The sequence below is a fragment of the Echinicola sediminis genome, assembly GCF_054777495.1.
Genome location: NZ_BAAHAP010000008.1, coordinates 1 through 57671 on the forward strand (window position 1 = coordinate 1; position 57671 = coordinate 57671).

The window sequence follows — 57671 nt, forward strand, 5'->3', positions numbered from 1 at the left end:
GTCCCAAAACCGAATGCTCCAAAGGCCTTTAGGAGGATTTCAGTTAAGTATTTTGTTTAATTTGTACTACGTGTAAAATTCCGGATAGTCAGATTAAAAATAAAGGGTAAATTTAGTATGTCAATCTTTTTGGGGTGATTATTGCTTCTTTGAGGTTGATGAAATTTTTGAAGAAGCCAATTAATTCAGACCACCATGATCGTAAGAATTCTGACATTTCCTGTTCGGTATGCTTTTGCCAAGGTGAAGAAGGCGGTGGGGAAGCTAGAGAAAATCAAGATTGAGCCTTTGTATGCTTTTGGCAATGAGGAGAGGATTTATGTAAAAGCAAGGGTGCTGGAGGCTTATAAGCAAAGCAAGCCTTCTCCGAAAAAGAACAGTTTGCAAAATATCCTGGCAGCACTCAGAAGGTATGCGGGGAGCAGTGTGCCGGATGCCAAAGTAGTGGTGAGCTATTTTGGACACAAGAAAGAAGTTGTCAGTGATGAGGAAGGGATCATTACCTGCGAGTTTGGAACAGTGGAGCAAGACACGCGTGAGCATCACCGTGTGGGTTTCAGGTTGGTAGAAGAAGAAGGGCTGATTTCGGAAAAGAAACAATGTTTTTTAAATGTTACCCAATTTTCAAAACAGCATCCTGTAGGGGTGGTGTCCGATATTGACGACACGGTTTTGATTTCTCATGCTACAGATATCGGAAAGAAATTATGGCTTTCCGTTTCCAAAAATGCTTACACCAGAAGGCCCTTTCCAGGAGTAAGTGAGTTTTATAAGGAACTGACCCAACATGGGGAACATCCGATCTTTTATGTTTCCAGCAGTGACTGGAACCTTTACGATCTGATCAAAGACTTTTTGGCCTATCGTCATATCCCGGCCGGGCCGATTTTACTGCAGGATCTCCATCTCAATCTCCGAAATATCTGGAAGTCAGGAGGAGGGGATCACTATCATAAACTGGAAAAAATAAAGATGTTGCTGGAGCTTTATCCGGGCATGGAATTTTTTCTTATAGGAGATAGTGGCCAGCATGACCCTGAATTGTATGCTGAAGTGATCAAATCCTATCCAGGGAGGATAAAGTCGGTCTATATCCGAGAAGTAAAGGATGAGGAGCATATGAGCCGGGCAGGGCTGATTAGGGAAGTCCAGCAGCATAAAAACGCTCCTGATGTGGTGTTTGTGAAAACTACCCAGGAAGCCATGAGTCACGCAAAAGAACATTCATTTATATCTTCCTAAAAACATGAATAAACAATATCTATTTGTTCTCAACCCCATATCGGGAGAAGGGGTCAACAAAGCGGAAGTGATAGAAACGTTGCAAAACCAGCTATATGGGATTGAATTGTCTGTGTGGGAAACTACGGGGAGTCCCGATGACCAAACAATGATCAGGGACATGATTGGTGAAAAGCCTTGGGACGGTATTTTGGTGGGAGGAGGAGATGGGACCATTAAATTAGTGGTGGAAGCCGTCCAAGAGAGTGGATTGCCCCTTGGTATAGTGCCTTTGGGTTCCGCCAATGGTATGGCCACCGGTTTGGGGATTCATGGTGTATCCGATGCCTGTTATGCCGTTCAGAAAGGCAGGACTAAAACCGTGGACCTCTGGAGGATAAACGGGGAATTATGCATACACCTGAGTGATTTTGGTTTCAATGCCGGTGTGGTAAAGAAGTCCACCAATTATACCTCGAGGGGAATGATGTCCTACTTCAAGGGGTCTTTAGCGCAATTTGTAGAGATGAAACCCTATAATTTTAAGGTCAAAATAGATGGTAATGAGGAAGCGGTGGAGGCCAAAATGCTGGTAATAGCAAATGGAAACAAGTACGGGACAGGCGCACTGATAAATCCAACTGGGAAAATAGACGATGGGGCGGTGGAGATTGTAGCCCTTAATCCAGAAGGTCTGGATGAGATGGTGGGGCTCTCTCTGGCTTTGTTTAAGGGGACACTGGCAGAGTCAGAGATGGTGAAGATTTGGAGTGTTTCCGAGGCGGAAATAAGCAATCCTGACGGGGCTGATTTTCAGATTGATGGGGAGGTAATGCCTGAAACCAAAACAGTAAAAGTCTATCGTGACAAGTATGCGATAGACTTTTACTGTTTGGAATAGTCTAATAGGATGTTTAGCTAAGGGTGTTTTTTATTGCTTTGGCATAGCCCAAATGCATAGCCTCGTGGATACCGTTGAAATTGACAGCATCAGCGATATTGCTGAGTGTTACTCCAAAACTGGTCGTATATTCGTTGTATTCCTTAAAGGAGCCTATAACCAGGTCATTTTTGAGGCTTTCCAAGGTGGAAAGGGCAAGTACTTTCAGTTGCTCCAATTCTTTTTCGGTAATTGGCAGTTCAGGCTTGGTTCCTTTTCGGAATTTTTCTACCAACTCCTCCTCTATAAGTAGGGGAAGTCCGGAGAATTTATAGCAAAGCAATTGCTGAGTGACTAATGTATGTCCAAAATTCCAGGCAATATTATTGTTGAAGCCTTCGGGAATTGTATTGATTTGGTCAATGGACAATCCATTGATCAGGTTGATGAAATTTTCCCGCGTTTTGATGATGTGATTGATGTTCATGTAGCTCGTAGTCTAGTCGTGCCGCTAAATTAACGGGAACTGCTGAATTATTAAGGGAAATTAGAACTAAAATATGCTAAGCCGGAATGGCTGCTAGCCAAGTAAGTTTTAAGAAAGAGCTTCACCAATCAGTTGGGAGGGACAGGTTTGTACTGATTTGCTTTGGGTGAATTGTTTGAGGTCCTGAAATTTCCAATAATTGCTTTGAAGGTGCAACAATCTGGAAATCATAAAAAAAGAGGCTGTCTCAAAATTATCCCGTCATTGCAGTAAAGGATCATTGAGATCACTTCGCTGCGCTCGTGATGATGGTATAACTTTATTTTAAGACAGCCTCTTGTGAATTTAGATGCTGAGTTTCCAGTTTCCGCGGTATTCCCTTTTGACAAACTGATTGGCTTCGTCAAAGTTGGTGACCTTCATATTGTCGCCGTCCCAAACCAGTTTGATGCCTCTGCCAGGATAATCATAACCGTCTTTTTCACGTGGTTTTCTGATATCATGGCTTCTGATGGCCAGATTGCCCATCAGTACAGTTTCTGTTAATGGACCAGCTATAGAGAATGGAGAGCTCAGTTCGTTGAATTCTTTGCTTCCGTGTCCTGCAATACAGGCTTTCACCCATTGGGCATAGTGGCCATTGTCACCATTTTCTACCCTAGGGATTGTGACAGGGACTTTTTCTCCATCTTCTCTTGAAGTGGGTAAGAGTTTAGGGTCGATCCCATAGGTGGAGCACATCATTTTGCCTTTGGTACCTTCGATGATCACACCGTTGCCGCCGTCACCCATCTGCTCGTTGGGGCCTAGTTCGTCCGGTCGTGAAGGCTGGATGCCGCCGTCCATCCAGTGGAACTCGAGGTCCTTTCCGCTTGGCATTTTGAATTTCAGGGTTACGTGGGAAGAAGGAGGGCAGCCATCAGGGAAGTAGCCTCTCTGGAATTCATCCACATAAACAGAGCCTACGCTGCATTCTGCTTCTTCAGGGTAGCCCAGTCCCAATACTCTAAATGGAGGTTCCATGATGTGGCAGCCCATGTCTCCAAGAGCACCGGTTCCATAATCCCACCAACCTCTCCAATTGAAGGGTACCAAGTGGTCTACGTATTCTTTATAAGGAGCTGTTCCCAGCCAAAGGTTCCAGTCCAATTCGGAAGGGATCTGCGCACTGGAAGTAGGCCATTTTATTCCCTGAGGCCATACGGGACGGTCTGTCCAGCTCCATACTTTGGTGGCCTCTCCGATAAGTCCGGCATTGTACCATTCCATCATTCTTCTTACCCCGTCTCCGGAAGAGCCTTGGTTTCCCATTTGGGTGACTACTTTGTACTTCTCCGCGGCTTGGGTAAGTATCCTGGCTTCGTAAATGTCGTGGGTGAGTGGTTTTTGGACATAAACGTGCTTTCCAAGCTGCATGGCTGCCAGTGCCTGGACGGCATGGTTGTGGTCAGGAGAGGAAACCGTCACGGCATCAATGTGCTTGTGCTCCTTTTCCAGCATTGTCCGGAAATCCTTATAATATTTTGCTTTTGGGAATCTTTCTCTGGAAGTCGCTGCTCTTCTGTCATCTACATCACAAAGGTATCCGACTTCAGCCAATCCACTGTTGTACATGGCGCTGATGTCACTCTGGCCTTTGCCACCTGCGCCTATTCCTGCAATTACCAGTTTGTCACTGGGGGCAGTAAAGCCAGGTCCCCCTAATACATGTCGGGGTACTAAATAAAATCCGGCAGCGGCAGTAGCGGCTCCTTTTAGAAAGTCTCTTCTGGAGTTGCTCGAATTCTTGGGGTTTTCTTTTTTCATTGGAAATATTGTCAGTTGATATTTGTTGACATTTTTTATAAAGAGTGCATAATTTAGAGAAAATTTTTTTTTCTTCAAGTAATGTCATTTGATTTTCAGATTAAGTGGTTAAAAATCAGGATGAACGGTTGGGTTAGGCTATTGGCCTTCCGCGGGCTGAATTAGTTCATCTAAAGTCTCTTTTCCCGTATGTGTCATGAAAAATGTCACTGGTTGAGCTTAAGTTGTTCTGAAAAATTGGTTAAGTTTAAATCGTATACGTTAGCCTAAATTATATTCTATGATCACCAATACAATTGCTAAACTGTCAGCATGTTTGATGCTGCTCATTGTCGGATGTCAAGCCGACCCCAAGCTCTCGGAAAAGTCGCTAATACCTTTGCCGGTAAAAATGATGGAGGAAAAAGGCACTTTTGCTATCAGTAAGTCCACGAAGATTTATATCAGTGAAGAGGAGCAGGCTTTAAGAGGGGTAGCTGATTTTTTAGCGCAGTTTATAGGCAAGGCAACAGGCTTTAATGTGCAAATCGTTACGAAGGAACCTGAAGAGGGAGGGTTTATTGCCATGCATATCGAGCCGGGTCAGTCGCTGGAGGCTTATCAACTACATGTTCAGCCTGATAAGTTGCAGATTACGGCAAGCTCTGCAGAAGGCATTTTCAGAGGCGTTCAAACGTTAAGGCAGTTAATGCCTATTGCCATAGAAAAGGAGGGCGGCTTTGAACGCTCTTCGTGGGAAGTTCCTGCGGGCCTAATAGAAGATTCTCCCGAGTTTGCCTATCGGGGAAGTATGCTGGATGTCTCCCGTCATTTTTTTTCAGTGGAGGATGTCAAGCGTTATATCGACCTGATGGCCTTGTATAAATTGAACTACCTTCACCTTCATTTGTCTGATGATCAGGGATGGAGGATAGAAATAAAATCCTGGCCGAAACTTACGGAGATAGGAGGCAGTACAGCAGTAGGAGGAGGCAGCGGAGGTTTTTATACCCAGGATGACTATAAGGAGATTGTTGCCTATGCTCAGGCACGTTTTATTACCGTGGTACCCGAAATCGATATGCCAGGGCATACCAATGCAGCGTTGGCCTCCTATCCTGAGCTTAACTGTGACGGAAAAGCGCCAGAATTATATACCGGAATCGATGTTGGATTTAGCACCCTCTGCACTGACAAAGAAATTACCTATCAGTTTATCGACGATGTCATCAGGGAGCTTGCCGAAATCACTCCCGGACCCTATATCCATATAGGAGGGGATGAATCGCATGTGACTGCACTGGAGGATTATATTCCTTTCATAGAGCAGGTGCAGGATATCGTCAATTCCTATGGTAAGCAGGTCATCGGCTGGGATGAAATAGCCCATGCCGCTTTGAGGCCAAGCTCAATTGCGCAGTTTTGGGCTAAAGCGGAAAATGCAAAAATGGCGGTGGACCAAGGGGCAAAGGTGCTGATGTCCCCCTCTACCAAGGCTTACTTGGATATGCAGTATGATTCCACCACGCAGTTGGGCCTGCATTGGGCAGCCTATATTGAATTGGACAGTGCCTATATATGGGATCCTGTCAAGTTGGTTCCTGGGATTGGCAAAGAGGATATTTTAGGTGTAGAAGCGCCTCTTTGGACGGAAACCATTGCCAAAATGGAGGATGTTGAATACATGGTGTTTCCCCGGTTAATAGGTATAGCAGAGGTAGGCTGGACCAATCCCGCGCAAAGAAACTGGGAAGGATATCAAGAAAGGCTAAAACAACACCTGGCCAGACTGGATGCCTTGGAGGTAAATTATTATCGGTCCCCCTTATTGGGAGAAATCAAAGAAAAATAAACCATTGGCCGGCCTTAAGGGATTTAGGGCCGGCCAAGGTTTTTTATAGTTGGGAGGGGTCCGTAAGTTTGCCCATAAAGAGAATGGCCCCACTATGTTTTTCTTGAATGAAGAATACAAAGGGGCGATCGATGGTGATGCTTGTGGGACCTGGAATGGCCGATGTCAATTCAACAATTTCGACTACAGTGGCTGCTGCTGCTGCTGTTCCGGTTTCGTCCACCTCTATTAGTGCATCATGAATGACCCTGCTGATTTTCAGTAAATCCGTTGGAGTGTCAAAAAGTTCGGTGAAATTTTTTTCGTCAAATTCAAAAGGCGTAACCAGTCCCATGGCTTTGAGGTCATCCTTCATATTGTTGATTTTTTGACGCATTTTGAACTTAGGCATTTTGAGGATGATGTTCCTTTCCCTTGCATTTTCTCTGTACTGAGCCAATTGGGCAAGTGTCAATTGACTTTCGATTTGCTCAAGGCCATAGTGATCAGGAAGGAGAATGCCCATGGAATACTGGCCAGTGCTGTAAGGGATCTCTATATAGGTGAGGCCTTCATCTTTAAAAGTCAGAAAGCCGGCAGCTTGGTCAATGCCCATCATGTCCACCAAAGTTGACTGGGAAGCATTGATGTGAAATGTCTCTTTTTTTGTTTGGTTTTTATCGAATTGGAATTTCCAGTTTCCCTTAAAATAGATGGCGTTGACAAGGTACATTACCGCATCGGTGTCGACCTGATCAAGCATGTCTTTGATTAAGTTTTCTGTTTGATCTTCAATCCATTTATTGATGATATCGGCAGCACCGGTACTCTTCATGTCCAGCTGACTTAAGGCTGCCAGGTACTGGCTTTGCATGGTGTGTTGGAAGGCAGCCTTTACACTGAGGCTTTTTTTGTACCATATGCCGTTGGCGATGTTGAGTTTTACCTTGGGGTCCACCTCTTTAAGGAATTGGGTGAGTTCATGGTTGGCTCGATTGGCTTCTTCCAGGGAGGTGTTTTCGAAGTTTAATAAGTGCAGGTACTCGTGGAGAACCTCTCCTTTATTGCCGTTCATGGCCATGGAAAGAGCCTGCTGTATGCTGTAGGGGCTAAAAAAGAGGTTGGGCTGTTCACTTTTACTCAGCTGCTGGTACAGGTCAATTGCAAATGCACTACTGGAGCTGGCCAAGTCCTTTTCGTAATCCTGCAAGGTCCTGAGGTTTGGGATGATTTGCTCGTCTTTTGGTTTTTCATCCACACAGGAGGAAAGACTGCCCACAAAAAGGGCAAGGAAAAATAGGAGGCTGTACTTCATGGTTTCGGTTGTTTGATCTTCCCCAAGACGGAAAGAGAGCGGTAAACGCTACAAAAAAAAGCCTTTATGCTGAAGTGCATAAAGGCTCTAGGTAGTTGGTGTCTTATTGATTACCTGGATCTTTCCAGGGCTCTTTCCACATCCGCGATGATGTCATCGTGATGTTCGAGTCCTGCAGAAAGTCTGACCAGGCCAGGATGAATTCCTACACGCTCTCTCTCCTCTTCGGAAAGTTTGCTGTGTGTGGTCGATGCCGGGTGGGTGATGATGCTTCTGCTGTCTCCCAAATTGGCCGTAACAGTAATCATTTGTAGTTCATCGATAAATCTTTGCGCTCTTTCGATTCCTCCCTTTAGCGTCAAGGTAATGATCCCGCCGCCGTGTTTCATCTGCTTTTTTGCCAGGTCATACTGCGGATGGCTTTTCAGGAAGGGATATTTGACAAACTCGAGATCGCGGCTGTGTTGGAAAAAATCTGCCACTTTTAAGGCATTGGCACAATGTCTTTCCATTCGGACAGCCAAGGTTTCCATGCTTCGGGAAAGTATCCAGGCATTGAAAGGCGAAATGCTCGGTCCGGTATGGCGGGTGAAGAACTGCACCTCTTGGATAAGTTCTTTTTTGCCCAGAATCAGGCCTCCCAATACCCTTCCTTGTCCGTCGATGTATTTGGTGGCACTGTGGGCCACAATATCCGCTCCCCATTTGGCAGGCTGCTGAAGGTAAGGGGTGGCGAAACAGTTGTCGACCACCAAAATCAGGTTATGGGCTTTGGCAAATTTTCCCACCCACTCCAGGTCGATAACCTCCAGTCCTGGGTTGGAGGGCGTTTCAATGAACAACATTTTGGTGTTGGGCTGTACCAGCTTGTCCCAGTTTTCAATGTCAGAAATGTCACCATAGGTGGAAGTGATGCCCCATTTTGGGAAAACCCGGGTGAGCAATTGATGGGTAGAACCGAAAAGGGAACGGGAAGCAAGAATATGATCTCCCTGCTGTAAAAGGGAGGCTATGCTCCCAAACATCGCGGCCATTCCGGATGCAGTGGCAATTCCATCTTCAGTGTCTTCCAAGGCACAGACTTTTTCGATCAGGTCTGTACTGTTGGGGTTGGCATAGCGGGAATAGATGTTTCCGGGGATTTCATCGGCGAACATCTGACGGGCCTCTTCAGCACTTTCAAAGGTAAAGCTGGAGGTTAGGTAAATAGGGGCAGAGTGCTCTTTATGATTTGATTTGGAAGAAGCGATTCTGATGGCTTCGGTTTCAAAATGTTTATGTGACATAATTGCTGTTTCTTTTCAGAGTTAAAGTAAATGTTGATTGGGTGAAGGGACACGTTGCACACACATGGCGTACTTGCGTGAAATCCGGTGAGGGATAAGGAAAAAGGAAAGTGTTTGTAAGTGGTGCATAAAGTCTAATTTATAGTTCCCTAATTGATTATGGGGCAGGTATTGGCACCTTTCCAACGAGTAGGATGGTTGCCAGAGGGTCTTGGAGCCTGATCTCTCGCCTCTTCTTTATAAATCAGTTTCCTGAAGTCCTGCAAAATAAGGACAGCACGATTGAAATTCCAAACGATTTGATGTCTGTATCATGAAAATTGCCGAGAGGAATGGAATTTATGGTAGCAGTTCCTTGATGCTTTCTGCCCAAAGGTCATAGCCCTTTTTGTTTAGGTGCAATTGGTCACCTAGGAAAATGTCCTCCATTGGCTCCCCATCGGCATCCAATAAGATGTCCCATAGGTTGATAAAACTCACTTTTGCTGTTTGCTTGCAGTATTGTTCGAGTAGCTGGTTTAGCTCTTCGTACTTGTCTTTTAAATGCCATCTTGCAGGGCTTGGTTTTGGGCTGAGGAATACTATTTCAGCCTCTGGCAAGGTTTTACTGATTTTATCCGTCAGTTTTTTCATTGTACCCAGTACCGTTGTCGGTTTCTTTCCGCTGGCCAGGTCATTGTCTCCCTCGTAGATGAAGATTTTTTGGGGATGGTAACGGAAAATAAGTTCGTCTGAATAATACAGGAGTTCGTGGGTCTGCGACCCTCCAAAGCCCGTGTTGATGATGGTGAACTCAGGGAAGTAAGCGTTGAGGTCTTTCCATAGCCTTATGCTTGAACTTCCAGTAAAAAGAAAAACTGCGTTTTTATCTTCTGGTACAGGAGTGTTTTCGATGATCTCGCTGACTTCTTTTCGGAAGTGTTCCGGAGTTTCTTGTGCCAGGAGCAGCTGGGCAAGAAAAGTAAGGAACAATGTGGTGATGAAAATACCTTTTAGGGGCTGGAAGAAATTTCGTTTCATGGTTTTGATAAATAGGGTTTATGTATATCCGCAAAGACAACAGTAGCGCTAAATTAGCAAACCATTTCTCACAGCCTTGTCCACGGAGGCGGATAAGGCTGTGAGAAATAAATTTACTGGTGTAATTACGAATAATTGTAATTGGCTTTATTGCTTCTTTTGGTTTTTGGAAAAGTAAGGATAAAAATCTGTTTTTTTTATTTCTGGTCAGATTTGTGGTTTCAAAGATATCCCCAAATTACATGCTGCCGTAAATAGGCACATTGGAAAGTAGGTCATGGATAACGGACAATTTTCCGTACAGTTTAAGCTAATGACCGCTTTACTTTTCTGTAAATAAATACGGGGCGATGGAATGGTTTTTATACGGTTGAAGACCGAGAATCGGCTTTTGGAACCTTTTAGTGGGCATTCTGTCACTTTTTCTGTTATGGACAAAGATGGCGTGGTACTTTGGGGCTGAAATAGCCCGTTTTTTGATAGTAAGCAGTTTCAGTTATAGACCGTAAATATTCAATGGATAAACTTAAAAAGTTCCTTTGGTTTTGCAGTGGGGGGAATTTCTCCTTGCTCAAGAAATGCCTGACAGAGTCCAACAAGTATATGGGGATTGGAGGTACTGTGTTTTTTACGGGATTGTTGGCAGCTCTGTCGGCAGGCTATGCCCTCTTTACGGTCTTTGATGTATGGTATTGGGCGGTGCTTTTTGCAATCGTGTGGGGAGTGATGATTTTTAATTTGGACCGGTTTATTGTTTCCGGAATGAGGAAAAGAGCAAACGCCTGGCTGGAGTGGAAAATGGCCATCCCCAGAATAGTGTTGGCGATACTGTTGGCCCTGGTGATCTCCAAGCCTTTGGAGCTGAAGATATTCGAAAAGGAGATCAACCGGAAAATAGAAGAGGATAAAATACAGGCCTTGGCGGAGGCAAAATCAGGTTTGGATGAAGCCTTCCCGGAAGTGGATAGGCTGGAAGCGGAGAATGATGCATTGCGGGAGGAGGTACTGGTCAAAGAGGCTTTCAGGGATTTAAAGCAAAAAGAGTATGATGCCGAACGTTTTGGGGTAAAGACACCTGGGACCACAGGAATAGTGGGCCTGGGTACCAATGCCAAAAAGAAAGAGGAGCAGTTGGATGAAGCCTCCAAGGATTTGGCCGAATTGCAAAAGAGAAACTGGGCGAAAATTGATGCGAATGAGCTGGCCATTCAGGATATTTTGAAAGATAAAAAAGCTGTTCTTCAGCAGCAACAAGGAGCTATCAGCCAATATGATGGTTTGGCAGCAAGGATGGAGGCGCTTTCTGTTTTGTCCAAAAGTAGTCCTGCCATAGCCTTGGCCAATCTTTTTATTGTATTGTTGTTTGTGGGGATAGAAACAGCTCCGGTAATCGTAAAGCTGATTGCGGGACGTGGACCTTATGATCTCTTGATGGATAAGGCGGAAAGTGAGGTGGAGGTTTATACCAAAGAGATGAAGTTTAAAAATGAAGAAAAAAGCAAAAGTAGGCTCAGGTATTTTACAGAAACCCTAACGGAAGAGACCTCGTTGGCTATAAAGGAAACGCTTCATAGGAACCAGCATATGGCCGATCTTCGTATGAGGCAGTTGGAGCAAGGGAAAACGGAAGAGATGTCCGGGGAGGAGAAAAGCCTTTCTGAGAGTTCTTCTTAATAGGTGATGCATGTTATAGTGTCTGGGAGAGATTGGAGGGGACACTTTTCTTTGCGATCACTTCAAGTTGTTCCATGACATTAGGAATGGACTTCCACTCGGTCCAACTGATGATTTTAGCGATCCAACTCAGTTTTCTTCCCGGAGAGACAATCTTCAACGCCAGATTGTGGATGGCCTTGTCCCGTTGGTTCAGGCATTCAGGTCTGTTTTCAGCCATAAAATAGTTGTTGGCAAATTTCCAGGCGCCGTCCCTAGCCAACCGGATGCTGAAGTTGAGCAGCATTTCGTCCTTACCGTTTGCGAATTGGATGAAAAAGCCAAAAACAGGGGAAACCTTAGAAAGGTTTGCTTTTACACCATCCACCAATTCGGACAGTATCAGGTTGATTTTGTCAAAATCGTTAATGATTTCCAAGATATTTTGACCTTTCATGGTTTCTACCGTCGCGATGCCGAGGTCCAGGTTGATATGGGCATTGATGCCTAATAATAGATGTTGCAAAACCATGTGCCCGCCGGATTCGGAGGTGTCAAAAGCGCAAAGCCAGCTTTTTGTAGGGTCTTTGCTGGTTTTGTAGGCATCGTAGGCATCAAAGAATCTTTGGGCAAAGAAGATGTCCAGCTTTTCCATGCGTGGGTTGTCCTCGAATTCGCTGTTTTCAATACCTGTTTTTATCCTGATAGTGACTTGTCTGTAAAGTACTGCAAAATAGCCTATTCTACTATTGCTGGATTGGCATTGAGAAACGATCTCGTCCATTCTTGCGATGACCTGGTCGATGTTGTCCATTGAGAAAAAGTGGATTTAAAATGTTTTCGGTATTAATATAGTGGATGCACGGAAAAATTAAGTTGCCGGAAGCGATTTTTTGTGATTTTGTAGAAAGTTGTGGTTTTTATCCCGCTTGGGATTGTTGAATCGGTTTAGTACAGTGTATTAAAAGAATATGTCTTTTTAGAGCTACGTATAATTACTTGTTTTTATGTTTGCGAGCCAGCGTGAATGGAAATTATTTCGGTCGTATAGTTGTGGCGAAAAATATTTTATATTAAGTTTAGAGAAGTTTTGGTTCTAAAAATGAGGAACAAATCCTTTTTTTCCAAAATATATACGGCTGTTAGTCAGTTAAAATAAACCCATTCGAAGGATCTTTGCAGAGATCCTTCTTTTTTTTGTCTTTTTTTAAACCTGTTTTACGGGTTTTTACGTAAAACTTATTAATGCCGGTTGTTTTTTAAACCTGTGTTTAAAGTTTTTGTGTAAAAGGTGGTTTTTTTACCGTTGTTTTTAGTCTGTTTTGGGGATAAATGCTTTTAAATACATTTATCCCGATATTTTAATACCCGATTCTTTTGAAGCTGCGAATATAAGGGGTGAGGATCAGTTGTTGATGGGGCAGTAGGTTATGAATTTGTTAATTCATAAAAAAAGCTACCAATCGGTAGCTTTTTATTTTAAAGTATAGTAAAAGGGGTAGGTCAGGCATAATTATATTCCGGTTTCCAATATTCGATGGTTTTATCAAACAGCGATTGGTTCGCCAGATGGATACATGTGGCAGTAGTAGCTCCACTAATGACATTGGAGGCGGGCAAGGAATTGTCATGGATAGACTTGTGGAAATCCTTCAGGGCATACCAAGTACCGTCTTTGGTTTTTTCCTCCAAAAGAGGAATGCCCTTTCCATCCTTCCAGGTCAGTTTGGTGGCCCCTGATACCCCGTCAACGATTTGTAGTTCTTCCATTTTTTCTTTTTCCGGATAGAAATACCCCTCGTTCATTAGGAGCTCGACTGTACCCTGAGTGCCTTTGATGCTAAAAGAATAGCCTTCACGGGCATTGCTGCAGGTGGCGCCGAAGTTGCCGATCATTTCTTGCTTATCGTATCTCAGCAGGAGTTGCACATTGTCGAATGTTTCCCGGCCATCGTGGTAGTTGTCTATGCCTCCAGTTCCGATGATGGTGTCAGGATGGGTCTCGAAGGCCCAATTGATAAAGTCGATCTGATGGGAGAGCAATTCCGCCGGTAGTCCTCCTGAATATTCTTTATACATTCTCCAGTTGATCGTTCTTTCAAGGGAAGGGTCGGGCACGGGTCTTTTCCAGTTCCAGTTTCTGTCCCATCTGGAATCGATTTGGGTGACTTTTCCCATATAGCCAGACTGGATCATGTCTTTTACCTTATAGTATAAAGGGGTGTAGCGGTATTGGTGTCCTACCTGAAGAGTGAGTTTGGGATTCTCGTTTACCAAGTGGATAAGTTCCATTGCTTCAGGGATGTTATACGTCATGGTTTTTTCCAAGTAAACATGTTTTCCGGCCTGTAAGGCAGCTTTGGCCGGGGAAAAGTGCATATTTAGTGGCGTGGCAATGACCACGGCATCGACCTTTCCTTCTTCAATGAGCTTGTTGTAGTCCTTAAAAGATGTAAACTTTTTGCCCGAAAACCTTTTTTGGGTTTCTTTCAACCTGAAATCCATGGTATCGCAAATGGCGGTGATTTCAAATTGATCGGTCATTTGGCTCATGACATGCATGATTCCCTTTCCCCTATCTCCACAACCGATCACCCCCACTTTTATGGGGCCATCTTTTATAAATGATTGGTAGGCGGATGTAAGTTGGTAGGGAAAAATAGATGCTCCCAAGACTACCCCTCCTGTTTTCATGAAATCCCTTCTTTTCATTTGCTTATTAACTTATTTACTGATTTTTTCTTTTCCACAATTTTAAATATATGTCAATACGATTTTAAATAAAAGCCGAAAATGGTTGGGAGGAGATAATTTTGTTATTTTGGGGCAGTATGGCCCCTGTGTCGTTGGAGGAACACTGACAAGAATTATATAGATGGCAAAGAAGTTGGATTAAAGGAATCTTTGTTGGAGTGATTTGGAGCTTGGGGCACTGTTTAAAATCTCAAATCGACAATTAGATATGTATATCTTTGGTGCTTCTGGACATGGCAAGGTAGTAATTACAGCTTTTGAAAGCTGTGGTATCAAAATTAGCGGTGTCTTTGATGATAATCCAGGCATTGATCAATGTCTCCAGTATACCGTAAAACCTTATAATGGTGGGGAGATATTGCAGGATAATTGTGCATTTATCGCTGTGGGAGATAATAGCGTGAGGAAGAAAATCTATGATAGGTTGGGCAAAGGCGTTCGCTACGGTTCTGTGGTTCATGATAAAGCTTTTGTCAGCGAGTATGCAAGTTATGGCACAGGTACGGTGATCATGGCTGGAGCCCTGGTCCAGGCTCATGCGAAAATCGGGAATCAGGTTATCGTCAATACGGGAGCTGTGGTGGACCATGATTGTGAACTGGGGGACTTTGTGCATATAGCACCCAATACTACCTTGTGTGGAGGAGTGAAAGTAGGGAGGGGGAGTTTAGTAGGAGCGGGGAGCACGGTGCTGCCAGGAAAAAGGATTGGAGAATCATGTACTATTGGTGCAGGAGCTACAGTACTCAGGGATGTGTTGGACGGAGAAGTGGTATACGGGGTGGTGAAATAAGTATCAAATGGAAACAAAGACATTGAACAGTGTGTTGTCTGGGATCACGGACACGGTGCTTCTGGAGAGTATCAAGAAGGAGGGGCATGAAGTCAAAGTGCCTGCCGGACAAAGCATCATGGAACCGGGGCAGTTTGTCAAAATGGTGCCCATAGTACTGGAAGGGGCCATAAAGGTGTTAAGAGTGGACGAGGAAGGAAGGGAATTGTTCCTGTATTATTTATATCCGGGAGAGACCTGTGCATTGTCCTTGACCTGTTGTGATGCGTCCAAACCTAGCGAAATTAAGGCGGTAGCAGAAGAGGACACCCTTATTTTAGGTGTTCCGGTACGCTTTCATGAAAAGTGGAGTGAAGAATTCCGACAATGGAAGGATTTCGTTACCCAAACCTACCAAACCAGGTTTCAGGAGATGCTGAAGGCATTGGATGCAGTGGCTTTTCTTAAAATGGATCAGCGGCTAATGCGGTATATACAGGTAAAAAGGGAGAAGTTCAATAGCAATGAGCTGCAGATCACGCATTTGGAAATAGCCAAAGAACTGGGGACATCGAGGGAAGTGATTTCGAGATTGTTAAAGCAACTAGAGAAGAAAAAGTGGATAGAGCTGGGAAGGAATAAAATTTATGTCCGTGATGATTTTAAAGAATTGATCAACAAGGAGCAGTTTTGAAGGTGAGTCCGGGTTTTAATTTTTTATTTCAATACCAATAGGGGAACAGTGGTCTGCAGGGCCATTTCAGCGCAGTGGCTTTTGTTGAACAGGTAATCGAAAAAGCCATGGTGCCTGGAAAACATGGATAACATTGTTTGTGAGTTTTGCTCCAGGTAATTGAGAAGCCCTTTGTTTACCCCATGGGCTAAAACTTCCTCAAACTGAATGGTCAGCTGGGGAAATCGATCCTTCAGGTAGCTTGACAATTCGAAAAAAGTCAATTGATGGACTTCCTCTTCCTCTTTTTTGATGTGGATTATTTTATAAGGAAGATGATATTCCTTGGTCAGCATGATGAGCTGGCCCAAGAAGATGATGTCCTCCTTGTTCAGTTCCATGGCCAATGAGATGGATTCTATTTTATGGAAACTGGCACCCTGTGGTATGCACATGACCGGTTTTGGGCAATGCTTGATCACCTCTGAAGTGGTGGATCCGAGAAAAGCATGTCTTATTTTGTTCTCACCGTGACTGCCAACAATAACAAGGTCATAATCTCCACTTTTTGCCTCAGCACAAATGGCTGAAGATGCAGTTTCCTGTTTGATCAGGTGGCCGGTGGTGATGCCATCCGCTTTGGCTGATTGTTCCAACGCTTTAAGTTCTTTTTTAGCTTGTTTTTCTACGGTAATGATATAATCCGCCACCTGCGCGGCAAAATCATAAATAGGTGTAAAGGCAAACAGCAGGGTGATGGAGCCCGCATGGTTCTGGGCCAAATGCCTGGCAAATTGGAATGCATTGAGGGCATTGTCAGAGAAATCAGTAGCTAAGAGGATTTTCATGGCTTACCGAATGAATTGTATAGTTAATATAAGTAGTTAAACCCAAAATTCATGCCCTTGGGCAGGAGAATCACCAGTGAATTCCTTACGTTTTTCAGGATCAGCTCAGAAGAGGTTTGGGCAAAAGAAAATAAATTGCTTTTTTTCAACACCTCCAAAATGGCTGATCGATCTATTATTACATGATGTTGCCTCCATAAAACAACGGGGAAATACCCTTTTGTAGGATATTTTTAATAGGTTTGGTTGTTGGCGAAAAGGATGAAATTCAGGTTGAAAAGGTGTTTTCATGGGAAATTCGAAAGCTTTGAGAAAAGCCAATGTAACAAAAGTCACCTGAATGATCATCAGGAAGCCCTAGCTTTGCTCTCAAGATAAGAACGCATAGATCAACTGTAAATGGACATTATTATCATTTTTGGCTTTTTGGCTTCTCTGGTTATTGGGATGAGTTTGGGATTGATTGGAGGGGGAGGGTCTATATTGACCGTGCCGATCCTAGTCTATTTATTCGGTATATCCCCGGTTGTTGCGACCGCTTATTCCCTTTTTGTGGTGGGCGGAACTTCATTGGTTGGGTCTTTTTCCTATATGGCCAGGGGAAGCATTTCTTACAAAACAGCGCTGGTGTTTGCCATTCCGTCCTTTACAGCCGTGTTTCTTACCAGGAAATTTGTCGTCCACCAGCTTCCGGATGTACTTTTTACTTTTAGAGATGTCGTCGTGCCAAGAGATGTGGCTATCATGGTTTTTTTTGCACTGATCATGGTTTCTTCAGCCTTTTCAATGATAAAAAATGGAAAAAAGCTCAGGCCCAAGCGGAGCGGGGAAAGGTTCAATTATCCGATGATTGCAGTTCAAGGGTTGTTCGAAGGCACGATCACTGGAATGGTTGGGGCTGGAGGAGGCTTTTTGATCATTCCTGCGCTTGTGATTTTGGCCAAACTGCCCATGAAGAAGGCGGTAGGAACTTCCCTGTTGATCATTGCAGCCAAGTCACTTTTGGGATTTACAGGGGATTTGGGCGCGGTGAAAATGGATTGGGGCTTTCTGTTGGCCTTTACGGCCTTATCCATTAGCGGGATCTTTTTGGGAAGTAAGCTGTCGAAACAGATAAAAGAAGCCACATTGAAAAAGTTTTTTGGATGGTTTGTCCTGGCTATGGGGCTGTACATTCTCCTGTCCGAAATCTTAGGGTGATGAAGGGCCATTTTAAGGATATGTGATAGAAGTCACTGTCAGGCTTAAATGTAGGCCTTAACTTCGTATTAGATTCATGGCAATAGTGGAACTATTCCATTGACTTACGAGTAGAAATAGTAAAGTCTAAAGTCCAAGTCTGAAGTCCAAGTCTAAAGTCCAAGTCTGAAGACTTGAACTAGTTGGGTGAAGTAAAAATAGTAAAGTACAGGTCTGAAGTCTTGAACCAGTTCACAGCAGATAGTACAACCAAATTAGTAGAGAAAAGATTAACCGCATATCGTATTAAGCAATGAAAGTAGAACAGATTTATACAGGATGTTTGGCCCAGGGAGCTTACTATTTGGAGTCCAGTGGGGAAGCGGCCATTATTGATCCATTAAGGGAGGTAGAACCTTATATAGAAAAAGCAAAAAGGAACGGCGCGAAAATTAAATACGTTTTCGAAACCCATTTTCATGCGGATTTTGTCTCCGGACATAAAGATCTGGCCGATAAGACCGGTGCAAAGATCGTTTTTGGGCCTACGGAAACTCAACTGGGATTTGAGGCAGTCAAGGTAAAGGACGGGGAAGAGTTTCAGCTGGGAAATGCAAGGATCAGGGCAATACATACCCCAGGTCATACCATGGAGAGCACTTGCTATCTGTTGACGAATAAGGAGGGCAAGGAAGAGGCGATTTTTACCGGAGATACGTTGTTTATAGGAGATGTAGGCCGGCCGGATTTAGCGCAAAAAGTAGCTGAGGAGCTGACCCAAGAAAAGCAAGCAGGGCTGTTGTATGACTCGCTGAGAAACAAAATCATGCCTTTACCGGATCATTTGGTGGTCTATCCGGCGCATGGAGCAGGAAGTGCATGTGGTAAAAATATGAGCAAGGAGACTTCCGATACCCTGGGGAATCAGAAAAAGACAAACTATGCTTTGCAGGATATGAGCAAGGAAGAGTTTATCAAAAAATTGACCACAGGGCTTACCCCGCCTCCTGCTTACTTCCCCAAAAATGTACGGATGAATATCCAAGGCTATGAGAGTATTGATGAAGTACTGGAAAGAGGGGAAAGAGCACTTTCTCCGGAGGAGTTTGAAGCAGTGGCCAATGAAACAGGTGCGGTTCTATTAGACACCAGGGACCCTCAGGATTTTGCGAAAGGATTTATTCCAAACTCCATCAACATCGGTATAGATGGGAGCTTTGCTGTTTGGGTAGGAACGATGATTACCAATATCAACCAGGAAATTTTGGTGATTGCAGATGTCGGTAGGGAAGAAGAGGTGATTACCAGATTGGCCCGTGTGGGCTATGATCACGCCATAGGCTTCTTAAAAGGTGGTTTTCAAAGCTGGTCTAAAGCGGGCAAGGAGACTGATGTTATCACCTCCATTTCGGTAGATGACTTGGCGGGGCTTAAAAAAGCAGATCCTTCTATCAATATCCTTGATGTAAGGAAGGAAAGTGAGTACGAAAGTGAGCACCTGATCGATGCGGAAAATAATCCATTGGATTATATAAATGAGAATATGAGCTCAATAGATAAGGATAAAAAATACTATATTCATTGTGCAGGTGGATACAGGTCCATGATTTTTACCTCTATCATGAGGGCCAGGGGCTATGAAAATCTAGTGGACATCAATGGGGGCTTTAAATCGATAAAAGATTCGGGTAAATTTGAATTAACAGCCTACGTTTGCCCCAGTATTAAGCTTTAATAAATATTGTGAACAAAGGATGATTAAGAAGGGGCGGTCCAATGGTAAGAAAATAGATCACGCGCGACGGAAAATGATCTAACTGTGCATTCATTGCAGGTAGAGGACATTCTCAGCCTGTGTGAGGTAAACTTAATTCAATCATCATTGAATTCGAATGACCTAAACTTATTTGAGGCAGCTTCTTTTATAAATGAAATTATGGAAAAACTATTAGAATGGATGAGTCAACCATGGCCCTGGTATGTAGCGGGGCCATTATTAGGGCTGACGGTGCCTGTATTATTGTTGTTGGGGAATAAATCGTTTGGGATTTCTTCCTCACTGCGGCATATATGTGCAGCCTGTGTGCCTGCCAAAATTCCCTTTTTTAGTTATAACTGGCGGAAAGAGTCGTGGAATCTCTATTTCGTATTCGGTGTGATGTTGGGGGGAGTATTGACAGGGACTTTTTTATCCAACCCCGAGGCCGTAGTGGTGGCAGAGAGTACGCAGAGGGATCTGGCTGCTTTGGGGATTACAAAGTATTCCAACCTTTTGCCGGAATCCATATTCTCATGGGGAAATGTGTTGAGCATGAAGGGGTTGATATTCTTTGTGTTGGGTGGTTTTATGGTTGGTTTTGGAACTCGGTATGCAGGAGGATGTACTTCCGGTCATGCAATTATGGGAATCAGTAATTTGCAGTGGCCTTCTATGGTCGCAACTGCTTTCTTTATGATCGGAGGGTTTGTGATGACACATTGGTTGCTTCCTGTATTGATGAAATGGGCTGGAATATAAATGATATTGAAGAAATGAAAACATTAGAAAAACATCGGGATACGCTTGAGCATAAACCTTCAGGCTTTTTGGGGAAGGAAGAAAAAGGATTAAAGCTGTTAAAATACCTAGTGGTGGGCGTTTTTTTCGGGATTGTATTGGTGAAGTCGGAAGTGATTTCCTGGTTTAGGATCCAAGAAATGTTCAGGTTGCAATCCTTTTTTATGTATGGGGTGATAGGTTCGGCCATTGCCGTTGGTATGCTATCTATCTACCTTATTAAGAAATTCAATATCAAGACCCTTTCAGGTGAAAAGGTGGAGTTGAGGGATAAGGAATTTCGGAAGGGACAAATCATTGGAGGTTTTATATTTGGTTTAGGCTGGGCCATCACCGGAGCCTGCCCTGGCCCATTGTTTGCCCAGATTGGTACCGGTTATACCGTTGTACTTGTGACCTTGATGAGTGCACTGTTGGGTACTTGGGTTTATGGGAAGTTTGAGCACAAACTGCCCAATTAAGGGCTATTTACTTTATATAGGATATGGATGCCGAGATTTGGCGTCCATTTTTTTTATCTTCATTTCTGCCAATAAGAAGAAAAAATGATCAGGTTTGCTCAAAAGTCAACCGTCATTTGAAAACTTTTTTATAGATCATTCTGATCAATAGGATAGCCAATAATACCGTAACTCCTGCAATAACGAATTCCATAAATGTATGATGGGATAGTAGCACAAGGTAATTATAAAGGGAATGGCAAAAAAGGAGCAGAGCTGTGGAAGGAAGATTTTTTTTATTGTGTACTAAATTAAAGCACCATTGCAATCGATTGATGTGTTTTTATCTGGAGAAGGGGCTCTGGAATGCTAAAAAAGTCCGTTACTTTGTAGGGTACAACCTATTAAAAAACCTATGAACTTATTAAGAAAGAGGAGGATAGCGCTCGGCTCACTTTTTTTTCTGGCGGGACTGAGTTTTGCTTCTTGGGCATCGCGGATACCAGATTTTCAGCAGGCCTTCGATTTGACGGAAGGAGAACTGGGGACATTGCTCTTGGGAATGCCCATAGGGTCCTTGATGGCTTTGCCATTGGCTGGTTGGGCGGTGGATAGATACGGGAGCAGAAAAGTCATCGTGGTCGGTAGCATAGCCTATGGCCTTTCTCTTTTGAGCTTGGGCTATATGGGCAATGTTTTTCAGTTAGGCATGGCTGTAATCCTTTTTGGAGTGATGGGCAATATTATGAACATTTCCTTGAATACACAGGCCTTACTGGTAGAGGACAGGTACAGAAGAAGTATTTTGGGTTCCTTTCATGGCCTATGGAGTCTGGCAGGTTTTACAGGGGCGGGAATTGGAGCGTTGATGATAAAGCTGGAGATGGCGCCAAGTGAACATTATTGGGTGGTGATCGGTATCATGATGCTCATTCTGTTATTTTCCAATAAATTCTTGTTTAAGGATAGGAAAAGTCAAGATGGAGGAGGGCTGGTGTTGAGGAAGCCTGATGCCATTTTGCTGAGAGTTGGGCTGGTAGGTTTTTTCGGAATGATGTGTGAAGGCTGTATGTTTGATTGGAGCGGTGTTTATATCAAAAAAGTAGTATTGGCCCCATCAGAATTAGTGCCTTTTGGGTATGTAGCCTTTATGGGCGCCATGGCATCGGGGAGGTTCTTTTCTGATGCACTGGCCAATAAGTGGGGGAAAATTGCCATGCTAAGGTTAAGTGGTGGGCTTATCGGAGCTGGGCTCTTACTTTCTGTGGCCTATCCTGTGTTTACCAGTGTGATCGTAGGGTTTTTATTGGTAGGTATCGGGACTGCTTCAGTCATTCCTTTGTCCTACAGTATTGCAGGAAGGTCTACGATGTATTCGCCAGGAATTGCCTTGGCCTTGGTGTCTACCATTTCTTTTTTTGGTTTTTTATTGGGGCCTCCATTGATTGGATTTGTTGCAGAGCTGTTTGACCTACAGGTCTCCTTCGCACTGATTGCCTTTATGGGGATCTGTATAACTATTTTGGTGAGTATAAGGACACAAATTTTTGAATCCCATAAACTCCCCCAAAAAACCGAGACTGCTGCCACCACTTAAATTTGGGGGAACAGGTCTGAGATGATGAACAAGTTGCCTTTAAGAGGGGCAAAGGGTTAAGGTAAAAAGGATGAGAGGAGGTTTTGACCTATAGGTTACAATTCAGGCAGGAGGAAATTGGGAAGGACTACTGGATTTGGTCAAATCCAGCGTGGGATTTTCCTTCTAAAAATACAAATTTGCCTATCTTTGCAGCCTATGAGCAAAAAAGATTTTAAAAGATATACAGTGACCTCTGCCTTGCCTTATGCCAATGGTCCATTGCATATAGGGCACTTAGCGGGATGTTATATTCCATCGGATATCTATGTACGTTATCTGCGTTCTTTGGGCAAAGATGTGGCGTACATTTGCGGATCTGATGAACATGGAGTAGCAATCACCATCAAAGCCAAAAAAGAAGGGGTAAGTCCTCAGGAAATTGTTGACCGTTACCATGGCATCATGAAGGCGAGTTTTGAGGAATTCGGTATCAGTTTTGACCATTATTCCAGAACCAGTGCGCCTATTCATCATGAGACTGCCTCGGCATTTTTTAAAGATCTCTACGAAAAAGGCGAGTTTTTGGAGCAATCCACAGAACAATATTATGATGAGGAAGCGGGACAATTTTTGGCGGACCGATATATAGAGGGAACATGTCCAAAATGCGGGTATGAAAACGCCTACGGAGACCAGTGTGAAAAATGCGGCACTTCACTGAATCCCACAGACCTGATTAATCCCAAGTCTAAATTGAGCGGAAATTCTCCAGTACTCAGGGAAACCAAGCATTGGTTTTTGGACCTTGCCAGGTATACTGATTTCCTTAAAAAATGGATTTTGGAGGACCATAAGGACGATTGGAAAAACAATGTATTAGGGCAGTGCCGCTCCTGGTTGGAAACTGGAGATGGGCTTCAGGCCCGGTCGATGACCAGGGACATGGATTGGGGCGTGCCGGTACCGGTAGAAGGAGCAGAAGGCAAGGTGCTTTATGTGTGGTTTGATGCTCCAATCGGTTATATCTCCTCCACGAAGGAATGGGCAGCCGAGAAGGGGATTGACTGGGAACCTTATTGGAAAGACCAGGATACCAAATTGGTCCATTTTATCGGAAAAGATAATATTGTGTTCCATTGCATTATTTTTCCTGCCATACTGAAGAACCACGGAGAATATGTGCTTCCCGATAATGTGCCTGCCAATGAGTTTCTGAACTTGGAAGGGGATAAGATTTCCACTTCGAGGAATTGGGCGGTATGGTTGCATGAGTATTTAAAGGATTTTCCAGGTAAGCAGGATGTGCTTAGGTATGTGCTGACAGCCAATGCTCCAGAGACGAAGGACAATGATTTTACCTGGAAAGACTTCCAGGGAAGGAACAATTCCGAATTGGTTGCCATCTATGGTAATTTTGTCAATCGGGCCGTGGTCCTTACCCATAAGTATTTCAATGGAGCCGTGCCACAGCGGGCTGAATTATCTGCTTATGATGGAGAAGTATTGGAAGCGCTAAAGCAGTTTCCGGAAAAAATAGCAGCATCAATAGAAAAATACAGGTTCAGGGAAGCTTTGAGCTTGGTGATGGATTTTGCCCGATTGGGCAATAAATACCTGGCCGATACCGAACCATGGAAGACCATCAAGGAGGATAAAGAAAGAACAGGGACGATTTTGAATATTGCCTTGAACATTGCCGCAAACTTGGGGATCGTATCAGGTCCTTTCCTGCCTTTTACCAGCGAAAAACTCTCCAGGATGCTGGGGACTGGCTCACTCAAATGGACAGATGCAGGTTCAGGAGATTTGCTGACTGGCGGGGAAGCTATCGGCAAAGCCGAATTGCTATTTGAAAAGGTAGAAGATGAGGCTGTAGCAGGACAGGTACAAAAGCTTTTGGATGCCAAAAAACAGAACGAGGCCGCCAATGCGATTGTGCCGCCGGTTAAGGATATCATCACCTATGATGATTTTGTGAAGCAGGACCTAAGGGTGGTTACCATATTGTCGGCAGAGAAGATAAAGAAATCCAAAAAATTACTCAAGCTCACTGTTGATGCGGGATTGGAAAAGCGCACGGTTTTAAGTGGTATTGCTGAGTATTTTAGCCCGGAAGAGCTTGTGGGAAAACAGGTGACCATGTTGATAAATTTGGCGCCAAGGAAGATGATGGGAGTAGAGTCAGAGGGGATGATCCTGATGGCAGAAGATAAAGATGGGGCATTGAAATTAATGGTTCCGCATGATGGGACAGCTCCAGGTTCCCCTATCAGTTAATTCAAAAAAACACTTGATAAAATTAATCAAGTGTTTTTTTTATCTATTTTGATCAAAAAATACCCCTATAGGGGTATTTTCTTTAAGATGTCTATGGGTTAATTTTACTTATTATTAAGTTATAAATTAGCAATCATGGTATTCTTTTATCTTACAAATTTTTTACAAAAAGACGCAGAACACGTCATTCATGTTCAGGGATGTTCAGAGATGCCGGAAATGGATAGCCTAAGTTATTTAGGTCCTTTTAATAATTCTTTAGAGGCACTTCGGACTGCTCAAAAAAGATGTGATGATGCAAATGTTTGTGCGCATTGCTGTAAGGACTTGCAAAAAACAGTTTTAGCTGGAGGGTGATTTTTATTGGTTTAAGATGGGAAACCTTTGCCTGTGTCCTGTGCAGTTGTTCTATAAGGCTTATCTGGGGGGCGCAGTAGGAAATCAAATGGCATCGAAAAACCTGATTTTTCTAAAATGGACAGGAAAGGAGATGCTCATGACATACAGCTCATCCATCAATAAGCTTTTGATTTTCCAATCCGCGAATCCACCACCTACTTCATAAGGAATGTACTGGATACCATCCATACAATTGATTAGGTTTAGGTTTTCGGTCATGCTCAGGGAAGTGGCTTTAAGCAGGGATTCTTTGCGTGTCCAAAGCTTAAAGAATTCGTGCCTGGGGGAGTAGGAACTTTCTATAAAGTTAGTTTCAGGGCCGGAAAAATGATTACGAATGAGCGGCATAAAGTCAATCCTACTGTCAATGAATTCAATATCCACCCCCAGTTCTTCACTACAGAAAGCAAAGATCACCCAATCGTGGGAATGTGAAATATTGAAGTAAAGGTCCCTATTGTCCTTTAGGAAAGGCTTGTTGTTCATTCCATAGCTGATTTCCAAGTCACTGGGAGGACAGTTGAGGTATTTGGACAGGAGAAATTTTAAGAATCCTTTACTGATGGCATATTGCAAACGCTCGCTTTCCTTTTTTAGCTTTTTCATCATTTTTGTCTCCTGCGGCGTAAGGTATTTGAGAACAGTCTGGATCTGGTTCTGTATTTTTTTGACGGGGATTCTCCATATATCAACGTGATCATTGATATTGAAATCGGATTCTCTGTCCCAATTTGGTAGTAAAAGGGTGCTACAACGAATTTTGCTGATAAATAACTGGCTATTCATCATTTTTCTACACAGTTTCTCATTGAAAATGGGGACTAATTCATCATAGCTCTTATGCATGAGTCTATACATTGCCAGATGCTTTAAGTTAAAGTATCGATTATTTCATACGTAATAATTATGCGGTGTATTACTGTTTCAATTCACAAAAACTATTTGTAGAATCCCGCTGTGCGTTCCATGCTGCCTTGTTTAGTTTAAAGCCAGGTTTTATGAAATGAGGGATTCTGTTTCCCAGTTTAAGAAAATGCACTAAACAAAATGGAATATTTAAATTTATGAATTTTTTGTATTAATAAAAATGTATTTTAAATCATAAAAAACGAATTAAATAAAATAGTATTTGTATGGTTCAAAAGTGCGAACGAGTTCTAGTAAAAAGTTTTTGTTTTTTAAGAAATAAAAGGATTAAGCGACACTTATGGGGGGTAGTCCATGAACAGCCACTTAGGAGAAATGAAGCAGTAGGTCCTTCATTCAATTTTTCCTAAAGGTAGGATAAAGAGAATCCTCGGGAGAGGCTCCTCTTTATCCAAGGTGTTTCCATTAAGCTTCGGTTAAATCCAGAAGAAATGCGTACTCCAAGGCCAGTTCTTTCAGTGCCTGGAACCGACCGGAAGCACCACCATGCCCAGCATCCATATTAGTGTACAAAAGCAAATGGTTGGAGTCGGACTTTAAAGCCCGGAGTTTTGCCACCCATTTCGTGGGCTCCCAATACTGCACCTGGCTATCGTGAAGCCCTGAAGTTACCAGAAGATGGGGATAGCTTTTTTTCTCGATATTATCATAGGGAGAATAGGACAGCATATAGTCATAGAAAGCTTTTTCTTTGGGGTTTCCCCACTCATCAAATTCCCCGGTAGTCAAAGGGATGCTTTCATCCAACATGGTGGTGACCACATCAACAAACGGTACAGCAGCAATGACCCCTTTGTAGATTTCCGGCTTCATGTTGATTACCGTGCCCATTAATAGCCCTCCAGCACTTCCTCCCATTGCAAAAAGCCTGTCCGGGGAAGTGTATTTTTCAGCAATCAGGTGCTCAGAACATGAAATAAAATCGGTGAAGGTATTTTTTTTATGCAGCATCTTACCATTCTCGTACCAGTGCCTTCCCATTTCCTGTCCTCCTCTGATATGAGCAATAGCAAATACAAAGCCTCTGTCAAGTAGGCTCAGTCTATTGGTACTGAACAATGCGTCCGTACTAAAACCGTATGAACCGTATGCATACTGAAGTAAAGGACTGTTGCCATCTTTGGAAAAAGTGGATTTTTTATAGACCAGTGAAATGGGAATCAACGTTCCGTCACTGGCTTTTGCCCAAATACGCTCAGATTTATAATCTTCCGGATCATAACCTCCCACCACTTCCTGTTGTTTTAGGAGTGTTTTGGTGCGGGTTTCCATATGATAATCAAAAGTGGAAGAGGGGGTGGTCAGGGAGTTATAACCAAACCGCAATAATTTGGTGGAAAATTCAGGGTTATAACTTATCCACGCTGAATAGGTGGGCTCGGAGAATTCAATGTAATGAGGGGAGGATCCCTTCCAAGGATTGACTTGAATCCTCGTAAGCCCATTGTACCTTTCTTCTAGTACGAGGAAATCCTCAAAAACTTCGAAGCCTTCTATCAATACATCTTCCCGGTGAGGGATAAGGTCTGTCCAGTTTTCTTTACCTGTTTTACTGACCGGCGTCCGGACAAGCTTAAAGTTTGTGGCTTTTTGGTGATTGGTATGGATCAGGAAATAGCTATCAAAATGATCTACATGATATTCCAGGTCCCGTTCCCTGGCTTGAATAAGCTGAAACTCACCATTAGGGCTGTCAGCATTGATAAAGCGAACCTCCGATGAAACGGTGCTTTCACTGCAAATGAAGAGGTATTGCTTTGACTTTGATTTGGTGACGTGACAGGTAAATGTCTCATCCTGTTCTTCAAAAACTAATTTATCGTCTTTTTGAGGTGTGCCCAGCCGGTGCTGGTAAATTTGGAATGACCTCAGGGTGTTGGGGTCCTGCTTAGAGTAGAAAATGGTCTGATTGTCATTGGCCCAGACCAAGTTGCCCGTTGCACCACTGATTTCATCGTCTATAAGTTTGTCCTCATTCAGGTCTTTGAATTTAATGGTATAAACTCTTCTGCCCACATTGTCCTGGGCAAAGGCCAAAAGCTGTTGGTTGGTGGAAACCGAGACGGTACTGACATTGAAATATTCATTGCCTTCAGCCAGCTGGTTCACATCCAGTATGATTTCCTCTTGGTTTTTAAGCGTTTTGGCTTTTCTACAGAATAAAGGATATTCCCCTCCTTTGATGAATCTGGTGTAATAGAAATAGCCGTCCTTAAAATAGGGAACACTCTCATCATCTTCCTTGATCCTTCCTTTCATTTCCTGAAAAAGCTCTTCTTGCATTTTTTCGGTATGCTGTAAAGAGGCTTTTAGAAAATCATTTTCTTCGTTCAGGTACTGGATCACATCAGGGTTATTTCTGTCATTCATCCAATAGTAGGGGTCTATTCTGCGGTGACCATGAAAAACAAGTTCTTGGTCTTTAATGGGAGCTACAGGGCTTTTTGCAATTTTCATAAATGATTTTGAATTAGATATTGCGTAGAAGGTCCAAATTTAAATGCTAAAAGTCTTCCTTCCTATTTTATGTTAAAGCAAAGCGCTCCTATCAAGTTATTGGCCGAAGTAATTTGTCTTATTTGATCAATTGGCTTCTGGTGGAGCATAAGCAGTTGGCGCTGCCTACTATTTTATGATGTTTTTTGATTTTTTTTTAAAAATAAATATTGATTTAATACAGGTTATAACTTAAATAAATTATATTAATATGGTTTTAATATAATGATATATGGGATTTGTTCAAGAGTTTAAGAAATTTGCACTGAAAGGCAATGTGATAGACCTTGCAGTAGCCGTGATCATCGGAGGTGCTTTTGGAAAAATAGTTACTTCTTTGGTCAATGATGTGATCATGCCACCAATCGGACTGGCTTTAGGAGGAGTTGATTTTAAGCAGCTCATGGTCGTACTAAAGGAACCTACGGTGTCTCCCGATGGAGTGGAGCTGGCCGCAGTTGCCATTAAGTACGGTAATTTTATACAGAATGTAGTGGACTTTATCATCATCGCCTTTTTTATATTTATGGCTATTAGAATGATGAATAAGCTGGAGAAAAAAGAGGAGGCAAAGCCGGCCCCACCACCTGCACCATCCAAAGAAGAAACTTTACTGAGGGAGATCAGGGATATTTTAAAGGAAAAGTAATTAGAAAGGCTGTCTGTTTTCTCAGGCAGCCTTTACTTATTAAATTGATACCTCATCTGAGCGGTAAGTTCACTAAGCCGGTTACCATCCACTTGCTGGAGCCCGGAGCCAATTTGGTCTCGGTCAGTGTAAACAGATCTGCTCCACCTTATCCAAAAGGAAAGCTTTCTAGAAAGGTTATATTGAGTGAGTAGGTAATAGCGCATACCCTGCCCATAATAGCTGGGAATGGAAAAGGCCCATAGTACATTCTTTTCAAAGATGTATTGTCTGTTTTCATAGTCCTCAGTATCAAACAAGGCAAACCTTGTACTCCATTTCCATTTTCCCTTGGCCAGGTTGGCATCTTGGGCGATGGCATAGCCCCTCGTCTTTTGATGGTCAAATTCAAAGGAACTTGTTTGGATTCGGGTACGGATAGAGAAATACTTGGTCATAGAATAATCAAGGTTCAGGGTGTAGTTTCTCCTTGTTCCTGTGGATAGTTGATAGGTAGGGTTTTCATTTTGGGTTGAGCTGATGTTTCTATCCTTTATTTCTTCTCTTATTTGTAGATAAAAAGAGAGTGACTTTTTAGGGGAGTAGGTAATTCTTTGCAGCCATTCATGTCCAGAAGAGGGGGAGTATACCCTGTATCTCAGCCAAGGGAATTTAAAGTGATCAAAATAGCCGGACCATCTCCATTGTCTGTTAGGCCGATAATTGATGGCCAGGTAGATACCTTTTTCGTTGATGGGCCGGGAGCCCTCAGAAAAAGCATTCCCATAGAAGCTGTGGAAGTTTCTGTCGTAATCCCTTATGTGAACAGCAAGGTCAAGGTCTTGGCTCAAACTGCTCATGGCTCCGATGACAAAAGCTTTTCCCGTACTTTTTGAAATGGCCATTTCACCAAAGAAAAAATGATTTTGGTGGTTAAAAGAAATGTAGGAGCTATGCACATGGTTTAGCTGCCCTCGAAATTCATACTGATTGTAGATCTGGTCATTGCGCCGGTACGGATGCTCAAATTTGGAAAGGAGACTATTGAGACCAATCTGAAGGTTTTTATCCGTAGAAAAGTAGGCCAGATTGGCCCCTAGACCCTGCTCTGTGACAGCAGCCCGATTGCTTATTTCTGAATTCGTACGGTGATAACCACTCTCGGGCAAGGAACGTATTACCAGGCTGCTTGTCTGTAGGCTGTCCGTAGCTTCAAGACTGGCATCTCTAGGTACTTGAGAATAGAGGATACTCCCCTCCATGTTTCCTTTCCGGTAAGTTGCGGCCAGTCCCCTAAAAAAGCCATTTTCCATCGAGGAGGTATATGGTTTGATTCCAGTGGAGCTTCTTCGGATAGTGGTAATGGTTTCCGCTCCTTTGCCAACTGAAAAGCCTGCACCAAACACCAATCCTTGACCGAACTGGGCCTGGTAATCTCCCAAGGTGATGATTTTCCAGTTGCCTTTTTGCATTAGGCTAATGTGATAGCTCAGGAAATCAGCGCCAAATTTCCCTTGGCTAGGGTTCCAGGATAAAGACTCTCCACTATCTTTATCCATCGTCAGTCCTATGCTGAAATCTTTGCTATGATGACTTCTGAACCTTAGGTATTGTGCTCCCTGGCTGCCGATATATCGGCTTGTTAACCGGCCATTGGATAAGGTGTCAGGAGGGGTGAAACCCTTTCTGGTTTCCAGGTTTGAGCGTATCCTGTAAATCAAATAAGCTGATTTTTCCCCTAAGGCCCTTAGGGGAAGTGCCTCCTGAAATCGCTGTAGGGGAACGTTTATCGTGATGAAAGGGAGCAGTTTTTTGATTGTTGCTATATCAAAATTCGGAACAGCTTGAAGTTCATAAACCGATAAAAAATTTCCGTAAAGCCCTCTGTATTCCATAAAGCGGTTGATTTGTAAGGGAGTAAGGATGTACAGTGATTGAAGATCATCGGCACTGCATCGGTTGATATCAATGGGGCTCAGGTAGAGCTGCAGCAAGTTTTCATACAAGGTTTCATAGTCCAGGTCTTCTTCCTGAGTGGCAAACAATTTCTCTGCGAAAGCCTCTAAGTTAAAATCACTGCTGATTTGACCAAAACAGGTTGTGAAGGTGCTGGCCATTATGAAAAAGACCAAAAAATAAAGTTTCCGGAGGTTCATTGCGAAATGAAGGCATAGTTAAAGGAAAAATGATGGGTGAAACCTAATTGGTTGTTTTGGCCCATAGCATAGTCAATGCTGAAATGGTCCGGTTTGAAACCAATACCAAAGTGGAGGTTGGAGGGTTGACTGCGAATGCCGCATCGTGCCCAAAACCTTCGGGAAAAACCATATTCCAAACCTAGTTTTACAGTGGGATCCAAAAGGATGTCTTTTTCTGCTTCAATATTGGCTATCAGTTTATCATTAGGAGTAAAGGATAATCCTGCTTTGACAATAGTCGGCAGATAATCCGAAGTATTGTTGCTGATCTTTGCTCGAGAAAGATTATAGATATGTGCTCCAAAGGAAAGTGTGGGGCCTAGCTCTGCCATTCCCCCAAGTTCCAATACGGTTTGTCCACTCCTCCCATAACCTTCCATATTGGTTTGAAAATAAGAGGCCTTGATTCCCAAACTCCCGATTCCCATTTTGTGGGCAAATCCCAGACCTATTACCTGTTGATTGAACAGATCTCCTCCGTAATGGGAAATGCTCAGTCCGAGATTTCCGATGGGGCTGGCGTAGGTTGCTCCTGCAGCCAGTGTGGTGAGCTCATTTAAGCCCAGTCTATGGTCATAGGAGCAAAACACTTCGGATTGGTTTAAGTTGCCCATGGCACCGATGTTATTAAAAACGCTCCAGGCATCGACCAAGGTGGTATTGGCATTGGCCATGCCCGCACTTCTTGAGCCTTTTGGCATGATCTCAGTGCTGTTTTGCCCAAAAGTCAAGGAAGGCATTAGCAGTATAAGCCACAAAAATGGCCCTATTAGCTTTTTCATAAGTCAAAAAATCAATAGTGAAAAAAAATGAACGTACTATAATTTACAACAAAAAGTCAAAAAATGGAAATAAACGGCTCTAATAACCAGTGACTTATAAAGGCGCTTTGAAGTTGATGAAGAAATTACTAGTCCCTTGACTATTGATGGAGTATTCGAATCGGAATACCTGATCATAAAATGTGACCAGATCTATTCCTAAGCCATAGCCATAAAGATAGGTGTTGGTCAAAGCAGCATTTGCAGGGATATTGTTCCGGTCATTGACATAGCCGTGGTCAAAGTTAGCGCTTAAATAGGCTTTTACGGGGAAAGTAGAGAATTCCTCGATAGGTATAAGCCTTGAAGTGTCAAACACAATGTCCAACAACTTGTATCGGAAACTGTTTTTATGGATGAGCGTTTGTTGCCCCTCTATGACATTGAGCTCATAGCCCCGTATAAAGTCTGGTTCATAACCAACTCCCCGCACCAAGGTATAGGGTTGGGAAAGGCCAAGATAAGAGGAAGCTGATATACCTGTAACAAAGTGCGTCTTTTCGCTGAACTTGAAGTAACGGCTGGCAATAATCGACAACTCCGTTTCATTTACGTCATCATTGGTAAAAAGACCGTACCGGGTCACACCCAAATTCAGAAGTTCTCCGTCTGTAGCATAAGCCACATTGTCTCGTCTGTCGTGACGGAAGAAGTAGGATGCAAAAAAGTATTTTTGACGTGTGCTATCCGTAAGGAAGTAATTGGGGTTTTCCTGAATCACATCCTGATGGATTTTGGTGTTGTTAAAACCTAAGGTGAAGAAATGAAAGTTGTAAAAACTTCCCCTGTAAGTGTATTGAAGACTGGCGCTGATTTTTTTCCTGAGAATATCATCGTTTTCATTGGAGAAAAAGACCTGCCTGTTATTAGCAGAGCGAACAGCGATCGTTTTGTTAGTATTGTAGTTGACCCTAGCCGCCAGTCCGTGTAACTGGTTCCTATCAATATACGGGATACTATAGGTCAGATCAAAGGCCTGGGTGAAACCTAGCTGTCCCATTATGCGCAGCTTTTCGTTTCTTCCTCCCACATTATTGTGGTTTAGTTTTAGGCCATACACTACTCTGGAAAAATCCCTGTTCTGGTTTACCCACCATTCCGAAAAATTCCGGTCGGCCAGGTCAAAGATGATGCTTGGAATGATGTACCACCTTTCTTTGACCGAAACAAGCAGTTCCACTTCCTCTGCTTCCACAAATAAGGGCGTGATCTCCACAGAGGTAAACAGCTGTAAGTTGTAGATTTTTTTCTGATCCAGCGTGATCAGGCTGACAAACTCCTCCCAATCATAAGTGGTCCCAGGTGCAACGTCCATCTCCCGGATGATGATGTTTTTTTGTGTTTTTTCGTTGCCTATAATAAAAATGTTATTGATGGTGACTTTTTCGGGAATGTTCTTGGAAGTGATGATGCTGTCCTGAAGAACAGAGTCCATATCTTGGGCAATGACCAAACCCTGGCTGAACAATAAACACAGCATTGATAGTGCCATCGTGAGGCAGGAATCGATCAGCTTGTTTACTATTGTCGGGCTTTTTTGTTTCACTTAGGGAACTTTGTTTTATGTTTATGTTTTTTAAACTCAAACAGACAATGTGTTGAAAACCATTTTAAGAAAGATAGCCATTTTTCCGGTGTTGTTTTATCAATACCTTATTTCACCTCTTTTTCCAGGGGCCTGCAGGTATACCCCTACCTGCAGCCAATATATGAAGGAAGCCATCCTCAAACATGGAATATTAAAGGGAGGCTGGATGGGCATCAAGCGAATCGGTCGCTGTCATCCATGGGGTGGCCATGGGCACGACCCTGTACCTTAAGATTCGCTGGTGGGGGAACCCACTTTCAAAGCACGGATGACCAGGATAATTCCTGCCAGGACCAATGGTATACTCAGGGACTGTCCCATATTGAGCGATAGATTTTCTTCAAATTCTACCTGGTTTTCCTTAAAGAACTCCCAGATAAAGCGCATTCCGAAAACTGCAATTAAAAATGTTCCCAAGAGCAAGCCATCAGGTAACCGGTCTTTGTACTTGTTCCAAAGTAAATAAAGGATCAGGAAAATGATGAAATACGAAATGGCCTCATAAATCTGCGTGGGATGTTTGGCCAGCCCAAAGGTCCGGACAGTGGCAAGATAATGGTCGCCTTGGTCTTTTAACTCATAGTCCAGGGGAGTGTTTTCGGGTTCTGCCAGGTATTTGTCAGAACTGTTGAATTTAGTCAGGACATATTTGACGTCATTTTCCAGGGTCTTTCTCAGGTCAGCTTCCTGATAATTTCCTTTTTCTATAACCAGGTCAAAATTTAATGGAACGTGTCCATTTCCATTAAGCTCTCCATTTCTGCCCTCCGGTTTGTACGCGGAGACATCTTCTACAGGAACATTCAGGGTCATAAGAATCTCTTCGGTTTGTCTGGCATATACGAAGCCATTGTCCGTTCCGGTTGCTTTGCCTCCGATTTCGGAGTTCATAAGGTTGCCAAAACGGATCATCGCACCTGTCATGGCCACTACTATCACAATCCTGTCCACTACCCAAAGGTAACGCTGTTTTGGTGTGCTCCTAACATAAAGCCAGAGGGCAAACAGTATGGCAAAGGCCGCACCGTGACTGGCCAAGCCACCTTCCCAGACTTTAAGAATCTCTATGGGGTTACTGAGGTATTTGTCCGGTTCGTAAAATAAGACATGCCCCAGTCGGGCACCGATAATGGTGGCAAGGACCATGTAGATCGTTAGTTTGTCCACTAGCCGTTCGTCATGCCCTTCTTTTTTGAAAATATAGATGACGATTTGTTGAGAAATGATAAAGCCCAATGCAAAAAGAAGGCTGTACCATCTGATCCTGTCAAAACCCGGAAAAACTGCTGGATTGGGACTCCAGACAACATAATCTAAAATAGTGCTGATCATTGGTTCAGTTAGTTTCTGCTAAGTTAATTTTATTCTCCATCGAATTGGTCCAATTCCATTAATTCTTCGTTAAATCCTCCGGACAGAATCGGGAATCGGCACCAAGTTTTGGGGTCCACATTGAAATCATCCAAGTGGAAGGATGGGGCCAGTCTTTCCCGCTTCCACTGGTTGCGGGACCAGAGACGGAAGAACTTTTGGATATATGTTTTCAAAAGAACGGAATCGATGTCCAGTTCTTGCTTTAAGATCAAGTAAATGTCTTTTGGGGTCCTGCGGTCCCTTATCGCAAGCCGCTCGATCTCTACGATGACCGAGTACGGCATAAGATCATGTTCGTCGGTTTGGTGCTGTTCCTGAGGCCGGAGTTCTGCGGTAGGCTGAAGAGAGTTTACCTTTGCCAAACCCGAATAGCCCAGGGTTTTTTCTGCCCAACCAAGCCACTGGAGTATAAAGTACTTATCCACAGCAGCAATAGGTGAAATGCTGCCACTGGTATCTCCATCCATGGTGGCATAGCCTACATCCCCCTCACTTCTGTTGGAAGTCGCCAGTAACAGGGCATTGTTGATATTGGCCAGCATCCAGATAATGGGAGCTCTTACCCGCGCCTGGATGTTTTGCAGGGTAATGTCGTCATTTTCCCAAGTAAGTTTCCTGCCGATTGCCCGTTCTATTTTTTCACTGTAAGAACTTACTTCTTCTGAAATTTTCCAGCTGTAGAAGGTGGCTCCTATACTTTGGGCCAAGGATTGTGCGCTCTGGAAGGTTTCGCAGGAAGAATTGTCGGAACCTTGATAAGCAGTGGTCAGCAAATGTCCTGTAATTTCCTTTACGGGATCATCACTGGTCAGGGAAAGCTCAAGATGGGCCCGTTTAAGAAATGCCTGCACTCCCAGTTCAAAGACTCCTCTTCGGACCATTTCGGCCACCAATACCGCAATGGAAGATGAATCGGCCCCACCGCTAAGCGAGAGGACAAAACCTTTGCTCCGGCTTTTTCTTAGGTAATCAAAAAGAGCAAGGCTGACCGCTTGGGTGAATTCCTTGTTTTTGTTATGTTCTGAAGGGATGTCTGGAAGAGCTGTTGTGTCCTTTCCCAATTCATAGGAACACACCTGATAGGGTTTAAAGGAAAGGAGTTCGTTTTTGAAAAGCAGCTTGCCGTCTTTAGCGACAAGGATCTCCCCATCAAAAATCATCCTGCCCGCTTCATTCCCCAAGAGGTTAATATAAAAATAAGTCGCATTGAGGTGGACAGCACTCTCTCTTACTAATTCTTCCCTGTGGGCACTTTTTCCCATCGCAAAATGGCTTGCACTGGGGTTGAAGATCAAGTCGACCGTCCGGTCCTTGAGTCGATGCCCTGGACGTTCATGGCCTCTCCAGGCATCCTCGCATATTTCAAAGCCATAGCTAAAGCCTTGTTTGTCAAATATAATGTCCCCGAAGGGTACCTCTTCACCAAAAAAATCAAAACTGATGATCTTGCCTGCTTTCCAAGGGGTAAACCATCTGCATTCATAATGCACGCCGTCAATGGCCAAAAACTGTTTGGCCATAATCCCCTTTACCTTTCCCTCCTCGATGACCGCGGTACAATTGTAGAGGGCGCTGTCGATTCTTACCGGAAGCCCGATACAAACGGTGATGTCACTGCAGTAGGGGAGAAGCTTTTTGAGCTGTTGTAATGCTTTTTCAGGATACCAGGTGCTTAAGAAAAGGTCCTCACTGCCATAGCCCGTAATGGCCAGTTCGGGAAAACACAGTAATTTGATTGCTTGTTGTTTGGCGACTTCAATAGCCTCCAGGATATTTGAGAGATTTCCCGACCAGTCCAAAGGGGTCTGGTTCACCGTGGCTCCTCCTATTTTCAAAACAGACATAGATATAGTAGTTTGACTCAGCAAAGGTCCACTCGATTTGAGAGGCCTGCGTATTGGGTGTTGGTCAAATCACCTGACATACCAGCACGACATTGCTGAAACCAATAAACACAATTGGCAAATATAGGGTTCTAAATAGCCAAATTAAGTTTTTCGCAGGCATTTTTTGCGGCTTCTTGCTCTGCTTTTTTCTTGGTCGCTCCTTTACCTTCGGTGAAAGCCTCGTTTTCGATTTTTAGTTCGATCAGGAATTCTTTGAACCGTTGGCCTCCGGTAACTGATTTTAATGAAAACTCTATCTCCTTGTTTTCCTTCTGGGACCACTCAATGATTTTACTCTTGAAGTTGATGGTCGTGGAAATGATGCTTTCTATATCGAAATGAGGGGTGATGATCCTACTCAGTACAAATTTTTTACAGAAATTATAGCCTCGGTCCAGGTAGACAGCGCCCACCAGTGCCTCTAGGGTATCTCCGTAGATGGATTTGTGACTGTATAGTCCTTTTCCGGAAAGATCGGATTCTACAATATTGGGAAGGCCGATTTTTTGGCCCACATGATTGAGGGATTCCCTGTTGACTATCCTCGAGCGTGTTTCGGTCAAAAAACCTTCGTCGCGGTAAGGGAATTTAATAAAAAGATGTTCTGCTACCACAGCTCCCAAAACTGCGTCACCAAGGAATTCCAAACGCTCATTGGAGGCTTTGATGCCATGTTTGATCTCCTCGGCAGCAGAAGAATGCTTGAGCGCTAATTTATAGATGGACAAGTTTAAAGGCTTGCTGCCCACCATTATTTTAATGGCAGCAGCAAGCCTTTTATCCTTTTCATCGTAAAGTACTTCCTGTAATCTGAGTTTGCGAAATATTTTCAAGGTCGGTTTACTCAGTTATTTTCTTGAAAATGACGGATGCATTGTGCCCCCCAAATCCGAAAGTATTGCTCAACGCTACATTTACTTTTCTTTCCTGTGCCTTATTAAAGGTTAAGTTTAATTTACCATCAAAAGCTTCATCATCGGTGAAATGGTTAATTGTAGGAGGAACCAAGTCGTTGTTGATGGCCAAGATGGAAGCTATAGCTTCAATGGCACCTGCAGCGCCAAGAAGATGGCCTGTCATGGATTTAGTACTGCTTATGTTGAGCTTGTATGCATGCTCTCCAAATATTCTTTGGATTGCTTTGATCTCACTTACGTCTCCCAATGGTGTAGACGTTCCGTGGACGTTGATATAATCAACTTCTTCCGGCGTCATGCCTGCATCTTCCAAGGCGAATTTCATGACATTACCAGCTCCCACACCTTCCGGATGAGGAGCTGTGATGTGATGGGCATCAGCCGTCATACCGCAACCTACTATTTCAGCATAGATTTTAGCACCGCGGGCTTTGGCATGTTCGTATTCCTCAAGAATGATCGCTCCCGCTCCTTCACCGAGTACAAAACCATCGCGGTCCTTGTCAAACGGTCTGGATGCAGTCTCTGGAGAATCATTTCTTTGGGACAAAGCTTTCAGGGCATTGAATCCGCCTACCCCTGCTTCAGTTACTGCTGCCTCGGATCCGCCAGTTACAAATACATTGGCTTTGCCAAGACGAATATAGTTAAATGCGTCTATTAGGGCATTGGTTCCTGATGCACAGGCTGAAACAGTTACGAAATTGGGGCCTTGAAGACCGTATTTCATAGAGATGAACCCTGCACTGATGTCAGCGATCATTTTAGGGATGAAGAACGGGTTGAAACGAGGTGTTCCGTCCCCTGTAGCGAAAGTGGCCACTTCATCTTGAAAAGTCTTTAAGCCACCTATGCCTGAACCCCAGATCACACCGGCCTTGGTAAGGTCGATCTTTTCTAGGTCTAAGCCGGAATCCCCCATAGCCTCCTCAGCTGCGATCATCGCATACTGGGTGAAGGGATCCATTTTACGGGCCTCTTTTCTATCTATAAACTGCTCGATGTCGAGATTTTTAACCTCGCAAGCAAATTGCGTCTTGAATTGTGATGCATCGAATTTAGTAATAGGAGCAGCACCGCTTACACCATTAGCCAGACCTTTCCAATATTCCTGGACGGTATTGCCTAGTGGTGTAAGGGCACCTAAACCTGTTACTACAACTCTTTTTAAATTCATAAATGAATTTTGAGTAGTTAAATTATTTTACGTTAGCTTCCAGGTAGCTTACTGCCTGACCTACTGTGCCAATTTGCTCAGCTTGGTCGTCTGGAATAGAGATGTTGAATTCTTTTTCGAATTCCATGATAAGCTCTACAGTATCCAGAGAGTCAGCGCCTAGGTCGTTAGTGAAGCTTGCCTCAGGAGTAACTTCAGATTCTTCTACGCCTAACTTATCCACGATAATGGCTTTTACTTTTTGTGCAATTTCAGACATTTTGTGATTAGTTTAGTTAAAACACTCCGCAAAGAAATATATTTAAAACATTAATGCCAAAAAAAACTACGAACTAAATTTAAGATATTCCCCCGAAACATTGAAGTTGAGAGATTATTTTTAATTTTGTTTTTTTAAATCCTTCCCTCCATGAGGAAAACAAAACTCCAAGTAGAACATCATTACGAATTCGACCTGTTAGGGCTAATGGCGCCCCTCAAAGACTATAAAATGGCTTGGGTCATCAATAGTTCGCTAGGGGTAAGGTTGGTCAAGAGCAAGGACTATGAGCTGGAGTTTCTAAATCAACCGGATCTGGTGATTTCACAGTTTATTTTGGAAAAAGAGCATGGATTTATTCAGTTATTAAAGAACCGTTCCTTTTCAGATTCGGGACAAACGCTGTATCTTGTGCCGGAATTGAAAGTCATGGATTATTTTCTGCTCCTACAGGATTACACACAGGAGACAGATCTGAATATCTGTATTGAACGACTTGCCCAAAATAGTCTTGTTCAAAACGTAGTAAAGCTTGATGTTTCAAAAATAAAATCAAAGGAGAACCTATTAACCTATTAAATAACAGTTTCAAAAAATGAAAGTACCCAACTTGAATAAGAAGACCAAGATTTTGGCAACCGTAGGACCAGCTTCAAACAACGAAAAGACCCTCAAAGATCTGGTTGCTGCAGGAGTGAATGTTTTCCGCTTGAATTTTTCCCATGGAAATCACGAAGGACACGCTGAGGTGATCAAGTTGATCAGAAAGATCAATAAAGATCACAACCTCAATATCGGTATCCTTCAGGATTTGCAAGGTCCTAAAATTAGGGTAGGTGAAGTTGAGAACAACGGTGTGGAAATTAAGGAAGGCCAGGCCATTACCATTACCAATGAGCCCCTGGTAGGGACATCATCATTGGTAAGCACCGTTTACAAAAACTTGCCGGGTGACGTTGGATCAGGCGACCGTATCTTGATCGATGACGGCAATCTGGAGCTTAAAGTGAATGATACAGATGGTAAGAATGTAAACTGTACCGTAGTACATGGTGGAATTCTTAAATCAAGAAAGGGGATTAACCTTCCCAATACCAAAGTGAGTGCCCCTTCCCTTACTGAAAAGGATAAGGAGGATTTGGTGTTTGGCCTTGAAAATGAGGTAGACTGGATCGCTCTTTCTTTCGTAAGGTCAGCAGAGGACATCATTGACCTGAAAGAAAGGATAAAAGCAGCTGGTAAAGAATGCAAGATTGTTGCTAAAATAGAAAAGCCAGAGGCGTTGGATAATATTGATGAGATCATTGAGGTGACTGACGGATTGATGGTGGCACGTGGTGATCTTGGGGTGGAAGTCCCAATGGAAATGGTGCCGCTATGGCAAAAGAAAATAGTTCAAAAGTGTAAGGTGGCTTGTAAGCCTGTGATCATCGCCACACAGATGCTGGAAAGTATGATCCAAAATCCGAGGCCTACACGTGCAGAAACCAATGATGTGGCCAATGCTGTTCTGGACGGAGCGGATGCTGTGATGCTTTCTGCGGAAACTGCTTCAGGTTCATTCCCGGTACATGCTGTAAAAGCCATGACCAGCGTCATCAAGCATGTGGAAGACAATTCAGATGTATATCATAATCTGTACAAAATCCCAGAGGATGATGATACTTTCCTTAGCAATAACTTGATTTTGATGGCCTCTAGGCTTTCTAGAAACGTAAGGGCTAAGGCAATAGTAGGGATAACCGCTTCTGGTTTCACTGCCTTTAGGATAGCCTCCCATCGACCATATGCTCAGAACTTTGTTTTCACCATGAACAAGACCCTGATTACCCAGTTGAGTTTGGTTTGGGGTGTCAATGCTTATTACTTCAATGACGACCAGACTTCTACGGATGGTACGTTTAATTTCATCCAGGATAAGTTGAAGGAAGATGGACATGTGGAAGTAGGTGAATTGATCATCAATACTGCCAGCATGCCATTGAAAGAAAGAGGAAGAACCAATATGCTGAAGATACATATGGTAGAGTAAACCGTGTTTTGCTCTTCAATAAAAAAGGCGTTGACAAAAATCAACGCCTTTTTTTATGGCCCTTTGGGTACCACCATCAGGACACTTTCTTTGTCTACCATGACAGCGCCGGGAGCAGAGCCTTTTACTTTCCTGACGTATTTGCAGGGGGTGTAGATTACAGGAGCCAAGGACTCATTTCTGTTTTTGGAGTAAAAAGCTGCCAATTCCGCGGCCCGCTCAATAATGGATTTAGGGATGTTGTGCCCGGCTTTGAATTTGATGATAACATGTGAGCCGGATACATCTTTGGCGTGTAGCCATAAATCATCCTTCCAACTGAAGTGGCGGAGCATTTCATCATTGGCTTTAGCGGATTTGCCCACGAGAACTTCAAATCCATCGTACTCAAACCGTTTGAAAGGTAGGTTTTCTTGCTGTTTTTTAGGAGTACGGCTGATTTGCTGGTTTTTTGTGAAATCCCTTAGCGCTTTGAAGTCTTCAATGCTTTCCAATTCCAGTAGAAGCAGGTCCAATTCCTCACTAAAAGTTTCTTTCTCTGAAAGGTTTTTGTTCAGCTGGTCCAGCTCGAGCTTCCTGTTTTTAGACTTTCTATAGAGGTTTTCAGCTTGTTTCTGTGGAGTGACTCCTTTTTTCAATTGAAGGAGGATGTTTTTGTTTTGGTAGAAGTCGAACAGCTCTACTTCTGTGGCCCCTTCCGGTATTTGATGAAGGTTGGCCATGATGACATCAGCTGTTTGGCTTGGAGAAGCACTGTTTTGAAGAGCTTCCAGTTTTTCTCTGGTTTTTTTTAGGTAAGCAGCAGTTTTTCTTTTCTGTTCTTCCAGATTTTTAACCAGGCCGTTTTTTTCTTTTTCAAAGGCCTGATGAACAATGGCGTACTTAAAATATTCATTCGAAGCTGTAATGGCAGAGGAAGTGGTGAAAACACTATGGTCTGAAGGAAGCATGCTCAGCGAATAATTGTCATCTTCCTTGACAATGTGGTACAGAGGAGCGTCCAACATGTCCAAAAGCTTTTGCATCAAGTCCCATTTTTCATCGATTTCAGAATCGATATAGCCCTGTTTTTTTAGCCATGACCTGGGAATCTTGCCCAAGGTGGGAAGAAAAGAGGCTGCATTGCCATTCAATTCCTGAAATCTTGAGAAAGTCAGTTCCAAGGGATTTTTAAGCTGATCGATCAGCAGGTTTTGGTCCTCCTTCAGTTCATTGCGAAATATCAAATTGGGATGTTGCTGATAAGCGTGATAGTAGAGTATATTGCTTCTGTTACCGTGAAGCTTGAATAGAAAGGTCTTTCCTGAGACAAATGTCATTTGGAAAGCCCTTTCAAAAGGTAGTACCTCAATGGAGTCCACGGTTTGGCCAGTCGCATCGCCAAACAGGTCTACGCTGTTTTTTTTGCTCCTTTTGTAATCTTCAGGAAAACTGAGGCAGGTATTGGCAGGGGAGAGGTTTGCCCTCAAATAGAGTGAGCGGTTTCCTTCTGAAAAGCCCATTACAAGCTCGTCCTTATTTTGGGAAAAACACTCCAGCAGTGTGAAGCCTTTTAGTTCCTGTTGAAGTTCGGGACAAAGAAATTTAAGGAAGTGGTAATTGAGGTGCATTAGTCTAAGGTGATTTTCAGGCCGTCATGAGCCAGAAATACATTTTCAGGCAATTCTTGCTGGATCTTGTGATGTACGCCCAGCTTATGGCTGATGTGTGTCAAATAGGCCCGCTCTGGGTTGATTTCTTTAATGATTTCCAAGGCTTCCTTGAGGGTCAGATGAGAGATATGCTCCCTGATTTGAAGGGCGTTTAAAACCAACACTTTTGTTCCCTGAAGCTTTTTCAATTCCTCAGCACTGATGTATTTGGCGTCCGTGATATACGTAAAGTCCTTGATGCGGTATCCAAATACAGGGAGTTTATAATGCATTACCTCTATAGGAGTGAAGGTAATATCATGGACCTCAAAAGGTTTGTTGTGGATTTCATGGGTGACCACTTGAGGGACTCCGGGGTATTTTTTGGTAGAAAAAACATAAGAAAACTCCCTTTTAATTTGTTCGAGGACAGGTTTGGTCCCGTAAATGGGCATATCTTTCATCTGCATGAAATTGAATGGTCGAATATCGTCCAGTCCCGCAGTGTGGTCCTTATGTTCGTGGGTATAAATGACAGCATCCAGCCGACTGATACCTTCTCTCAGCATTTGCGTCCTGAAGTCAGGACCGGTATCGATGACGAAGCTTTTGTTGTCTATTTGAAGGTGTACTGAGCTTCTCAGACGCTTATCCCGGAAGTCCAAGGAGCAGCATACCTCACATCTACAGCCGATTACGGGAACCCCTTGGGAGGTGCCTGTGCCTAAAAAAGTAATATTCAAAGCTTTAGTTCTGTTTGTTGGAGTTCAATATAGAAGTCTTGGTTTTTTTTATTTTTAAACTCCTTTGGGTTGAAATTCAGTTCTTTTAGGATGTCTATCAATGTATTGACTTTTCCTTCCAAGGTATAGTACTTATTGATAATAACCACCTTAGTGTCTTTAAGAATGCAATACCCGGACTTGAAGTTCCCTTTTTCGTACCTTAACATGTACTCGGATTCAGCAAAGAGGCTTTCAATTTTGTCCAAGTTGGTTTTGGTGTATTTTATCGCCATGGTAGCTGGGTGGAGTATGCGTTTATTAATGGAGGTGTTTTTTTACCGTGGAGAGCAACAGGTCATAATCAAGTGGTTTTTGAAGGTAATCATTAAGCCCCGCTTGTTTGAATTCATCCATGGTGAAATTTTGGTAGTTTCCTGTAATGGCAATGATGGGGATTTGGGCTTTTTTGGTGTTGGGGATAGCCCTAATGGCCTTGGTGCATTCTATCCCTCCCATAACAGGCATGTTGATGTCCATCAAAATGAGGTCAAAATCCTCTTTGTTTAATTTGTCCAGCACTTGTTGGCCGTTTTTTACCGAGGTAATCTGGTAGTTTTCAAACATCAATACCTTTTTGGTAAGATTGATGATTACTGAGCTATCCTCTGCTACCAAAATTTTTTTGCTGTCACTCATTCGCTCAATTGATCGTTTAGTTTGTTAAGAAGTTCGATAAATACATTCAATTCCTTCTGCAATGTTATATAATCTTCCATAATATCCTCAAACTTTGCATCCCTAATTTTTTGTTCAAGTAGCCCAGTATGAATAAAAAGTTGTTTTGCACCCAAAGTTCCTGAGTTGCCCTTTAAAATATGAAGTTTTTCTCCAATTTCTGAAAAATTTTCTGCCTCTATCAGTTCTTCAATCTCCTTAAGTAAGCACTTGGCCTCAGTAAAAAAATCTTTATAAACCGTTTTGATCTCTTGTTTTGAATTGTACCTAATTATTTGGTCGTATATTTTTTGATCCAGTATTTTTTCTGGTTTATAGCTAGATGGTTTTGAGGACGCTTTTTGGTCTTTGTGGAGGTGGAAATAAATGCTTTCCAGCAAGTTCTTGGGTTTTACAGGTTTGGTGATGAATTCATCAAATCCTGCGGACAAAAAATACTCCCTGTCGTTTTGGTTGGAAAATGCGGATATTGCAATGACAGGCCCCTGACGAAGTCCTTCTTCTTTGATGGCTTTTAGGGTGCTGATCCCGTCCATTACCGGCATTTGGATATCCATCAGGATAATGTCATAGAACTGCTGCCTGATTTTTTGAATGGCCTGATATCCATTTTCCGCAGTGTCGAAAAGATAATTATGCGAGATGATGTTCTCAAAAACCTTTCGGTTCATGTTGTTGTCATCTACTATTAATACCTTTTTATTTTCCATGCCCTTTAATTTGCTAATTTTGGGTCAATATTAATCGAAATACAGTTGGTGAGTACTTCCGAAACAAACAAATATTTACTTGTTGTCGCTGGTCCTACTGCGGTGGGGAAAACTGAATTATGCATAAATCTAGCCAAAAAATTTAATACTGAAATTATTTCTTCCGATAGTAGGCAGTTTTATAGAGAAATGGAGATAGGGACTGCTAAGCCTACTGATAAGGAGATGGGCCAGGTAAAGCATCATTTTGTGGACAGCCTGTCTGTGCATGATGATTATGATGTGAGAAAGTTTGAAATGGAGGCACTTTTGCTCCTGGAGCAATTGTTCCAAGTTCATGATGTAGTGCTTATGACCGGAGGTTCGGGGCTGTACATAGATGCTGTCTGTGATGGTTTCGATGAAATCCCGGATATCGATCCTGAAGTAAGAAAATCACTTAATGAGCTTTATGAGCAGCATGGAATTGGGGCCATCCAGGAAAAGCTGATGGCATTGGATCCAGAATATTATTCCAAAGTAGATATAAATAATCCCCAAAGGCTGATTCGGGGATGTGAAGTGGCTATTGGAACAGGAAAGCCCTTTAGCAGTTTTAGGACACGTAAAAAGGTGAAACGTCCTTTTAAGGTCATAAAGATAGGCCTGGAGCGGGATAGAGAAGAACTGTATGAGCGAATCAATCACCGTATGGATATAATGATCAGTGGCGGGTTATTTGATGAAGCGAAAAAACTTTTTCCGCTAAGGGAGCTCAATGCCTTACAGACCGTGGGCTATACGGAAATATTCAATTACCTAGACGGGCAGTACGATCGGGACGAAGCGATCCGATTGTTGAAAAGGAATTCAAGAAGGTATGCCAAGCGACAAATGACCTGGTTTAGAAGAGATGGAGAAATGCACTGGTTTTCGCCAAATCAGTATGAACAAATCATCGGTTTTGTCCAGGATCAGATCGCAGAATGACCTGCTATTTTAGCCACAAAACTGTAAGGTTTTGTCGTTATCAATTGGTTATACTGGTGTCTCAGTAATTTGGCTTTGCCCAAAAGTGCTTTGGAAGATTTTATGTCGGTATTGTTGGCCTCTGAAAGGGTAGAAAACCGTTCCTCCAAGGCTTTGAGCGATGGGGAAACGGAGTTATTCATATTTAGGTTTTTGGACAAGGTGTTAAGAGCGGTTTTGTATTGCTCCCTTTTGTTTTTGATGCTTTGGTTTACCACCAAAAAGAAAAGCAATATAAAACCGCCCAATGTGACCAATATTGGAATAAATCCCATGGGTTAAATACTTAGGATTTCGATTAGTTTTAACGTGTCTCTGTTGAGAGGTTTGTTTTTGGTAATGCAATCCTCAAAGCTGGTATAGACCACCTGGTCATGGATGATGCCGGCCATACAGTTGGCCTTACCGTTCAGTAGACCTTCCACGGCTGCCATACCACAACGGCTAGCAAGCATTCTGTCTTTACCGGTTGGGCTACCGCCTCTCTGTATATGTCCAAGTGTTGTTACTTTGAAGTCCTTGGAATCGTCGTTGATGATGCCTTTTACTTTTTCCATGATCTCAGCAGCATTTCCTTCTTCATCGCCTTCTGCTACTACGATTACGCTGGAAGTTTTGCTTTTAGGAGAGCCGGTAAGCTTTTCCACTACTTCATTGAGCGTCGTCTTGGTTTCCGGAACCATAACCATTTCAGCACCGCCTCCAAGTCCGCATTCTACAGCGATATATCCGCTATCACGGCCCATTACTTCTATAAAGAAGATGCGATCATGGGCAGCGGCAGTGTCCCTGATTTTATCGATGGCCTCCAAAGCCGTATTGATGGCCGTATCAAAACCAATGGTGTAGTCTGTACCATAAATGTCATTGTCAATGGTTCCAGGACAGCCTATGGTCGGAATACCAAATTCTTCATAGAAAACCTTGGCACCAGTGAAAGTTCCATCCCCTCCGATGGCAACCAATCCCTCAATACCATGTTTTTGCAATTGCTCATAGGCTTTTTGTCTTCCTTCCTTGGTTTTGAAGTCAAGACTTCTAGCAGACTTTAATATGGTGCCGCCTCTTTGAACGATGTTACTGACAGCATGGGATTCCATGGGAATGATCTCTCCATTTATCATCCCGTCATATCCATACATGATACCATACACATCCAGTCCATGGTAGATCCCTGTTCTCACTACTGCCCGAATACAGGCGTTCATCCCTGGGGCATCTCCGCCGGAAGTTAAAACAGCTATTTTCTTCATTGGTTTAATAAGGTTTTTTAGTGCGCTAAAATTAATGATTAATGCAAGGAAATGTAATGAAATAGGGAATTCTTTTATAGATGGACCAGAGGCATTGGGCTGATTTTTATGGAAAGGTCTGAGGATGATGAAGAAAATGGAAGAGCTATAATAGCGAATGCGCTTAAAGTGCTGCCGGCTCCCGTTGTTTCACCCTTCATCACCTAGAAACAGGCTTTAACGTGGAGCGAATTGGTAGGGGGGCACTCGATGGGATGCGAAATAGTATTGTCAATAGAATAAAAATGTTGAAAAGAACAATTGGGTACCAAATTATATTAATTTTACTTCCTGCTTTTACAGCCCTAAAACGACTAGGGATGTGATTCCCCTTATGTATATTTAAGGATAGGGATAGTCACTATTGATCCAGTAAGAGCAAACATTCAGTAGTGACCTGTCCCCCCAAAAAAACTGTTGAAGGTCCTGCTTTGCTTGTCGATGCCCTTCCTTTGTTCTACAGATTCGGAATAGGACTTTTGGGCAAAGCGGAAGAAACAATTGACAGTCAGCGGGATCATGTGGTGATGGTTTTATGAATTTTAATCGAACAATTAAAGATGGTATAATATGAAATTTTTGGTAACCGGTGCTGCAGGTTTTATAGGGCATGCACTAGCAAAGCGGCTTTTGAAGGAAGGTCATACAGTGGTAGGGATCGATAATATCAACGATTATTATGACGTAAACTTAAAGTACGCAAGATTAGAGGATCTTGGGATTGATAGCAAGGGGATGAAGGAAGGACTTCAAAAAGAGGGGCTGTCAGGTTTTGGTTTTGTCAAAATGAACCTGGAAGACGGAGAGCGGATGATGGAACTTTTTGCCCAAGAGAAATTTGATGTGGTGGTTAACTTGGCGGCACAGGCAGGAGTGAGGTATTCCCTGGAAAACCCACGGGCTTATATAGATGCTAATATTGTCGGGTTTTTAAATATTCTTGAGGCATGCAGGCATCATCCCGTAAAGCATTTGGTGTATGCATCTTCGAGTTCCGTATACGGGACAAATTCAAAAATCCCCTTTTCAACATCAGACAATGTGGACCATCCGGTAAGTCTTTATGCCGCATCAAAAAAGTCCAATGAATTAATGGCCCATACTTACAGCCATTTATACAATATACCGACGACAGGGTTAAGGTTTTTTACGGTATATGGACCATGGGGGAGACCCGATATGGCCCTGTTTCTTTTTACGGATGCGATTTTGAAAGGGGAGCCGCTGAAGGTATTTAACTATGGGAAAATGCAACGTGATTTTACATATATAGATGATATCGTCGAAGGCGTTTATAGGAGTGCTATGATCCCGCCCAAGGGAGAGAAGAAAGGATTGGGAGAAGGTAATGGCTCAAATGCCCCTTATAAGGTGTATAATATAGGCAATTCAAAATCCGTTAATTTGATGGACTTTATCGAAGCCATCGAAAAAGCCACGGGATCAAAGGCCGAGTTGGAGCTGATGCCCATACAGCCCGGGGACGTGCCTGTAACCTTTGCTGATGTATCCGATCTGGTGGCTGATACTGGCTATAAACCCTCTACTCCCGTAGCCAAAGGGGTGGAGGCCTTTGTTTCATGGTATAGGGATCATTATAAAAAATAAGAGCTTGTTAGATCATGCAAAAAACTATTTTAATTACCGGAGGTGCTGGTTTTATTGGAAGCCATGTAGTGAAACTGTTCGTTGCTAAATATCCAACCTACAAAATCATCAACCTTGATTGCCTTACTTATGCGGGGAATTTGGAAAATCTGAAGGAGGTGGAAAGTGCCGAAAATTACTTTTTCGAAAAGGTCAATCTGTTGGATGAGGAAGAACTTAAGCGCGTTTTTGAAGAACATCAGGTGTCCGATGTGATTCACTTGGCAGCGGAATCACATGTGGATAGATCCATTACAGATCCATTGGCTTTTGTAAAAACCAATGTAATTGGCACTGTAAATCTTCTGAATGTTGCCAAGAGTGCCTGGAGAGAGAAAGAAGGGCATTTGTTCTACCATGTTTCGACCGATGAAGTCTACGGCTCACTGGATGATGGTGGTTTTTTTGAGGAAACGACTTCCTATGACCCTCAATCGCCCTATTCAGCCTCAAAAGCCTCTTCTGACCATTTTGTCAGGGCTTATGCGAATACATATGGGTTAAAGACCGTGATCAGCAATTGTTCGAATAATTATGGTCCCAATCAATTTCCTGAAAAATTGATCCCTTTGTGTATCCATAATATAAAAAATAGCAAGCCGCTGCCCGTCTATGGAAAAGGGGAAAATGTCAGGGACTGGCTGTATGTGGAAGATCACGCACAGGCAATAGATGAGATTTTTCATAAGGGCGAAAACGGAGAAACCTATAATATTGGAGGTTGGAACGAGTGGAGAAATATTGATATTGTTAAATTGCTGTGTGCGGTGATGGACAGGAAACTGGGAAGGAAAGAGGGGCAGTCGGAAGATCTGATCACATTTGTGAAAGACAGGGCAGGACATGATCTGAGGTATGCCATTGATGCCAGCAAACTAGAAAAGAATTTAGGGTGGAAGCCATCATTGCAGTTCGAAGAAGGCATAGAAAAAACCGTGGATTGGTACCTGGAAAATGAAGAGTGGTTGGATCGTGTAACCTCTGGCGATTACCAGAAATATTACGAAGACCACTACCAGTCTTAATTTATGCTAATAAGATGGGAGGCCAGAAAAAGAATAGTCAAAAGTTCAATTTGACTATTCTTTTTGTTTGGGAGCAGTTTATAGCGCCAGGTGTCATGCGATGCTGTTACTAAGTTGCTTTTGCCCACTTGAAAGGCATGGGATAAAAAGGGGAGGAAATAAGAAGGTTTTTGTACTGGTTTTTGGTGGAATCGGGAAGGAAGTACTCATTTCTTAATCTAACTACTATGGAGAGGCAATTGGTAGGCTCCTGAAAGTTTTATAAATTTCCAAACCTTAGATATTTAAGTATATTTGGTGGTGCTTAACCTCAATTCAGGCCTTGATGAAACAACTATTATTCTTACTATTACTTTCGACTTTTTTTGTTTCTTGTATCAGCAATAAGCGATTAAACTATCTTCAAAATTTACCAGGAAATAAGCCTATAGAATTGAATGAGTTTATCCCTTATGCAGATGTCGACTATGAGTATGTTTTGCAGCCCTTTGATATCGTGGATATTGATTTTGCCTCTTCTGATGAAGAATTGACCAAAGCGTTTGAATACCAAGGGTCAAGGATTTCCCGGGCCGGAGGAGCTGGTGGAGGCGGAGATATTTTTTATTTTACGGGTTATAATATTGATAAAAATGGAATGGTCAGGATTCCCAAGCTTGGGCTGATCAAAATTGCCGGACTTACCGAAGAGGAAGCCAGAAAAAAAGTGGAGGATAGAATAAATGAGTATTTCAAGGAGGAGGTTTACGTTCGCTTAAGAACAGGAGGCATTCGTTTTACCACATTGGGTGAATTTTCAAACTCCGGGACAAAAGTCATTATGAAAAACCGGGCAACGATTTTTGATGCCCTGGCTTTAGCGGGAGAAAGTGATATTTTGGCCAAGAAAAACGAGCTTTATTTGATCCGACAGTACGACGGAGGAGTTAAGATCCACCAAATCAACCTAAATGACAGGGCTTTGTTGGCATCTTCTTACTATTTTATTCAGCCCAATGATATTCTTTACCTCCAGCCAATGAACATCCGACAGGTAGGTGATGCGAATAACTTGACCACAGCACTGCAGTTGACCATTGGACTGATATCATCCGTACTGTTTTTTATTGCATTGACTCAAAATTAATCTATGATAGATCAGCAAGACATTTCGAAGTTTGAGGAGGAGGTTAAGCCCATAGATATCAAATATTACCTTATCAAATATTCAAGGTATTGGCCGCTTTATTTGATATGCATCATGATCTCACTGACCTTGGTTTTCTTATACCATCGGTACAGTGTGGAGCGGTATGAAGTGAAGGGAAGCATACTCATAAAGAACAACCCATCCCCTGAAGTCCGGATTTTGGACAGGTCGAATATTTTTTCGGGAATGAATAATCTCGAAAATGATATTTTGTTGTTTACTTCTAAAAATCTGGCATCTGAGGCATTGAAAAAGTTGCATTTTGATGTCAGTTATTTTGCTTCGACTACCATCAAAGAAGTAGAGCTTTATGATAAGTCCCCGATTCGAGTAAATGTAGATAGGGATTATAGCCAAGAGGAAAGTGGACCTATGCAATTGACAGTGCTTTCCGAAGAGGAATTCAGTCTGTCCAAGAAAGAAAGTGGCTGGCTGGATTATATTTTTGGAGGTGTCGGCGGGGACTTTGATGATGAAATTCTCGACAAGACTTTCCAGTTTGGAGATACGATCACCACCTCACATTCCAGGTTTACAGTGGAGAAGCTGCGTTCAATGAAAGCAGGGGATAACCTTTCTTTTACAATTCACAATCCGGCAGCTTTGGTAGACCGCTATGCCAATGCGGTTTCTGTGCGTTTACAAAATAATTACGGGTCGGTATTGGTAGTTACCGTGGTGACCACTGTGGTAGAAAAAGGGAGTGACTACGTCAATGCATTGATGGATTCTTATATAGAACATGACCTTAAGGAAAAGAACCTCATGTCCGAAAATACGCTGAAGTTCATCGATGAGCAGATGTTTATTTTAGAGGATTCGCTAAAGGCGGTTGAGCGGAAAATGTTGAGCTTTAAAGTGGACAACAAACTGCTTAATGTAAGCTCTGAGTTTGGCGGAGTTTTGGGAAGAATACACACCTTGGAGGAGCAAATTCAAGAACTGGATTTTGAGTTGGGATATTACAGGTCCTTAAAGAAGTACCTGGATAGTAAATCCGGTGATTTCAGTGGGGTATTGGCTCCTTCAATGATGGGGATCAGTGATGGCCTATTGAACAGTATGACCCAAAGTCTGATAGATATTTCCCTGGAGCGGAGAAAGCTCCTTGCTGCCGTTAAGGAAAACCACCCAGATGTGGAGAAATTGGAGGATCAGATGCAGCGTCTAAGGGAAAACATAGATGAAAATATCAGTAATCTGGTGGCCAATACCGAGGCAAAGAAATTGGAAGCCCAAAGAAAGCTGGCCGAATTGGATGAAGAGTTTTCTGCCCTTCCCCAAACTGAATCCAATTACACCAATATCTTTCGGGAATATAAACTGAGGGAAAACCTTTACAATTATTTGTTGGAGAAGAGGGCCGAAGCAGGTATCGCCAAAGCCTCCAATGTTCCGGATAATTCAGTGGTGGATTACGCCAAGAAGGGCAGCCTTATTTTTCCAAAGAAGTCGCAAAATTATGGGATGGCTTTCGGACTCGGTTTCTTTATCCCCTTAGGCCTGCTATTGCTGTATCAATACTTAAACAATAGGATAGTGGATCAAATCCAACTAAAGAATGCTATCCGTATTCCCTTATTGGGTACCATTGGATTTAGTGACAAAGACACCAATATGTTGGTGGCCGAGTTTCCTAAAGCAGTTGTTTCGGAGTCATTCAGGTCACTGAGGTCTGCTTTGTTCTATATAGAAAGTGAAAAGCGCTGTAAAAGAATCTTGGTCACCTCAAGTGTTTCCGGGGAAGGAAAAACGTTTGTAAGCCTTAATTTGGCCTCGGCCATGGCTCTATGTGGCAAGAAAACCTGTGTCATAGGGATGGACTTAAGAAAACCCCGGATTGCAAATTATGTGGGGATAAGCAATAAAAATGGCCTCTCTACCTATTTGGTTGGAAAGGCCAACCTGGAGGATATTGTCCACCAAACGAAATATGAAAACCTTTATTTTGTGCCTTCTGGCCCTGTTCCACCCAATCCTTCGGAGTTGTTGCTAAAGTCAAAAATGGAGGATTTAATTGCTGCCTTGGAGCAGGATTTTGAGGTCATCATCATGGATACCCCGCCTTTGGCGTTGGTGTCAGAAACGATGGATTTGCTGAGGTTTTCCGATGTCAACTTGTATATCGTAAGGCAGGACTATACCCATAAAAAGTACCTGTTGATGATCAATGACTTATATGCCAATGATCAAATCCGTAATTTCTATTGCGTGTTTAATGGTCTCAAAGCAGGTGGCGATGTGTATGATTTTGGAGGATATAATTATGGGTATGGATACAATTATTCCTACATCCGTAAAAATAATTATACCGGGAATTATTATGAAGATGATTTGAAGACTACTCCAGATGGATGGCTGAGTAAACTGTTGTCCAAATTTAGGGTTTGATCCAGCAGGAGAGGCCATTAATTTTCTTGAAACAGGCTCAAAATAGCATTTGCTTTAAGCAGGCATTCCTCGTATTCGTATTCTGGATCAGCGTCATAGGTAATCGCACTGCCAGCTGCGAAGTACAATTTATTGGTTTCTTGGTCTATGACTATGCTTCTGATGATTACGCTAAAGTCAAAATCCCCCTCATCAGATAGGTAGCCGACGGCACCACTAAACCAGCCCCTTTTGAAGTTTTCATAGTGCTCGATCAGTTCCATGCATTTGATTTTTGGCGCACCGGTCATGCTGCCCATGGGGAATGTGTGGGAAATGATCCTGTCAAAGCTTGCTGTCGGCTTTAAAGTCGATGAAACGGTAGAGATCATCTGTGAAACTTGTCTGAAAGGATAGATCCCGAACAGTTCGTCCACCTTGACGGAGCCTGGGTCGGAAATCCAGGAGAGGTCGTTTCTCATTAAATCGACTATCATCAGGTTTTCTGCCTGTTCCTTTTCACTCTTTTTTAGTTGTTCCATCAGCCTAAGATCTTCTTCCGGTGACGAGCCTCTTTTGATGGTGCCTTTGATGGGTTGGGCAATGATTTTTTTGCCTTTCTTTTTGAGGAACCTTTCTGGTGAAGCGCCGACTAAATAGTGGCTTTTTGCCTTGAAAAAACAGCTAAAGGGCATAGGCGATTTGTCCAGTAATTTCCAATAGGTCTCTATGGGGTCCAGGTAGTCGAAAGCTGCGCTGAAGGCCATGCAGTAATTCATTTCATAGATATCACCCTCTCTAATATGGTCCTGGATATGTCTTACGTTTTGAATGTACTCTTCTTTGGAGGTATGAAACCTAATAGGGTGAACTTTCTGCTGTTGGCTTAATTGTTCGGTTGCAAGAATATGCTGAATGATCTCTGCATGTTTTGGATGGTCAATACAGATGGATTTTTCATTGAAAAACAGGGTGATTTCCGGTAGGAAAAATAGGGTTTCCGGACAACTGACCAAGGAGGGGTTTTTACTATGGAGCCTTTCAAATTTATTTTTGAGGTCGTAGCTGAAGATACCGGATTTAGGGCCGGGATGGGAATCCAAGTCATTCCAGTTTACAGTTGTCGTCCCGGCGTAGAGCATGTGGCTAAAGCCATTATTGGGGTAGGGGATATCGTTAGGATTGAAATAGGAAACATAAGGGAAGTTGTGGCAGGCCCATTGAAGGGTTTTTTTAAGTAAACCGGTTACTAGAGGGTATTCCTTTAGGTGCTCATGATTCATGCTGTAAAATTAGGGGAATGGGCATAAAAAAAGAGGAATTCTAAAGAATTCCTCTTTTACTGAAAGTTTGGTTGATTAATTGGTTTTGATTTCAAAACCTACATTGACTGTATTGTAGATGAATTTGTCTTTAGCCTTATCTACAGCGGTGCTCTCGTCCCCATAAGACAATCCCCAGTCTGTTCTGTCGATGTTAAAGCCAGCCTTGGCTGAAACTTGGCCGTTTTCCACATCAATTGCAGCAGGGAATTTAATGTTTTTAGTAGTCCCTCTCATCGTAAGGTTACCACTGATCCAGTGGGTAGGGCTTTCTACGATCTGCTCGCTAAGGGTATTGGGGGTGTAGTCTGACTCGAACTCTTCTTTGTCCTCGATCTGTGCATCAGAAGCAAAAGGTTCTACGGCTGTCACTTCAAAAGTAGCCTTAGGATGGTTGGCAGCATCGAAAAAGTCAGGAGACTGCAGGTGGCCCTGAAGTTTTCCGTAACTTTCGGAACCTTCTTCCAAGTCGTCAATTTTCAAGGCAGTAATGTCAAAAGTAAAGGTTCCGCTGGTGATATCGGATCCTTTTAAGCTGATTTCCCCGCCTGTCACAGGAATGGTGCCAAAATGTTTTCCCGCAGGTTTGTAGCCTGTCCAGGAAATTTGGCTGGAAGCTGGATCAATAGTCACGGTTTTTCCGGTGGCGGCAGCCACTTCTTGGGCTTCGGTGGTTTCTACGGTTTCACCTTTTTGTCCGCAGGAAGCTACCAATAATGCACCTGCAAGAAAAAGACCAGTTGTTTTGATAATTTTCATAGTTGTTTGATTTAGATAAAATGTATTCAAAATTAATGTATATACATCTAAATTTAAAGTTAGGAAAAAAGGTTCAATATGTTGTTAAAAAAATTAGTTTTGATTGTCAATAAAAGGTTAAGATATCAATAAACTGAACATAAATTATGGCATTGATAAAGAAAATAAATGGCAAAGAGCCGAAAATGGGCAGTGACTGCTGGCTGGCAGACAATGCTACAGTAGTAGGGGATGTAAGCATGGGAGACAATTGCACCGTATGGTTCAATGCTGTCGTAAGGGGAGATGTACATGAAATTAAAATTGGTGACAGGACCAATATTCAAGATGGGGCAGTGATCCATTGCACCTATCAAAAAGCCGGAACATATATAGGCAGCAATGTGTCCATTGCCCATAATGCCATCGTGCATGGATGTACGATTCATGATAATGTGTTGGTCGGAATGGGAGCTGTAGTTATGGATAACGCCGTGGTACACAGTGGTGCCGTGATAGCTGCGGGGGCAGTTGTCTTGGCCGGTACCGTGGTGGAGGCCAACAGCATTTATGCAGGGATGCCTGCTAAGAAGGTAAAAGCTACCGGTCCTGAAATGCTGGAGGTAATTACCCGGACGGCAAACAATTACCCGAAATATGCCACATGGTATCAGGAGGGCTGATTTAGTCAGGGGCCATTTTAGGCGTGAGTTGGCAGCATCTGGCGATAACTTGAAGCCCATTTACGACATAGGAAGTAGAAGATCCTATGATTTTCATGTTTCTACACAGTAAAAGGGAGACGGGCAAAAGTGGAAAAATGCCCGGGTTCTGATCTTTGTTGCCATTGGATAACCATCCGGGTGACTGACCGTTGATGGCCCAGCCATTCATGGACAATAAATAGCCTAAGAGCCAGGGTCTTGTTATGTCGGCCCTGGTATAGGAAAAACTCACTTTCACATTGTTTTGATGGCTGTCTTTTAACACGGTATCCATGACAGGCCAATTTTTTACCATATCCTTATCGGCAAAATTATAAGGGGTCAAATAGGAAGGGTGGTAACTCGTACTTGGGTTATTGACGCTGCTTACTGAGGTAGTGCCGAAAAGCGTATTGGCATTGTGCAGCACCTTGACGATCAATGGAACGGTATCACCATTGCTGGATTCTTCTAAAAACAGGTTCGTTGACTTATTTTTTATCTTTGGATGCTGTCTTATCCGTGCGGTATAAGTTCTCGATACAGCCTTTTCATGTCTGGCTGAAAGTTTTTTTCGGATATCACTTAATGAGGCTTTCATGCTTTCGGGAATTGTAGAAGCAGGATTCCCGCTGATGATTTTAGCTGCCATGTCAAGGGAGAGTTTACGCTCAAGCTCTAATAGGGATTCCCGTTCCCGAGAAAGTAGTAAGTCCTTTTTGTCATTTATTTTTTTTTGAATACTGTTTTTTGCCAATTCCTTATCGTTTTCTTGAAGGGTGTGAAAAGGGCTGACTCTTCTTTCTGAGGCAGAGACCATTTCCAGTGATGAATCTAGCGGCCTGGCACTGAGTATGAGGTCTCCATAAACATCTTCTATGGAGTTGGAACTAGGAGTGAAATTTTTGCTGAACAGTGGGATAGGGTTGACAAGTCTGGAGATGTTTTCCGTAGAGGACATCAAGCCGTTTGGATGATTGGCTGTCCATGGGTTGGCATACTGGGAATCGTCCAGCGTTTCAGGAGGCCAAGAGAATAGAAACTGAATGTTTTTACCTTCTACGCCACCAAAGGAGCCTTGGGAAAATCCTGAGACAAACAGGTTTTCCAGTTTTTTTTGTATCACAGGATCTTCGAATAGGGCCATTTTTAAGCAGTTTTAGATTAGAAAAAAAACTAACATACGGTTCAGCTGAACCGTATGTTAGCCTACTAAAAAATAATTGTTGGACCAATCTGTACATTCCTCTTGGAAAGTACGGGTTACTTTTCCATTGCTGCAGTACTGGATTTCTTTTCAGCAACGGCCGATCCTT

Annotated in this window: 53 protein-coding genes and 1 riboswitch (1 of these 54 running past the window's edge); of the genes, 23 read left to right on the forward strand and 30 right to left on the reverse strand. The window is 42.9% G+C overall.

Annotated features, from left to right (window positions below):
• Positions 1 to 195: 195 nt before the first annotated feature.
• Both ACYVAA_RS03230 and ACYVAA_RS03235 read left to right on the forward strand, forming a co-directional pair.
• Complete coding sequence (locus ACYVAA_RS03230; RefSeq protein ID WP_460538615.1) at positions 196 to 1242, forward strand: App1 family protein; 1047 nt, start codon at positions 196 to 198, stop codon at positions 1240 to 1242.
• A 4-nt stretch (positions 1243 to 1246) separates the two neighbouring features.
• A complete protein-coding gene (locus ACYVAA_RS03235; RefSeq protein WP_460538616.1) occupies positions 1247 to 2122 on the forward strand; it encodes a diacylglycerol/lipid kinase family protein in 876 nt (291 codons plus the stop codon).
• A 13-nt stretch (positions 2123 to 2135) separates the two neighbouring features.
• Here ACYVAA_RS03235 and ACYVAA_RS03240 read toward each other — a convergent pair whose 3' ends face one another.
• Both ACYVAA_RS03240 and ACYVAA_RS03245 read right to left on the reverse strand, forming a co-directional pair.
• Positions 2136 to 2588 carry a DinB family protein gene (locus ACYVAA_RS03240; RefSeq protein WP_460538617.1) on the reverse strand — a complete coding sequence of 151 codons (453 nt, stop codon included), beginning with the start codon at positions 2586 to 2588 and terminating at the stop codon, positions 2136 to 2138.
• 345 nt (positions 2589 to 2933) lie between these two features.
• Entirely contained in the window at positions 2934 to 4394 is a 1461-nt protein-coding gene (locus ACYVAA_RS03245; protein ID WP_460538618.1) for a Gfo/Idh/MocA family oxidoreductase, read from the reverse strand.
• 280 nt (positions 4395 to 4674) lie between these two features.
• Here ACYVAA_RS03245 and ACYVAA_RS03250 point away from each other — a divergent pair, with 280 nt between their 5' ends.
• Complete coding sequence (locus ACYVAA_RS03250; protein ID WP_460538619.1) at positions 4675 to 6225, forward strand: beta-N-acetylhexosaminidase; 1551 nt, start codon at positions 4675 to 4677, stop codon at positions 6223 to 6225.
• A 43-nt stretch (positions 6226 to 6268) separates the two neighbouring features.
• Here the strand turns inward: ACYVAA_RS03250 and ACYVAA_RS03255 are convergent, their stop codons facing one another.
• The 3 genes from ACYVAA_RS03255 to ACYVAA_RS03265 form a co-directional block, all read right to left on the reverse strand.
• Entirely contained in the window at positions 6269 to 7519 is a 1251-nt protein-coding gene (locus ACYVAA_RS03255) for a serpin family protein (protein ID WP_460538620.1), read from the reverse strand.
• A 110-nt stretch (positions 7520 to 7629) separates the two neighbouring features.
• Positions 7630 to 8805, reverse strand: coding sequence for a trans-sulfuration enzyme family protein (locus tag ACYVAA_RS03260; RefSeq protein ID WP_460538621.1), 1176 nt, complete (start codon positions 8803 to 8805; stop codon positions 7630 to 7632).
• 136 nt (positions 8806 to 8941) lie between these two features.
• Positions 8942 to 9051, reverse strand: a riboswitch (SAM riboswitch).
• A 93-nt stretch (positions 9052 to 9144) separates the two neighbouring features.
• Positions 9145 to 9825 (reverse strand): SGNH/GDSL hydrolase family protein, encoded by a 681-nt coding sequence (locus ACYVAA_RS03265; protein WP_460538623.1) that lies wholly within the window; start codon positions 9823 to 9825, stop codon positions 9145 to 9147.
• A 516-nt stretch (positions 9826 to 10341) separates the two neighbouring features.
• Between ACYVAA_RS03265 and ACYVAA_RS03270 the strand changes: the two genes are divergently transcribed.
• Complete coding sequence (locus ACYVAA_RS03270; protein ID WP_460538624.1) at positions 10342 to 11499, forward strand: DUF4407 domain-containing protein; 1158 nt, start codon at positions 10342 to 10344, stop codon at positions 11497 to 11499.
• A gap of 13 nt (positions 11500 to 11512) precedes the next feature.
• Here ACYVAA_RS03270 and ACYVAA_RS03275 read toward each other — a convergent pair whose 3' ends face one another.
• Together ACYVAA_RS03275 and ACYVAA_RS03280 are read right to left on the reverse strand one after the other, a co-directional pair.
• Positions 11513 to 12292, reverse strand: a complete 780-nt coding sequence (locus ACYVAA_RS03275) for a DUF5995 family protein (RefSeq protein ID WP_460538625.1) — start codon at positions 12290 to 12292, stop codon at positions 11513 to 11515.
• 689 nt (positions 12293 to 12981) lie between these two features.
• Positions 12982 to 14190 carry a Gfo/Idh/MocA family protein gene (locus ACYVAA_RS03280; RefSeq protein WP_460538626.1) on the reverse strand — a complete coding sequence of 403 codons (1209 nt, stop codon included), beginning with the start codon at positions 14188 to 14190 and terminating at the stop codon, positions 12982 to 12984.
• A gap of 250 nt (positions 14191 to 14440) precedes the next feature.
• Between ACYVAA_RS03280 and ACYVAA_RS03285 the strand changes: the two genes are divergently transcribed.
• Both ACYVAA_RS03285 and ACYVAA_RS03290 read left to right on the forward strand, forming a co-directional pair.
• Positions 14441 to 15025 (forward strand): acetyltransferase, encoded by a 585-nt coding sequence (locus ACYVAA_RS03285; protein ID WP_460538627.1) that lies wholly within the window; start codon positions 14441 to 14443, stop codon positions 15023 to 15025.
• 7 nt (positions 15026 to 15032) lie between these two features.
• Positions 15033 to 15698 (forward strand): Crp/Fnr family transcriptional regulator, encoded by a 666-nt coding sequence (locus tag ACYVAA_RS03290; RefSeq protein WP_460538628.1) that lies wholly within the window; start codon positions 15033 to 15035, stop codon positions 15696 to 15698.
• Between the two features lie 23 nt (positions 15699 to 15721).
• Here the strand turns inward: ACYVAA_RS03290 and ACYVAA_RS03295 are convergent, their stop codons facing one another.
• Complete coding sequence (locus ACYVAA_RS03295) at positions 15722 to 16525, reverse strand: universal stress protein (protein WP_460538629.1); 804 nt, start codon at positions 16523 to 16525, stop codon at positions 15722 to 15724.
• A 399-nt stretch (positions 16526 to 16924) separates the two neighbouring features.
• Between ACYVAA_RS03295 and ACYVAA_RS03300 the strand changes: the two genes are divergently transcribed.
• The 7 genes from ACYVAA_RS03300 (at position 16925) to ACYVAA_RS03330 (ending at position 24914) form a co-directional block, all read left to right on the forward strand.
• Positions 16925 to 17725, forward strand: coding sequence for a sulfite exporter TauE/SafE family protein (locus tag ACYVAA_RS03300; RefSeq protein ID WP_460538630.1), 801 nt, complete (start codon positions 16925 to 16927; stop codon positions 17723 to 17725).
• A gap of 292 nt (positions 17726 to 18017) precedes the next feature.
• Positions 18018 to 19439, forward strand: a complete 1422-nt coding sequence (locus ACYVAA_RS03305; protein ID WP_460538631.1) for an MBL fold metallo-hydrolase — start codon at positions 18018 to 18020, stop codon at positions 19437 to 19439.
• Between the two features lie 201 nt (positions 19440 to 19640).
• Entirely contained in the window at positions 19641 to 20222 is a 582-nt protein-coding gene (locus ACYVAA_RS03310) for a YeeE/YedE family protein (protein ID WP_460538632.1), read from the forward strand.
• 14 nt (positions 20223 to 20236) lie between these two features.
• Positions 20237 to 20722 carry a DUF6691 family protein gene (locus ACYVAA_RS03315; RefSeq protein ID WP_460538633.1) on the forward strand — a complete coding sequence of 162 codons (486 nt, stop codon included), beginning with the start codon at positions 20237 to 20239 and terminating at the stop codon, positions 20720 to 20722.
• Between the two features lie 394 nt (positions 20723 to 21116).
• Positions 21117 to 22298 (forward strand): MFS transporter, encoded by a 1182-nt coding sequence (locus tag ACYVAA_RS03320; RefSeq protein ID WP_460538634.1) that lies wholly within the window; start codon positions 21117 to 21119, stop codon positions 22296 to 22298.
• A gap of 198 nt (positions 22299 to 22496) precedes the next feature.
• Positions 22497 to 24557 carry a methionine--tRNA ligase gene (metG, locus tag ACYVAA_RS03325; protein ID WP_460538635.1) on the forward strand — a complete coding sequence of 687 codons (2061 nt, stop codon included), beginning with the start codon at positions 22497 to 22499 and terminating at the stop codon, positions 24555 to 24557.
• Positions 24558 to 24692: 135 nt separating this feature from the next.
• Positions 24693 to 24914, forward strand: a complete 222-nt coding sequence (locus tag ACYVAA_RS03330) for a hypothetical protein (RefSeq protein WP_460538636.1) — start codon at positions 24693 to 24695, stop codon at positions 24912 to 24914.
• A gap of 84 nt (positions 24915 to 24998) precedes the next feature.
• On the opposite strand, the gene ACYVAA_RS03335 is transcribed toward ACYVAA_RS03330, so the two are convergent.
• Positions 24999 to 25814, reverse strand: a complete 816-nt coding sequence (locus ACYVAA_RS03335) for a 4'-phosphopantetheinyl transferase family protein (protein WP_460538637.1) — start codon at positions 25812 to 25814, stop codon at positions 24999 to 25001.
• Positions 25815 to 26288: 474 nt separating this feature from the next.
• Positions 26289 to 28340 carry a S9 family peptidase gene (locus tag ACYVAA_RS03340; RefSeq protein ID WP_460538638.1) on the reverse strand — a complete coding sequence of 684 codons (2052 nt, stop codon included), beginning with the start codon at positions 28338 to 28340 and terminating at the stop codon, positions 26289 to 26291.
• Positions 28341 to 28611: 271 nt separating this feature from the next.
• Here ACYVAA_RS03340 and mscL point away from each other — a divergent pair, with 271 nt between their 5' ends.
• Positions 28612 to 29028 (forward strand): MscL family protein, encoded by a 417-nt coding sequence (gene mscL / locus ACYVAA_RS03345; protein ID WP_460538640.1) that lies wholly within the window; start codon positions 28612 to 28614, stop codon positions 29026 to 29028.
• Positions 29029 to 29060: 32 nt separating this feature from the next.
• Here the strand turns inward: mscL and ACYVAA_RS03350 are convergent, their stop codons facing one another.
• From ACYVAA_RS03350 to ACYVAA_RS03360, 3 genes are all read right to left on the reverse strand, one after another.
• On the reverse strand, positions 29061 to 31139 hold the full coding sequence (locus ACYVAA_RS03350) for a ComEA family DNA-binding protein (RefSeq protein ID WP_460538641.1): 2079 nt from the start codon (positions 31137 to 31139) through the stop codon (positions 29061 to 29063).
• 20 nt (positions 31140 to 31159) lie between these two features.
• Complete coding sequence (locus ACYVAA_RS03355) at positions 31160 to 31987, reverse strand: PorV/PorQ family protein (RefSeq protein ID WP_460538642.1); 828 nt, start codon at positions 31985 to 31987, stop codon at positions 31160 to 31162.
• Positions 31988 to 32081: 94 nt separating this feature from the next.
• Positions 32082 to 33518, reverse strand: coding sequence for a POTRA domain-containing protein (locus tag ACYVAA_RS03360; protein ID WP_460538699.1), 1437 nt, complete (start codon positions 33516 to 33518; stop codon positions 32082 to 32084).
• A 106-nt stretch (positions 33519 to 33624) separates the two neighbouring features.
• On the opposite strand from ACYVAA_RS03360, the gene yidD reads away from it, so the two are divergent.
• Positions 33625 to 33846: a membrane protein insertion efficiency factor YidD gene (gene yidD / locus ACYVAA_RS03365; protein WP_460538643.1), complete on the forward strand. Its 222-nt coding sequence runs from the start codon at positions 33625 to 33627 to the stop codon at positions 33844 to 33846.
• Here the strand turns inward: yidD and ACYVAA_RS03370 are convergent.
• The 5 genes from ACYVAA_RS03370 to ACYVAA_RS03390 form a co-directional block, all read right to left on the reverse strand.
• Positions 33843 to 34946 (reverse strand): prolipoprotein diacylglyceryl transferase, encoded by a 1104-nt coding sequence (locus ACYVAA_RS03370; RefSeq protein WP_460538644.1) that lies wholly within the window; start codon positions 34944 to 34946, stop codon positions 33843 to 33845. The two genes, yidD and ACYVAA_RS03370, sit on opposite strands and share 4 nt — an antisense overlap.
• A gap of 29 nt (positions 34947 to 34975) precedes the next feature.
• Positions 34976 to 36832, reverse strand: coding sequence for an NAD(+) synthase (nadE, locus tag ACYVAA_RS03375; protein ID WP_460538645.1), 1857 nt, complete (start codon positions 36830 to 36832; stop codon positions 34976 to 34978).
• A 131-nt stretch (positions 36833 to 36963) separates the two neighbouring features.
• A complete protein-coding gene (gene rnc, locus ACYVAA_RS03380; RefSeq protein ID WP_460538646.1) occupies positions 36964 to 37707 on the reverse strand; it encodes a ribonuclease III family protein in 744 nt (247 codons plus the stop codon).
• Positions 37708 to 37714: 7 nt separating this feature from the next.
• A complete protein-coding gene (fabF, locus tag ACYVAA_RS03385; protein ID WP_460538647.1) occupies positions 37715 to 38968 on the reverse strand; it encodes a beta-ketoacyl-[acyl-carrier-protein] synthase II in 1254 nt (417 codons plus the stop codon).
• Between the two features lie 22 nt (positions 38969 to 38990).
• The gene (locus ACYVAA_RS03390; RefSeq protein WP_010855324.1) at positions 38991 to 39227 is read right to left on the reverse strand and encodes an acyl carrier protein; all 237 of its coding nucleotides are present in this window, start codon (positions 39225 to 39227) and stop codon (positions 38991 to 38993) included.
• Between the two features lie 150 nt (positions 39228 to 39377).
• Here ACYVAA_RS03390 and ACYVAA_RS03395 point away from each other — a divergent pair, with 150 nt between their 5' ends.
• On the forward strand, positions 39378 to 39806 hold the full coding sequence (locus tag ACYVAA_RS03395; protein WP_460538649.1) for an IPExxxVDY family protein: 429 nt from the start codon (positions 39378 to 39380) through the stop codon (positions 39804 to 39806).
• A 16-nt stretch (positions 39807 to 39822) separates the two neighbouring features.
• Entirely contained in the window at positions 39823 to 41259 is a 1437-nt protein-coding gene (pyk, locus tag ACYVAA_RS03400) for a pyruvate kinase (RefSeq protein ID WP_460538650.1), read from the forward strand.
• Positions 41260 to 41312: 53 nt separating this feature from the next.
• Here pyk and ACYVAA_RS03405 read toward each other — a convergent pair whose 3' ends face one another.
• From ACYVAA_RS03405 to ACYVAA_RS03425, 5 genes are read right to left on the reverse strand one after another with little or no spacing between them, the layout of a single operon-like run.
• On the reverse strand, positions 41313 to 42869 hold the full coding sequence (locus ACYVAA_RS03405) for an NFACT RNA binding domain-containing protein (protein WP_460538651.1): 1557 nt from the start codon (positions 42867 to 42869) through the stop codon (positions 41313 to 41315).
• Complete coding sequence (locus ACYVAA_RS03410) at positions 42869 to 43633, reverse strand: MBL fold metallo-hydrolase (RefSeq protein WP_460538653.1); 765 nt, start codon at positions 43631 to 43633, stop codon at positions 42869 to 42871. Before ACYVAA_RS03410 ends, ACYVAA_RS03405 begins: the two co-directional genes overlap by 1 nt.
• A complete protein-coding gene (locus tag ACYVAA_RS03415; RefSeq protein ID WP_460538655.1) occupies positions 43630 to 43908 on the reverse strand; it encodes a hypothetical protein in 279 nt (92 codons plus the stop codon). The genes ACYVAA_RS03410 and ACYVAA_RS03415 overlap by 4 nt, the downstream gene beginning before the upstream one ends.
• Positions 43909 to 43933: 25 nt before the next feature.
• Positions 43934 to 44311, reverse strand: coding sequence for a response regulator (locus ACYVAA_RS03420; protein WP_460538656.1), 378 nt, complete (start codon positions 44309 to 44311; stop codon positions 43934 to 43936).
• Positions 44308 to 45060, reverse strand: a complete 753-nt coding sequence (locus ACYVAA_RS03425) for an Hpt domain-containing response regulator (RefSeq protein ID WP_460538658.1) — start codon at positions 45058 to 45060, stop codon at positions 44308 to 44310. Before ACYVAA_RS03425 ends, ACYVAA_RS03420 begins: the two co-directional genes overlap by 4 nt.
• Before the next feature lie 45 nt (positions 45061 to 45105).
• Between ACYVAA_RS03425 and miaA the strand changes: the two genes are divergently transcribed.
• Positions 45106 to 46029, forward strand: a complete 924-nt coding sequence (gene miaA / locus ACYVAA_RS03430; RefSeq protein ID WP_460538659.1) for a tRNA (adenosine(37)-N6)-dimethylallyltransferase MiaA — start codon at positions 45106 to 45108, stop codon at positions 46027 to 46029.
• Here the strand turns inward: miaA and ACYVAA_RS03435 are convergent.
• From ACYVAA_RS03435 to ACYVAA_RS03445, 3 genes are all read right to left on the reverse strand, one after another.
• Positions 46014 to 46343 (reverse strand): hypothetical protein, encoded by a 330-nt coding sequence (locus ACYVAA_RS03435; RefSeq protein WP_460538660.1) that lies wholly within the window; start codon positions 46341 to 46343, stop codon positions 46014 to 46016. The genes miaA and ACYVAA_RS03435 overlap by 16 nt on opposite strands.
• A gap of 3 nt (positions 46344 to 46346) precedes the next feature.
• Positions 46347 to 47321, reverse strand: coding sequence for an ATP-dependent 6-phosphofructokinase (pfkA, locus tag ACYVAA_RS03440; RefSeq protein ID WP_460538661.1), 975 nt, complete (start codon positions 47319 to 47321; stop codon positions 46347 to 46349).
• Between the two features lie 425 nt (positions 47322 to 47746).
• Entirely contained in the window at positions 47747 to 47881 is a 135-nt protein-coding gene (locus ACYVAA_RS03445; RefSeq protein WP_460538662.1) for a hypothetical protein, read from the reverse strand.
• A 49-nt stretch (positions 47882 to 47930) separates the two neighbouring features.
• Here ACYVAA_RS03445 and ACYVAA_RS03450 point away from each other — a divergent pair, with 49 nt between their 5' ends.
• From ACYVAA_RS03450 to ACYVAA_RS03465, 4 genes are all read left to right on the forward strand, one after another.
• Positions 47931 to 48968 carry an NAD-dependent epimerase gene (locus tag ACYVAA_RS03450; protein ID WP_460538663.1) on the forward strand — a complete coding sequence of 346 codons (1038 nt, stop codon included), beginning with the start codon at positions 47931 to 47933 and terminating at the stop codon, positions 48966 to 48968.
• Between the two features lie 14 nt (positions 48969 to 48982).
• Entirely contained in the window at positions 48983 to 50032 is a 1050-nt protein-coding gene (gene rfbB / locus ACYVAA_RS03455) for a dTDP-glucose 4,6-dehydratase (protein ID WP_460538664.1), read from the forward strand.
• 325 nt (positions 50033 to 50357) lie between these two features.
• Entirely contained in the window at positions 50358 to 51158 is an 801-nt protein-coding gene (locus ACYVAA_RS03460) for a polysaccharide biosynthesis/export family protein (RefSeq protein WP_460538665.1), read from the forward strand.
• Between the two features lie 3 nt (positions 51159 to 51161).
• Positions 51162 to 53612 (forward strand): GumC family protein, encoded by a 2451-nt coding sequence (locus ACYVAA_RS03465; RefSeq protein WP_460538666.1) that lies wholly within the window; start codon positions 51162 to 51164, stop codon positions 53610 to 53612.
• Positions 53613 to 53629: 17 nt separating this feature from the next.
• On the opposite strand, the gene ACYVAA_RS03470 is transcribed toward ACYVAA_RS03465, so the two are convergent.
• Both ACYVAA_RS03470 and ACYVAA_RS03475 read right to left on the reverse strand, forming a co-directional pair.
• Positions 53630 to 54874, reverse strand: a complete 1245-nt coding sequence (locus ACYVAA_RS03470; protein WP_460538667.1) for an anthranilate synthase component I family protein — start codon at positions 54872 to 54874, stop codon at positions 53630 to 53632.
• A 75-nt stretch (positions 54875 to 54949) separates the two neighbouring features.
• Positions 54950 to 55672, reverse strand: coding sequence for a YceI family protein (locus ACYVAA_RS03475; protein ID WP_460538668.1), 723 nt, complete (start codon positions 55670 to 55672; stop codon positions 54950 to 54952).
• A 146-nt stretch (positions 55673 to 55818) separates the two neighbouring features.
• On the opposite strand from ACYVAA_RS03475, the gene ACYVAA_RS03480 reads away from it, so the two are divergent.
• The gene (locus ACYVAA_RS03480; protein ID WP_460538669.1) at positions 55819 to 56334 is read left to right on the forward strand and encodes a gamma carbonic anhydrase family protein; all 516 of its coding nucleotides are present in this window, start codon (positions 55819 to 55821) and stop codon (positions 56332 to 56334) included.
• A gap of 1 nt (position 56335) precedes the next feature.
• Here ACYVAA_RS03480 and ACYVAA_RS03485 read toward each other — a convergent pair whose 3' ends face one another.
• Both ACYVAA_RS03485 and ACYVAA_RS03490 read right to left on the reverse strand, forming a co-directional pair.
• Entirely contained in the window at positions 56336 to 57502 is a 1167-nt protein-coding gene (locus ACYVAA_RS03485) for a hypothetical protein (RefSeq protein ID WP_460538670.1), read from the reverse strand.
• 116 nt (positions 57503 to 57618) lie between these two features.
• Positions 57619 to 57671, reverse strand: partial view of a hypothetical protein gene (locus ACYVAA_RS03490; RefSeq protein ID WP_460538671.1) — the end only. The gene runs 1384 nt beyond the window's last position; only the last 53 of its 1437 coding nucleotides appear in the window; its start codon lies off the right edge, out of view; the stop codon is at positions 57619 to 57621.

Coding starts and splice junctions, on each gene's coding strand:
- ACYVAA_RS03405 (WP_460538651.1), bottom strand. CDS start 42,869: ATGCACCTCAATTACCACTTCCTTAAATTTCTTTGTCCCGAACTTCAA.
- pfkA (WP_460538661.1), bottom strand. CDS start 47,321: ATGAAGAAAATAGCTGTTTTAACTTCCGGCGGAGATGCCCCAGGGATG.
- ACYVAA_RS03250 (WP_460538619.1), top strand. CDS start 4,675: ATGATCACCAATACAATTGCTAAACTGTCAGCATGTTTGATGCTGCTC.
- ACYVAA_RS03235 (WP_460538616.1), top strand. CDS start 1,247: ATGAATAAACAATATCTATTTGTTCTCAACCCCATATCGGGAGAAGGG.
- metG (WP_460538635.1), top strand. CDS start 22,497: ATGAGCAAAAAAGATTTTAAAAGATATACAGTGACCTCTGCCTTGCCT.
- rfbB (WP_460538664.1), top strand. CDS start 48,983: ATGCAAAAAACTATTTTAATTACCGGAGGTGCTGGTTTTATTGGAAGC.
- ACYVAA_RS03320 (WP_460538634.1), top strand. CDS start 21,117: ATGAACTTATTAAGAAAGAGGAGGATAGCGCTCGGCTCACTTTTTTTT.
- ACYVAA_RS03290 (WP_460538628.1), top strand. CDS start 15,033: ATGGAAACAAAGACATTGAACAGTGTGTTGTCTGGGATCACGGACACG.
- pyk (WP_460538650.1), top strand. CDS start 39,823: ATGAAAGTACCCAACTTGAATAAGAAGACCAAGATTTTGGCAACCGTA.
- ACYVAA_RS03315 (WP_460538633.1), top strand. CDS start 20,237: ATGAAAACATTAGAAAAACATCGGGATACGCTTGAGCATAAACCTTCA.
- ACYVAA_RS03475 (WP_460538668.1), bottom strand. CDS start 55,672: ATGAAAATTATCAAAACAACTGGTCTTTTTCTTGCAGGTGCATTATTG.
- ACYVAA_RS03245 (WP_460538618.1), bottom strand. CDS start 4,394: ATGAAAAAAGAAAACCCCAAGAATTCGAGCAACTCCAGAAGAGACTTT.
- ACYVAA_RS03335 (WP_460538637.1), bottom strand. CDS start 25,814: ATGTATAGACTCATGCATAAGAGCTATGATGAATTAGTCCCCATTTTC.
- ACYVAA_RS03465 (WP_460538666.1), top strand. CDS start 51,162: ATGATAGATCAGCAAGACATTTCGAAGTTTGAGGAGGAGGTTAAGCCC.
- ACYVAA_RS03260 (WP_460538621.1), bottom strand. CDS start 8,805: ATGTCACATAAACATTTTGAAACCGAAGCCATCAGAATCGCTTCTTCC.
- ACYVAA_RS03310 (WP_460538632.1), top strand. CDS start 19,641: ATGGAAAAACTATTAGAATGGATGAGTCAACCATGGCCCTGGTATGTA.
- ACYVAA_RS03470 (WP_460538667.1), bottom strand. CDS start 54,874: ATGAATCATGAGCACCTAAAGGAATACCCTCTAGTAACCGGTTTACTT.
- ACYVAA_RS03230 (WP_460538615.1), top strand. CDS start 196: ATGATCGTAAGAATTCTGACATTTCCTGTTCGGTATGCTTTTGCCAAG.
- ACYVAA_RS03485 (WP_460538670.1), bottom strand. CDS start 57,502: ATGGCCCTATTCGAAGATCCTGTGATACAAAAAAAACTGGAAAACCTG.
- mscL (WP_460538640.1), top strand. CDS start 28,612: ATGGGATTTGTTCAAGAGTTTAAGAAATTTGCACTGAAAGGCAATGTG.
- ACYVAA_RS03435 (WP_460538660.1), bottom strand. CDS start 46,343: ATGGGATTTATTCCAATATTGGTCACATTGGGCGGTTTTATATTGCTT.
- ACYVAA_RS03300 (WP_460538630.1), top strand. CDS start 16,925: ATGGACATTATTATCATTTTTGGCTTTTTGGCTTCTCTGGTTATTGGG.
- ACYVAA_RS03280 (WP_460538626.1), bottom strand. CDS start 14,190: ATGAAAAGAAGGGATTTCATGAAAACAGGAGGGGTAGTCTTGGGAGCA.
- ACYVAA_RS03265 (WP_460538623.1), bottom strand. CDS start 9,825: ATGAAACGAAATTTCTTCCAGCCCCTAAAAGGTATTTTCATCACCACA.
- ACYVAA_RS03360 (WP_460538699.1), bottom strand. CDS start 33,518: ATGGCACTATCAATGCTGTGTTTATTGTTCAGCCAGGGTTTGGTCATT.
- ACYVAA_RS03425 (WP_460538658.1), bottom strand. CDS start 45,060: ATGGAAAATAAAAAGGTATTAATAGTAGATGACAACAACATGAACCGA.
- ACYVAA_RS03355 (WP_460538642.1), bottom strand. CDS start 31,987: ATGAAAAAGCTAATAGGGCCATTTTTGTGGCTTATACTGCTAATGCCT.
- ACYVAA_RS03370 (WP_460538644.1), bottom strand. CDS start 34,946: ATGATCAGCACTATTTTAGATTATGTTGTCTGGAGTCCCAATCCAGCA.
- ACYVAA_RS03450 (WP_460538663.1), top strand. CDS start 47,931: ATGAAATTTTTGGTAACCGGTGCTGCAGGTTTTATAGGGCATGCACTA.
- ACYVAA_RS03415 (WP_460538655.1), bottom strand. CDS start 43,908: ATGGCGATAAAATACACCAAAACCAACTTGGACAAAATTGAAAGCCTC.
- ACYVAA_RS03445 (WP_460538662.1), bottom strand. CDS start 47,881: ATGATCCCGCTGACTGTCAATTGTTTCTTCCGCTTTGCCCAAAAGTCC.
- ACYVAA_RS03340 (WP_460538638.1), bottom strand. CDS start 28,340: ATGAAAATTGCAAAAAGCCCTGTAGCTCCCATTAAAGACCAAGAACTT.
- nadE (WP_460538645.1), bottom strand. CDS start 36,832: ATGTCTGTTTTGAAAATAGGAGGAGCCACGGTGAACCAGACCCCTTTG.
- ACYVAA_RS03255 (WP_460538620.1), bottom strand. CDS start 7,519: ATGAAGTACAGCCTCCTATTTTTCCTTGCCCTTTTTGTGGGCAGTCTT.
- ACYVAA_RS03480 (WP_460538669.1), top strand. CDS start 55,819: ATGGCATTGATAAAGAAAATAAATGGCAAAGAGCCGAAAATGGGCAGT.
- ACYVAA_RS03420 (WP_460538656.1), bottom strand. CDS start 44,311: ATGAGTGACAGCAAAAAAATTTTGGTAGCAGAGGATAGCTCAGTAATC.
- ACYVAA_RS03285 (WP_460538627.1), top strand. CDS start 14,441: ATGTATATCTTTGGTGCTTCTGGACATGGCAAGGTAGTAATTACAGCT.
- ACYVAA_RS03460 (WP_460538665.1), top strand. CDS start 50,358: ATGAAACAACTATTATTCTTACTATTACTTTCGACTTTTTTTGTTTCT.
- fabF (WP_460538647.1), bottom strand. CDS start 38,968: ATGAATTTAAAAAGAGTTGTAGTAACAGGTTTAGGTGCCCTTACACCA.
- ACYVAA_RS03330 (WP_460538636.1), top strand. CDS start 24,693: ATGGTATTCTTTTATCTTACAAATTTTTTACAAAAAGACGCAGAACAC.
- ACYVAA_RS03305 (WP_460538631.1), top strand. CDS start 18,018: ATGAAAGTAGAACAGATTTATACAGGATGTTTGGCCCAGGGAGCTTAC.
- ACYVAA_RS03275 (WP_460538625.1), bottom strand. CDS start 12,292: ATGGACAACATCGACCAGGTCATCGCAAGAATGGACGAGATCGTTTCT.
- ACYVAA_RS03395 (WP_460538649.1), top strand. CDS start 39,378: ATGAGGAAAACAAAACTCCAAGTAGAACATCATTACGAATTCGACCTG.
- ACYVAA_RS03295 (WP_460538629.1), bottom strand. CDS start 16,525: ATGAAAATCCTCTTAGCTACTGATTTCTCTGACAATGCCCTCAATGCA.
- ACYVAA_RS03270 (WP_460538624.1), top strand. CDS start 10,342: ATGGATAAACTTAAAAAGTTCCTTTGGTTTTGCAGTGGGGGGAATTTC.
- ACYVAA_RS03390 (WP_010855324.1), bottom strand. CDS start 39,227: ATGTCTGAAATTGCACAAAAAGTAAAAGCCATTATCGTGGATAAGTTA.
- ACYVAA_RS03240 (WP_460538617.1), bottom strand. CDS start 2,588: ATGAACATCAATCACATCATCAAAACGCGGGAAAATTTCATCAACCTG.